Raw genomic sequence first — 52,492 nt, 5'->3', positions numbered from 1 at the left:
AAAACCCATATGGGCTACGGGCGGTTAAAAGATGGCTATGAGTTAATGCTCTGGCTTAACCCTAAACACGCGGTCAATGCCGATTTAACTGGTCAACGCCATCAATATCTCAGTTTGCTGCACAACATGGGCAGTCATGCCCCTATGTATGGCTATTGGGAATACGTTCGCCGCTATATGGCAGACGAACAGCCACTGTGGTACCAAATCAGTAAAACTCCACGTGTTCCGGGCATCAACACAGATAAAGCTAGAGAGCAAGGATACAGCAACTTTGTCGCCTTAATTCGCTTTATCTTGGTTTTGCCAATTTTATTTCTACTCCGCCCCGCTCTTTTTTCACTCTGGTGTAATCCTCTGAAAGACAAATGGCCAGAACAGGTCCATGAGTGGACAGGTAAACGATGCAATTGGCATTAGACGTTTTTCACGACAGTTTATCCGCACTGGCGCTCAATCGAGCGGCAGTCGAGCTGTTCGCGGAGGAATAACCCATCATGAGTGAGATTAGACAAGTCGGCCCCAATCATTGGGTCGGGCCAGAAGACTTTGGTATTACTCCCAACTTCCATATTACCCAACACGGTGTGGAACATTACCCTAATGGTCATTTAATTCAGCAAGAGCCATTAAACCCCGGCAATAAAAAAATCCCCATCGTTCACCGAAGAAAAGACGCTGAAGATATGGGGGAGTTTTTTGACGGCTTTTCTGCAGGGGGCCACGAAGGGTTTATTGATATGCGAGTTCGGTCTGTTCATAGCAGAGGCGATAATGTGTATGCGGTGATTTTCTTTACCTTGCTCTGGCTGCTTGTCAAAACCTCGATGGTCTACACCGCTGGAGATACATGGTCACTCAGTTACGTCGATATCACCGTTCTGGCAATTCTCGTCATTTGTATGGGCTTAAGTTTATTCAAGCCCATCGCTATGCCGGTACGCTTTCATAAACAAAACCAAGAGGTTTACGTTTGGCACAATAAAGTGCTCTATCGTATTCCATGGCAAGAGTGTGAAATATCTGTGATTGTTGCAAAAACCCATATGGGCTACGGGCGGTTAAAAGATGGCTATGAGTTAATGCTCTGGCTTAACCCTCAACACGCGGTCAATGCTGATTTAACTGGTCAACGCCATCAATATCTCAGTTTGCTGCACAACATGGGCAGTCATGCCCCTGTATATGGCTATTGGGAATACGTTCGTCGTTATATGGCAGACGAACAACCGCTATGGTATGAGATCAGTAAAACTCCACGTGTTCCGGGCATCAACACAGATAAAGCTAGAGAGCAAGGATACAGCAACTTTGTCGCATTGATTCGCTTTATCTTGGTTTTGCCAATTTTATTTCTACTCCGCCCCGCTCTTTTTTCACTCTGGTGTAATCCTTTGAGACATAAATGGCCGGAACAAGTCCATGAGTGGACAGGTAAGCGATGCAATTGGCATTAGACGTTTTTCACGACAGTCTGTCCATATCAGAGGCGATAATGTGTATACGGTGATTTTCTTTGCGCTGATATTGCAGATAGCGCTATTGCTGCAACATCGATATCAAATACCAAGCAGAACTCAGTGCTCTTCCGTGCTGTATAAAAAGTTAATGCTTTAACCTAAAGACGATTAGCGACCACCAGCGAGTTCAATAAAGGTTCCAGTCACATAAGAAGCTTCCTCCGATAGCAACCATGCGATGGCTTGTGCCACTTCCTGAGGCGTTCCACCACGCTTAAGAGGTAGGCTTGAAGCGAGACGGTCAACACGATCTGGCTCTCCACCATCTGCGTGCATTTCCGTGTAAATGCAGCCTGGCCTTACACCATTTACACGAATCCCTTCCTCTGCTAACTCAAGTGACAATCCTTTGGTTAATGAATCCATTGCCCCTTTGGAGGCCGCATAATCAATATACTCAAATGGAGCGCCCAAACGTGAGGCAGCCGAAGAGACGTTCACAATCGCCTTTTTCTTCCCCGGTTGATTGATAAACGCTTTACAACAAAGGAAGCAACTGATTACGTTGGTTTGCATAACCTTTTGAAAACGCTCTAATTCGATATCGCAAAGCTTAGACTGAGTAAACAAAATACCGGCATTGTTTACTAGGTGAGTCACCAATCCATAACGTTGACGGGTTGCCTCAAACATCGCGGATACTTGCTCTGCGCTGGAAACATCGGCCTGATAAGAAAACGCTTCTCCACCAGCAACAAGGATTTGGTCGACGACCTGTTTAGCCCGCAAATCATTACTGAGATAGTTGACGCATACCGCATAGCCTTGGCTTGCCAGCAATACTGCCGTTTCAGCGCCTATTCCCCGTCCTGCTCCTGTAACGATGACTACCTTATCCATTGTTTCTCCAATTATTCCCTAATTATGAAAGGCGACTTTACACTGTAAAACGTTCAGGATGCTGCATTCTCTCCACCCCACTCATTAACCGTTCGACCAACAGAGTCAATGCCTTGGGCTGATAACGTCGCTGTTTATAGACCAAGTACGCTTGCCTAGCACTGCGCTGGTATTGAGGCAACACTCGCACCATATTCATTCCCTCGTGGACATGTCGAAACGGCAGCGAGGCAACACCTAACCCTTTTTCAACTGCACCGCATACCGCAAGTATGTCATTGACGATCAGCTTGGGCTTGATGTGAAGAACATCGACCAAACTCTGCTGCTGGTAGACGGATATATCTACGACATGATCAACACTGACCCAATTCAGTTGGTTTAACTGACTGAGGCTTTCCACTCGCCCTACTTTCGCCAAATATTCTGGACTAGCGAAAAAGCCATGATGAGCAGTAAACAAAGGCCTAGCGATCATGTCATCCATATCCGCTAAATCGAAAGTGATGAGGAGATCGCGATCCGTTTGGGGGACGGCCTGTTCCTGACTGAGCACCAGATCTAACATCACCTTAGGATAATCCACCAAAAACTGTTCGACGACTTCGCCAACAAAAGCACGATAGAAATTGTGCGGAATGGCCAGTTTAATCGTGCCAGAGACTTCTTGAGTTTCACTCAGCATCTGGCTAAAGCCACTTTCGATCGACTCCATACCGCTACGAAGCGACTCAAAGGCTTCTAAGCCACTTTGTGTCGCAACCAGTTCTCTGCCCTTCTTCTCTAGTAAACGCATCCCTAATCGCTGCTCAAGCGCGGATAAGCGGCGTGACATGGTCGAGACGGGGATGTGTAAAGTCTTGGAAGCACCGAGTAACGAGCCTTGCTCAACCACACTGCAAAACAGATAGAGATCATCAATATTTCCAAATATGGAATTCATACTTCTAAACCTGCTTATATTTTTCACTATTGGATAGTTATATCCTCATTTACAGCAAAACAACAAGCACAGGAGCATAAATTATGAATCGCAAACAATTTTGGGTTTCGGCGCTATTATCGTCGCTGACAATGGCGGTCATTATGTCAGGACTACTATCTGGGTATAAACTCGGCTTCAATCACCAATGGCCTGCTATATGGCTCGATAGTTTTATTATTGCGTGGCCAGTAGCGTTAACGCTCAACCTGACTGTCCTGCCACAAGTTCGCCGACTTTCTAGTTGGCTCACGGGTCAAACCTCCACCTCTCAGGCATAAAAAAACCGAGCACTAAGGCTCGGTTTTTTCAACGGTAAAGATTACAGTTCAGCGTTGTGGTAAACCTGCTGAACATCATCACAATCGTCTAGAAGGTCAAGGAACTTCTGGAATTTCTCAGCGTCTTCACCCGCTACTGGAGTGTGAGTTTGAGGAACGAAAGTGATCTCTTCGACATCGATTGTCAGATCAGGGAATGCACTGTTAAGCGCCGTCTTAGTCTTAAAGAACTCTGTATGAGGAGCGAATACAGTGATTACACCGTCTTCAAGCTCAACATCCGTCACGTCTACGTCTTCCATCATTAGCGTTTCAAGAATAACTTCATCGTCATCGCCTTTGAACTGGAATACAGCTTGGTGATCAAACATGTGAGAAACAGAACCTTCAACGCCGATCTTAGCACCTGTTTTAACGAAACATTGGCGAACATCTTGGAAAGTACGGTTGCCGTTGTCTGTCAGACAGTCAACGATTACGCTAGTGCCGCCAGGGCCAAAGCCTTCGTAACGCGCTGGAGCGTAGTCTTCACCGCCACCACCATTCGCTTTGTCGATCGCTTTTTCGATAACGTGTGCAGGAACTTGGTCTTTCTTCGCTTTTGCGATTAGGTGTTTCAGAGACAAGTTCATGTCTGGGTCTCCGCCACCGTTTTTCGCGCACATGTAAATTTCTTTACCGTATTTGGAATAAACTTTAATTTTTGCGCCTGCAGTTTTTGCCATTGAGGCTTTGCGCACTTCAAAACTTCTTCCCATCGGGATGTTCTCTCTAGTTCAATTTATTGCGAAGGATTTTAGCAAAACGTGTGAGCTTTTCAATTTCTGACACTTGCTGAGGAAATGAGTGGATTATGCCACACCCATTACTCGTTTATATTTGGCTACAGACTCTAAAAATGAGGCTTGTTCTTCGTCATCAGTGATCTTTGCTGCTGTCTGGTCGATTTCATCTGGACCAGCTTTAGCTTCACGGAGTTTCCAAACCAAAAACGATGCTTGCTTATCAAGCTCTATCTTGTTTTTTTCGCTAGCCGAGAGGTTAGACAGGTTGATCGACATATTAAAGCTCAAATCTGTAAAAATATGGAGGGGGAATATACCACACCAAAAGCGAATGTAGAGAGAGAATCGCACTATGGCGAGAGGAATCGCTCAAAAATTAGCGAAAAAATAAAGGGTGGCTTTCCTACGCCACCCTTAAGTATTCGTGATAGAGTTTCTGACTAGTGCAAGATGCCAAGCTCTTTGGCTTCTTCGATTGTTAAACCGCTTTCTCGAATCTCTCTTAATGCTTCAATACGACGACGAGCTTCTGCGGATTTAACGCCCTTCACAGGCTTCTGTGACTCAACTTCTTCCGTGAAGTCCCACTTGTCAGCAATTTTACTCATTTCATCATGGTCAATAGAATTAATGGACATAATAACCTCCGAACAAACCATGCAAGGGACAGCTAATCTGTAGCAAAACCTCTCACCCCTTGTTAAGAATTTTAGCTTCAGAATGTGATTATGCTAATAGTTCCTACATTCTTACTGTTAATTCGATAAATAGTTTTTGATCCACCAAAAGTCTCACAGTACATTTAAAGGATTACCCCTAAAGAAAGTTGGGCGATCTCGGTCTCATTTTTTACTGCCTATGCTCCCAACCTTCGCCTCCTACAGCTTACAAAAATAGCACTCCAATTTTTTTTGCACTCGATACCGCTCAATAGCTGCTCTCCATTATTGGGACGTTGACGTCTGTTTTCACATCGAATGTACCTCGGTGGTGATTTGCCAAATGACCTCATCATGAACCAAACTAATCACACCTAGAGATTTCACGGCACATGATTAGGTGAAAACGCAATGAATCCATTGGAGAACTGGCTTACACAGATCGAATACTGGTATCAAAATCGAAAGCATGATCAAGGTAACCAGCTAGAATCCCTGATCCTCTCTCCTCCTGATCAAATCTGGGGACCATTCATTTCCGTACAGCAAAGTAAGGCCATCGCGTGCTGGCTCGACGGATGCTTACGCCTTTTCCAACAAGAACGAGAGCGTTCACCCGATAAAGCCTATCAGTACCTACAATTTGCTTACAGTAAGTTTCAGCAAGTCGTCGTCCACTATCAAAGTGAACTTGAGCTTAAAGATTGGTGTATGAAAAGAATGCAAAATCTGGTCGTGGTCAGTCTTGAGTTCTGTACACAACAGCTATGTCCACGCTGGCAAATAGAATCACACCAATTGATCGAAAACCATGTTCGCTTTATGGCACAGCAGCAATGGAATGAAGATCGGAACTATGATCAAGGTAAATCATCGTTTCATTAGGATTGAGCGAAAAAACGCGGAGTAATGATCAAGGAGAAGCATGATCATTACTCCGCAACTCAAGGTGCCGCAGTGGAAATTCAGGCAAAAAAAAAGCGAGTTCAGAGAACTCGCAAAATATTCAGAATGAATGTAACTATATGAGCCAATCTATCAGGGATAATCCTATCCCTCATTCATCAGAAAGGACAAAAGGTTGTCTATTCGGGATAAATATTATCCAACTCGAAGTGATACATTGTCAGTGCTCTGTCAGAGGAATGTAGTAGCTTTGTCTTAATGTTAGTCGAGTGTAACAAGGTGTTTTTGAGCGTTTTCATTGATGGTCGTTGGCTCAAACGGCGACTTCATCCAAGGCTCTAAATACTGTTTCATCCAGATGACCTTCAAAGACTTGCTTACACACTTTTCTGCGCACAGCCAATCCAGCAATTAATCGCTCTATGGATAAATGCTTGTTCTCGCTCTGGCTGTTGTAGAGCTCGACCATCTTACTCAACGTTTCGTATGGAACGGCCTGTTCACCTACGCGTAGGAAATCAAGCTTGTCAATCAGCTCCAGACACTCTTCTTGGATTGAGCTATGGGAATGCCCTGTCATCGCCGCTAAAGCTGTTATAGAGCGCTCTAGAGCCTCTGATGAGGTATATTTAGATAGAGTAATGGTAATTTCATCAGCATTGATCTCTACTAGGTGCTTGCGTTGCTTCACTCGACGACCGAGTTTTCCGCGTGGTGCACGCTCTTTGCGCTGGATAGGCTCGAACTCGCCATCAATAATCTGCGACATCTCTTCGAGCTGTTGTTTAGACACCATCTCATTGCGCAGTGGGTTTGGCAGCGTTGGCGCCATATTACGTTTGCCAGCATTCGTCGTTCGAGCACGAGAATAGCGGAGCACTTCTTCGGCATCACATTTAATATCGAACTGATAATCTTTGACTTTGTCGTTGTCGATCATCGCCGAGATCGTCAGATGATAACCCCAAAGGTTGACGACAAATAGCTCGTCACTCCCCTTCTCTTTTGACAGTTTTTTGAGTTCGCGGATCAGATCCATTGAGAAGCGACGCCACTCAATGTTACGCGCCAGTTTTTGATTTAACTCACTCAATAGCATCACGTCAGAATGACGACGTGACATACGGCTTCGGAAGTAGCTGTACAACTGGAAAACCAGCGTGTGCTGCTTAAGAATCTCAGGCGGGAACAAGAAAAAATAATCGCGAGTAAGCAGCTCTTCGTAGAACGACGGTTCCCAGACAAGAATGTATAGGTTCGGTTTAATGCGTATTTCGCCGTCAGCGCCCTCTGTAGGGGCTTCTTCCGATGCAGTGATGGTACGGGCCAAAAATCTAAAACGATCGCTCTTAAAGCCTTCTGGCATGTTCTCGCTTAGCCATCGACCTGTAAGCTCATGTAGCTGAAAGTCGGTAAACTCGATGCGATCAATACTATCGCGAATTGAGTCGCGTGCTGGCCCGCTATCTTTCTTGCCACGAAGTGAGAGAATATCGGTAATGTACAACGGCGTTTTATTCGGTACATGAGTGCCATCTAGCTGGTATTGATGTTGATGATGCTCATGGTACTGCACGGTTAACGTGAAAAGTGCAAACAAAGTCATCAGATCATCAACGGTCATGATGCTCTTAGAAGATCGTGTTTCGATCACAGCACGTGTACCAGAGATCGACACCATGCTCTTTTGGTAACTTTTTCGCGTACGTGGTGGCGCTAGCGCCTGGTCAATAATGCCAGCCCAGTTAGTGGGAGAAACAACAAACTGATCCGCTTCATCTTTCATTGCTGGTGGCGTATTCAAACCATGCTCATTGAGCAAGCGTTTATTGACTTGCGTTTGAGCTAACGCTTTTGATCGTTTCTGCTTTTCACTCAGTTTGACGGATTCAGTCACTAGACTTGTGGCACCGAGCACGGAGATCAATTGGTTTGGATTAACAAAGCGGTGCAGCATCGTTTTACCAGCAAGTCCTTCTTCGAACCGAACTGGAACTTGTTGAAATAGGCCAATATTGACGGCTGCACGCAGGCGCTGCTGAATTGCGGCTCGCGTGACTTGTCCGTCTGTGGCATCAATAAGCTCGGTAGTCGAGACTAAACCATCTTTACTGCTAAAGCCTCGTAAAGAGATTAAGTTAAGAAGTTCAACGATACTTTTCGTAACGCCTTTAAAGTGTTGGTATTGTTCAATCCAGTTAACCGCGACTTCCGACACTTCAAATAGGTGCCCATCTTTGTGGCTTCTTGGCGCTTTGATCAGTAGTTTTTCTTCTGAGCTCATTATTAGATCCGTATCACACTAGCCGTAATATCGCTATAGTTCCGAAAGAATAAAGAAAAAAAGATCATAAATAAAGAAAAACTTGTTGCTCTTAAATAACTGATCTTTTTGATTAATATGATCTTAATTGATTATATGATCTATTGATCTGGGCGAGAATTTGCTTGTAAGTGATTGTGTTATAAGAACTATTTTTTTTGTCGGCTGAAAGCATGATCATGTAAATAACGAAAGCATGATCATTAAGTGTTTGAAAGCATGATCAAAAATGCTTAGAACGATGATCATCACAGCATCGAATAAATGATCAATGCAATGATGAAAGCATGATCATCATAATTGCACACCTTATCCACAAGCTGAAGTAAACAAAGACATTTGCCTCTGCTCATCGAGTGCTAATAATTGTCCAATTTAGCGAAACGATGATCAAGGAAACAATCTTGAAATCGTTAAATTGAACGCTTTAACGCCAATCTTGAAAGTCGAGCTTCATGTTTACTATCTTATCCACATTGGGTTATGAGTAAATAGGGTTACGAAAGCATGATCATGAAATGAAGGCGAGTTCGTCCAATTATTGAGTTGTCGGTCAATATTGCGATTTTCACCTCGTTATATTAGCCCAAGTCTTAGTCCATCTGCATTTGTCCGTAAATTGGTGACAAATTTACATGCTTCCGAAGACTCCTACTACTTGATCATTGTTCCGATCTTAGATCAATCGTTTATCAAAAATGTCGATCATGCTTTTAGCAACTCAACGCCTTGATCATTGTTCCTAGATAGGGAAATTATCCTGAAAGCATGATCACCAGATATTCCTTGATCATGGTTCCGAAACGGAACTCGTCTAGCGAATGGTTAGCTCCATATATCTGTCGCCCTTGCCTAATGAAAGTTTCTCGTTTGTTATCACTTTGAAAGTCAAAATTGCACCTACCGTAAATTAGACAGCGATCTTAATCGTTCCGAGTGAATGTCATCTGTGTTTTAGTGCCTACATTTTTACATTGTAAATAAGTGACGCTGTAATACTTTTAATCTGTGCTGGTTTGTGATGTCGTGTAGAGACAAAAATTGACAACAAATTGACCTATTTTTGCTGATTGGCATTAAATAGAATGTCATATTTCTATTTAATGTGATTCGCATCCATAATTGCACGTTCACCTTTTTATTGTTTATTGTTGTAAATGCTGTACAATAATTTTCAGTCACTAATAACGGAATTTGGCAAATGAAACGAGAACATACGATTGAGAATCTCATACAGCTCGCTGAGAAAACCGCTCAGGTTCAAGCTGATCGTATAGAAATTGTGTTGGAAGAGCGTAGCGATGAGCATTTCCCACCAATGTCAAAAGCATTGATGGAAACTCGCTCGGGTTTAACTCGCCGTAAGCTTGATGATGCTATCAGCAAGTTGGAAGAGTCTGGTCACCAATTCACTAAGAACAACGCCAACCATTACTCTATTTCTTTGCAAGAAGCACATATGTTGATGGATGCGGCGGGGATCCCGAAGTTTCATGAACGTAAGAAAAATAACGAAAATAAACCGTGGATCATTAATGTTCAGAACCAGAAGGGTGGTACCGGTAAGTCGATGACTGCGGTTCATCTTGCTGCTTGCTTGGCGCTTAACTTAGACAAGCGTTACCGCATTTGTCTTATCGACTTAGATCCACAGGGTTCACTACGTCTGTTTTTAAATCCACAGATTAGCCTGACTGATCATGACAACATTTACTCAGCTGTCGATATCATGCTTGATAACGTGCCTGAGGGGGTAGAAGTCGACAATGAGTTCTTACACAAAAACGTGTTGTTGCCGACTCAGTACCCTAACTTAAAAACGATTTCGGCGTTCCCTGAAGATGCCATGTTTAACGCGGAAGCGTGGCAGCACCTATCACAAAATCAATCACTGGATATTGTTAGGCTGCTGAAAGAAAAGTTGATTGATAAAATTGCCGACGACTTTGATGTGATCATGATTGATACCGGGCCACATGTGGATCCATTAGTATGGAATGCGATGTACGCGTCGAATGCTCTATTGATCCCATGTGCTGCGAAACGACTAGACTGGGCATCGACAGTTAACTTTTTCCAGCATTTACCGACCGTTTATGAAATGTTCCCAGAAGATTGGCAGGGGCTAGAATTTGTTCGTCTGATGCCGACCATGTTTGAAGATGACAACAAGAAGCAAGTCGCAGTTCTTACCGAGATGAACTATTTACTTGGTGATCAGGTGATGATGGCAACGATTCCGCGTAGCCGCGCATTTGAAACGTGTGCTGATACCTACAGCACAGTTTTCGATCTCACAACCAGTGATTTTGAAGGCGGTAAGAAGACACTAGCGACAGCGCAAGATGCGGTTCAGAAGAGTGCATTAGAACTGGAGCGTGTGCTTCATGGTCATTGGTCATCATTAAATCAGGGGTAAGTAGAAAATGGCAATTAAGACTTCAGATTTGAACGCGAGATTATTTGGTAAAGCGAATAAGCGCCATGTGACGACTCCACAAGAAGCGCAGCAAGCGGCGAAAGAGAAAGCTCAAATCATTGAGTTGTCGGTTGCGGGTGAAGAGAAGGTCGAGTTTGAGTTAGTTCGTATCCCGGCAGAGCAGGTGAGCGAGAAGACCGTTGTTTTCGCAGAAAACGCGCGCGAGCAAGCGTTCTTAAATGAACACGCGCTATCAGATGTATTAGTCACACTTAAAGAACGTGGCCAGCAATATCCTGCTGTTGGGCGCAAGCGCGAAGACGGAAAAATCGAAGTGCTCGATGGTAGTCGTCGTCGCATGTCTTGTATCTTAGCTGGGCAAGAGTTCCTTATTTACGTTGGCGAAAACATCAGTACCGAGCATGCTAAGTTCCTGTCTGACGTTGCGAACGCGCACAAGCCACTTTCCTTGTATGAAAAAGGCAAGGAGATGCTCGCTAAACTGGAAAAAGGTGAAGCAGACGATCAGAAAGCACTGGCAAAAATGTTCCAGTGCAGTGAAGCGTTAGTCAGTGGTGCTCTTAAGGCTGCCGATTTGCCGTTAGAATTGCTGCAAGCTTACCCTAACGTTGCCGAACTTGGTCGTCCGACTATCGTGAAACTGCACAAGCAATTTAATGGTTTGGAGCAGAGCCAACAGAGTAAGTTGCTAGACAAGTGTCGCTCTAAGGACGGTTTTGTATGGCAGAGAAGTCAGTCTCAAGGTGTGGCTCGTATTACCAAAGAGGTGACTGAAACCATTGAAGCTTGGATTGAAGAGCTTGCGCCAAGTAAGAAATCGGCGGTAAGTAAAACCGATCTAGTAAAAGGTCGTGCAAGTTACAGTCGTAAAGGCAGCAACTTAACGCTCAACTTAAAGAAAGTTGATGACGCGTTGATGAAAGAGATTCTGGATCTTGTTGCAAGCAAACTGAATTGATGACAATGTTTGGTCAAATAAAGCCGCCTCTGGGCGGCTTTTTTTATGTCATAATGTCGGCAGATAAACACGATTGAAACAGTACCTATTGCATGAAAACCATACACGACTACTTTTCTCAGCTTCTCGTTATTGCCACTCAGCGTAATCACCGTTTTGGTGTCGTTGTTCGTGGAAGCGATGAGTGGCAACAGCAATGTCTTGTCGAGGTTGCTAGCCAAGTTGATCCATCGGCTATCTATCAATTGGGTGGCGATGCTTCAGTAGAAGTCAGTCGGTTCGCTAAGTTCAATAAGGGTCAGCAGTTGTTGGGGCAAGAGTGCCAACTGCTGATCTGTGATTTTCGTGCTGGCTTTGATGCCAACAGTTTTACCGCCGCAACAGGCTGTGTTCGAGGAGGCGGTCTGATTGTTATCATCACCGCCAAAGAAGACAGAGAGCGTCTTGACCAAATGTGGTTGGCGAACGCATTGGGTGGACTGATTCAGCTCCATCAAGATCAATCGTTGCCCCAACTACCTAGCGCTAAGGTCAGTGATTTCGAGCCTTATCGAGACCAACAACAAGCGATAGAGAAAATTATCAAAGTGGTGGAAGGTCACCGAAAGAGACCATTAGTGATGACCGCTGATCGTGGGCGCGGAAAAAGTAGTGCCCTAGGCATAGCTGCGGCTCAACTGATGCAATCTCGTACTCTACGCATCGTCGTTACCGCGCCAAGTATCGCAACCGTTCAACCTGTTTTTGAGCATGCCAGTCGTTTACTGAATGGCGTCAAGATGGACAACAACCAGCTGTGCTTTCAGCAGTCGATTCTTGAGTTTGTTGCGCCGGATGAGTTATTACGCAACCAAACTGAGCTTGATTGTCTATTGGTTGATGAAGCCTCAGCGATTCCAATTCCTATGCTGCAAAGTATGGTAGAACGATACCATCGAGCTGTCTTTTCAACGACGATTCATGGCTATGAAGGTTGTGGTCGTGGCTTTAGCTTAAAGTTTCAAACTTGGCTTAAACAGCAACGCCCAGGAACGTCCTTTTATCATCTGCAACAGCCTATAAGATGGGCAACTCATGACCCGTTAGAAAAGTGGTTATTTGATAGTTTTCTTCTCAATAGTGAGTTGATGGATATTTCCAGTCATGCTCAAGACCCTATCTTGCAGCGGGTAGACAAGCGTCAACTGATTTCTTCTCCTGAGATTCTTAACAACTGTTTTGCTTTGTTGGTCAACGCTCACTACCAAACTTCACCGAATGACCTGATGTTGTTACTCGCTGACGATGCCATTCACCTTTATACCGCATTCGATGGTGATATCTGCCTTGGATGTATTCTAGCGATTGAAGAGGGTAAGTTGACGAGTGATCTGCTTGAGCAGATTTGTATGGGTAAGCGTCGACCAAAAGGGCATTTGGTTGCGACAACTTTGGCAAACCAGCTTGGCATCACGGAAGCGGCGCAACAATCGAGCTTACGTATCATGCGGATTGCTGTTCATCCTCAAGGTCAAAGAAAAAGGATTGGACAGCAATTGATTCGTCAGTTGATACACAATAGCGACTATGACTTTTACTCCACCAGCTTTGGGGCGACGAGTGAATTGGTTCAATTTTGGCGTCGCTGCGGTTTTGCGTCAGTTCGGCTGGGCAGCCAACGTGATCAAGCGAGTGGAACACACTCTCTTGTGATGGTGAAAGGGAACGTCGATTGGCTTAATAGTGCGAGGACGCAGTTTTTTCATTGCTTCGATTATTCATTGAGTACTCTGTTTGCTCAACTTGAGATTGAACTCGTCCGTAGTTTAATCGCAAATAAAGATGCTTCCGTTGATAAACCTAGCTTCAACCCACTGTTCGAGCGGTATTGCTTAGGCGGGGCAAGTTACGAAAGCGTCGCTCCCCATCTCTATTCTTGGTGGCAAGATACCCCTTCATTGGCAGGCAAAGTCAGCGACTTTTTCATACGCCTCGTGGTGCAACGAAACACTTGGTCATCTTGTATAGCTGAATTTGGTTTTGCTGGTAGGAAGCAGGCAGAGCAAGTTTTTCGTCAGCAGTTAAGTGAGTTACTCACTTAACTCTCTCTACTCGCACTAAATCTACAAAATTTACACTGTAAAAGCGGTTCTGTGTGGAGCCATTTACAGTGTAAACCGCGTTGGTGTTTACACTGTAAATCGAAAACGTTTCAGAGTTTTGCATGTCGTTTTTCAAACGGCAGTGGATAAAATTGTGAAAATTTATCCAACTGTGCAAACTTATGTAATTGATTAATTCTTAAAGATAAAAGTTCTTATATCGTCTCTCTGCATCAAACTCTCACCCAAACTATCTAGTTTTACTTGCTTGCGCATTAATTATTCCTTCCTACACTCATCTTAAGCAACATGGTTAATATCGGCTAGGAATAATAATAAAGTGAAGGTTGAAAACATGGACTGTTTATTACCTGCGTCATTGGACATCTCGACAGTGCTCGATAGCGCCAATGACTATAAGGCTTGGCTTGCTCAAGATACCAATCAACTTCATATCGATGCTTCACAGGTCAATCGCGTTGATGCCGCGGGGTTACAGGCATTGACCGCGTTATTCCTATCCGCTAAATCCCATCAAATCGATATTCGACTAGTAAAACCTACTCCATTACTAATCGAGGGTATGAATACATTAGGACTGCACGATCAGTTTGATATCAATAGTGAAGTTGGAGAACTGCAACATGACTAAAATACTAGCTGTGGATGATTCTGTGTCTATTCGCCAAATGGTCAGTCACACATTACGTGACGCTGGCTATGACGTAGAGACTGCAAACGATGGGCGAGACGCTCTAAGCAAAGTGACTTCAGCGAAATTCGATGTGGTCATTTCGGATGTCAATATGCCAAATATGGGTGGATTTGAGCTGGTTAAAGCGCTACGCGAAAAGCCGCAATACAAGTTTATTCCGATTTTAATGCTGACCACGGAAACCAGCGCCGACAAGAAACAAGAAGGTAAGTCAGCTGGAGCGACAGGTTGGTTAGTAAAACCGTTTAATCCAGACACACTCCTAAAAACATTAAAACGTGTGATTTAAACGACGCTTCTCTCACATAGCAACGTCAATTGGTGAGGTTATTATGGCATTGGACATGGAACAGTTACGCAAGATGTTTTACGAGGAATGTCGTGAAAATCTTGAAGTGCTTGAAGATGTGTTGCTCAATTTGGATCCTACCCATGTAGAAGATGAGTCAATCAATACGATTTTTCGTGCTGCTCACTCAATCAAAGGGGGAGCAGGGACGTTTAATCTACTCGACATCAGCGAATTTACGCATAGCGTCGAGGCTTACCTCGATCTCGTTCGCAATCAACAACGTAGTCTCAGTGCCGAAACGATCGACCTGTTACTGAAGAGCGGTGATTGTATCCACAGCATGCTTGAAGGTCATGAACAGGGGAGTGAAGTGAATGACGCTCTCAAGCAAGAAGTAAGTCTCAAGTTAGTTGCCTTATTGGATGAGAACTCAATAGAGCCTCAGTCATCAAATGCTGGGCTAGCCGAAACGCAAAGCTCACCTTCCAACCAAAGCAACCAGCCTTGGCTAATCGTGTTCACCCCACATCAGGAGATGTTCTTTAGTGGTAACGATCCACTAAGGATTCTTCGTGAGCTGACTGAACTGGATGCGTCTTGTGTGATAGATGTCGACACATCAAAACTTCCTGATATTGAAGCCTTGGAGTCTGAACTTTGCTATCTCTCTTGGCATGCCACTATCAGCGGATTGGTTGAAGAGGATTTAATCCGAGAGATTTTCGAGTGGGTTGAAGATGAGTGTGACTTAACCGTTGAACGCATTGGTAGCAATGAATCGAGTGATGCTAGTGAAGCGTTGTCTGACCTTGTCCAAACAGCACCTCAAGTTGAGGCCGTCGAAAAGAAAACAGAAACTGAAGCGAAATCGACAAAGGCGGCAAAATCAGATTCCAGCGTGAGTTCTATCCGTGTCGACATAGACAAAGTCGACAGCCTGATTAACTTAGTTGGCGAATTGGTGATTACCCAGTCCATGCTCACTGAAATTGGCAATGACTTTACGATTGAGAAATTAGAGAAGCTCAAAACAGGCCTAGATCAACTGCTGCAAAATAGCAAAGACTTGCAAGAAAACGTACTTAATATTCGTATGTTACCGATGAGTTTTGCATTCAGCCGTTTCCCGCGTTTGGTGCGGGATCTATCGAGTCGTCTTGAGAAACAGGTGGATCTACAAATAAAAGGTGAGCAAACCGAACTCGATAAAACCGTACTCGAGCGCATTGTCGATCCATTAGTCCACCTTGTTCGAAATGGTATTGATCATGGAATCGAACAACCATCGACGCGACTTGCAAGCGGAAAGCCGGAGGTCGGTGTCATTGAGTTGAATGCTTACCATCAGGGGGGCTCAATAGTGATTGAGATTAAAGATGATGGTGCAGGGCTGAACTGTGACAAGTTATGGGATAAAGCATTAGAAAAAGGTGTATTGGCTGCGGATTCTCGCCGCGACGAATATTCCGATAAACAGCTGATGAATCTGATTTTTGCGCCGGGTTTTTCAACCGCAGAACAAGTTTCCGATATTTCTGGACGAGGAGTCGGAATGGATGTTGTTCGCCGCAACATTGAGGAGCTCGGCGGACATATCGAGGTTGAATCTAAGCTGGGTGAAGGAAGTTGTTTCACGATTAGTTTACCTCTCACATTAGCCATTCTTGATGGCCAGTTAGTCAAAGTGGCGGGAGAGGTGTATGTGATACCTTTGCTGACGATTGTCGAATCAATTCAAATCGATCCTGCCTGTATTAAGATTGCTTCTGGTGGTATTGAACTCTATCGATTACGCGAAGAAAACATTCCTATTTTACGTCTCCAAGATGAGCTGGAGATGGGGGAGAGTGGAGCACTAGAGCAACGCATTCTCTGCTTTGTAGAGGCCGCTGGAAATCGAGTGGGTTTGTTGCTTGATGAATTGCATGACCAACAGCAAGTGGTGATCAAGAGCCTTGAATCAAACTACAGCAAGGTAGCTGGTATCTCAGGTGCAACGATTTTAGGAGATGGCTCGGTCTCTTTGATTCTCGATATCCAAGGGTTAATCACGAACTTCCTCAATCGTTCTTCCGAAGTCAATCACAACGGTATTGCGGCGTAAGGAGACGATATGGATGCAGTAATCACAGACATGGACCGTTCCGTTGGAATGAATGATGTCGCGAAAAAAAATATTGCTGAACAAGCGGAAGCGCTACTCGACAGCATGGGTGATGAAGTAAGCGAAAGCGCGGATTTTTTGAGTTTCGAACTGGCGCATGAACTGTATGGCGTTGAAATCAAAGATGTTGAAGAGATCCGTGTTTGGGAAAGACCAACGCCTATCCCCAGAGCTCCCAAGTTTGTTCTTGGTGTGATCAACCTACGTGGAATGATTGTTCCTGTTATCGATTTACGCTCTCGCTTCTCGGTTGGCAAATGTGAATATCTACCAACCACAGTCGTGATTGTACTTCGTTACAGTGACAGTGAAAGAGATCGTTTGATGGGGTTGGTGGTTGATGCCGTGAGCGATGTCGTCAGTCGCGGACACAATGAACTCAATCCGGCAGTCGGTGAGTCAATGGTCACGCCCTACCTACAAGGTTTAATCAATGTTGGCGATCAGGTGATGTCACTGCTCAACACGGAAGAGTTACTCAATATTGAACGCATTCTGAGGGCCGAATCATGATCGCGACGCAAGAGTTTCTTAGTTTTGTACTTGAAGGTGAAGAGTACGGCGTACCGATTTTGGATGTGCGAGAAGTTCGCGGTTGGAACCCCGTCAGAGAGGTGCCAAATTCCCCGGCCTACATGAAAGGTGTGCTTGAGATCCGAGGAGAGTATGTGCCGATTGTTGATTTACGAATGCGCTTTGGTTTAACGCCCGCAACAATAGGTGTCACAACGGTTGTGATTGTGCTGAATGATACCCAAAAACACCCACTTGGCATTATTGTCGACGGTGTTTCAGAAGTGTACCCGTTGACTGAAGAACAGATAAAACCATCACCACACGTATCCTCGGATGTTGATCATAGCTATGTCCGTGGCATCGCCTCGGTGAGCAATGGTCATTTAGTACTTATTAATTTAGACGCTTTGTTCGATCCGGCAGAGCTAGCAGTACCCAACCAAGCGGAAGAGAGTTGGGCTTAATGCCAATCTGAATGCGGTTTATTCGTTTTGGTAATACACGTCAGAAGAAGCAACCAGTGAGAGGTAACTCATGGCATTTTGGAATAAACAACCAGGGCCTGCTGCTCAATTCGTAGCACCAACGCAGGACACGCTAACCGACGAGTTCCTGCCTGAAGAAGAGCAAGGAATATCGAAGGAGCAACTACTCTCGGCACTCAATACAGCTCAAACCGCTCTGATGATGATTGATCGTGATTTCAATATCACATATCTCAATCAGAAGTCCATTGATCTGCTCAAGATGCATGAGGCTCTGTTTCAATCGATTTGGCCTAATTTTAAAGCAACCGAAGAGTTCTTACTGGGCTATTGCATAGACTTGTTTCACACCAATCCGAGTCATCAACGACATATGCTATCCAATCCATCTAACTTACCTTACACCACGACCATCACGGTCAAAGACGTTAAGATCGAACTGAACGTAGGGGCGATCATAGATGCAAGCGGTACGTATGTAGGTAACACATTAGAATGGTCTGACGTAACGGAAGCGCTTAAGCAGAAGAATGATATTGCCCGCTTACAAGCCGCGGTGAATCAGGCGCAAACCGCGATGGTCATGATCGACAGAGACCTGTTAATCACTTACGCCAACCAAGAAACCCTTAATCTGTTTAGCAAGCATGAAGCAACCATGCGTTCAGTATGGGCAGGGTTTACGGCCAGTGAAGAGTGGTTAATGGGGCGTTGTATTGACGAGTTCCATCGCAATCCGGCTCACCAAAGACAACTACTGTCTGATCCGAATAACTTGCCGTACAGCACTGACATTAGCATCAAAGATTTAAAGATTGAGTTAAATGTTGCTGCGATTAATGACGCTCAGGGCAACTATATTGGCAATACGCTTGAGTGGCGTGATGTGACTGAAGAGCGAGCTAAAGAAGAGGAGGTTGGTCGATTGGCCTCTGCGGTTGCTGGCATGACAACCAATATTATGATGGCCAACAAAGAGGGCATCATTACCTATCTCAATCCTGCATTACACAATTTACTGCGCAGCCGAGAAAGTGATCTTCAGAAAGTTCTACCGGGATTTGATGCCAGTAATCTGGTTGGAAAGAACATCGACATCTTCCATAAGAATCCAGGCCACCAGCGCAACATCATTACCAATCCTGATCGCCTCCCTTTCTCCTCCAATATTGCGGTCGGCGGATTGGAATTTAACCTCACCTGTATTGCGATGCGAGATGGGCAGGGCAACTACATAGGGCCAGCTTTGCAATGGGTTGACATCACGGAACAGCAAGATGGTCAGCGTCAGGTCGAATCCTTGATTCAAAAAGCCATTGCCGGTGACTTGAGTGAACGTATTGATACCAGCGTTTATAACGGCTTTATGAAAGAGTTGGGCGATGGCATCAATAACTTACTCGATACCATGGTTGTTCCGTTAGGCCAGTGTATCGATGTCATGAGTCAGGTGGCCGAAGGTAATCTCAACACCACTATGCCCGAAGATAACACGGGTGAGTTTGCTCGTCTGTCCAATGCCGTGAACACTTCCATTCTTAACCTACGCAATATGGTTGACAAAATTACTCAGTCATCGGCTCGCGTTGCGACTGCCTCTACGGAGATTGCAGAAGGCAACAATGACTTGAGTCAGCGCGTCGAAGCTCAAGCCTCTAACTTAGAAGAGACAGCGGCGAGTATGGAGCAAATGACCGCAACAGTGCGCCAAAATGCGGATAACGCCAAAGGAGCCAACGAGCTATCGGATGATGCGGCTAAAAAAGCCAGTAAAGGTGGTGAAGTGGTTGGTCAGGCGGTGTCTGCAATGGCCGAGATCAATACCGCGAGTAAGAAAATTGCCGACATCATTGGCGTGATAGATGAGATTGCTTTCCAAACGAACTTATTGGCACTCAATGCCGCCGTGGAAGCCGCTCGTGCTGGTGAACAGGGTCGTGGTTTTGCTGTTGTTGCTGGTGAAGTCCGTAATCTCGCACAGCGCAGTGCGGCGGCGGCGAAAGAGATCAAAGGCCTAATCAAAGACAGTGTTGAAAAAGTCGACGAAGGTTCACGTCTGGTTGATGAATTGGGAGAAACGCTCAATGAGATTGTAGAAGCCGTAGAGAAGGTGACAGAGCTGATTGCACAGATTGCCTCTTCAAGTCAGGAGCAGTCTACGGGTATTGATGAAATCAATCGAGCGATAGCGACAATGGATGAGATGACACAGCAGAATGCGTCATTGGTTGAAGAAACCTCCGCGGCGAGTCAATCACTCAAAGACGAAGGCAAGCAACTGCTGCATCTGATGAACTTCTTTGCGACGGACAACAATGTGACCACCTTTGAATCTAAGTCGTTGGACAAAGTGAGAGACAACAATGTTCGCGAAATTAGAACACCAAAGGTTGCCAATTCTAGCTTCAAGCTTGAAGAGGATGGGGACGAATGGGAAGAGTTCTAGTTCAGGCTGAAAACTCGGTGGCTGATAAGAGTGAGTTTGAACTGACGGATAAAGACTTCAAGTTTATTCAGTGGTTCATGCATAAAAACGTCGGCATCTTCTTTTCAGATCGGAAGAGAACCATGGTTTATGGCCGGATTAGTCGCCAGCTACGGCGACTAGGCCTACGTCGTTTTCGCGATTACCGACCCATGATTGAGCAGGACCCGTCGGAGCAAGCTAACTTCATTAATTGCCTGACAACCAATAAAACGCAGTTCTTTCGCGAGTATCACCACTTTGAGTTTCTTGAAAAGGTACTTGTTAAAGAGTGGCGAGAACAAGGACTGAGCAAACTCAGAATTTGGTCCGCAGGTTGTTCAACCGGAGAGGAGCCGTACAGCTTTGTGGCTTCTCTCCATTGGGCACAGGCGTTCGACCAGTTTGAAGATATCAGACTGACTGCGACGGATTTGGATACCAAAGTATTGCAACATGCGCAGCGTGGAATCTATAGCGATGACGCGATTAAAACGATACCGAGTAAGTATCTTAAACCGAGTTTTGTCCGTGGTACTGGGGCACAGCAGGGCAACATTAAGTGTCGCATTGGATTGCAAAAATACATTCAGTTTCGTCAGTTGAACTTACTGGAGAATTGGGATTTTTCAGAGCCCTTTGATCTGATCTCATGTCGGAATGTGATGATCTATTTCGACAGACAGACCCAAGCAAAATTGATCAAACGTTTTTATCAACAACTCAAACCAAATGGCGTGCTCTTTATTGGTCATTCAGAGAGTGTCCCTGCGAACCTTGATCTGTTTCACCATGTTGGGCACACCATTTACGTAAAAAAATAGGCAATAACAATGATCAGTTCGAGGCTAGTAACACCAAAATATGAAAACAGTCACTTCAATCGCTTTTACCATCCAACCCAAGAAAAGCACATAGTGAAGTTGTTACCAGGAGGGATATATAGCACAAAAGCGCAAGACGAGTTGATCGCGACAGGGCTAGGGTCGTGTGTCGCGGCTTGTATGTGGGATGCCAATCAAGGGATTGGTGGAATGAATCACTTTTTGTTGCCATTTGACAGCAAGTCTCAGCTCAAATCATGGAATCCAGAGGAGGTCGTCTCTACTGCTTCTCGTTATGGGAGCTATGCGATGGAAATGTTGCTTAATGCCATGCTCGCTAGAGGCGCTAAGCGATCTTCCTTGCAGGTGAAGGTCTTCGGAGGGGCGCAAATGTTAGGGCGCAACTCGATGATAGGGGAAAAGAACGTCGCATTTATTCTTAATTACATTCAACAAGAAGGAATGAATGTGACAGCACAAGATCTAGGAGGTCTTGAACCTCGGAAAGTCATTTTTGACCCGATAAGTGGTAGGGCGTGGTTAAAGAGAATTCCGTTTACAGAAGTGCACCTCCTACAGCACCAAGAAGAAAAATATGCCAGTCAGTTGGATAGGGAAAGTCATCGCCCACATGACGATGACGTGGAGCTGTTTTAATGAGAAAAATTAAAGTACTTATTGTTGATGATTCGCCAGTCTTCAGGGCTTTGCTACAACAACTGATCAACTCAGATCCTGATTTAGAAGTGGTTGCCATGGCAGAAGACCCCTTTCAAGCACGAGAGTTGATCAAGCAACATAATCCCGATGTGCTGACACTCGACATCGAAATGCCAAAAATGAATGGTGTCCAGTTCTTAAAAAACTTGATGCGTCTAAGACCGATGCCTGTGGTGATGATTTCCACTCTTACTCAACATGGGGCAGGGCCGACACTGGCGGCATTAGAGCTTGGCGCGGTAGATTATTTCCCTAAACCAGCGGTAGAAAGTACGGCTGATATGGTGAACTATAAAGCGTTGGTTAACGAAAAAATCAAGATGGCGGCGGGAGCGAATGTTGCAACATCGTCAGCACACAATTCGGCCGTTAAGCTCTCGGCCCCTAAGCATAATCACAAAGTAGAAGTGATTGCTATCGGCGCATCAACCGGTGGAACTGAAGCGGTAAAACAAGTGCTATCTACTTTGCCGTCTGGGTTACCCCCGATCATCATTACCCAACATATCAGTGCTATGTTCTCCTCTTCTTTTGCTGAACGTCTCAATGAACATAGTGATATCGAGGTTAAGGAGCTCACCGCGAATCGAGCCCCATTGAGCAATGGCTGCGCCTATCTTGCTCCGGGTGACAAACATATCGTTGTTGTTCGACGTGGTACTCACCTCTACTGTCAGCTCGATGATCGTCCCGCCGTCAACCGACACAAGCCTTCCGTTGATGTCATGTTTGATGCAGTGGCAGAAACGGTAGGCAAAAAAGCCATAGGTGTGATCTTGACGGGGATGGGACAAGATGGAGCCAGAGGCATGCTTCGGATGAAAGAGCAGGGGGCGAAAACCATCGCTCAGGACCAAGCCTCTTCCGTCGTTTGGGGAATGCCTCGTGTCGCGGTAGAAATGGATGCAGCAATGTCAGTGGTTGACCTCAACAGCGTTGCTGAGCAGATATGCCACTACTTATCTAGCGATTCATAGTTTGGGCTTACAACATCAAGGAAGAACGATGAAAACAAAAATAAGCAAAATTAAAACCCGCTACTTCATCGCTGTTGGCTTACAAGTCTTGCTCTTGTCGATTGCTGTGAGTATGTCCTCCTCTATCGCCCATGTTGCTTTGATGGTGTTGGCTGCGGCAATCCCATGGCTGGTCATGCCAAAGCAAATGAATAACAGTGAACCGAGTGCTCAAGCGGTGGCAACGCCAAGCCAAGTGAATACCACACCTAAGGAAGTCTATCCGCTACTTACGGTGCTTTCTCAGCAACTAAAAGAGCCTTTAGATCATCAGAGAAGTGTGGTGGATGAGTCAGTGGAGACTCTCAACGAAAGCTACTTTGAACTACAAAAACTTGCGGAGGGGCAAAATCAGATCACCGCTGAATTGGTCGACAATCTGCTTGGCAGCCGTGATAGCGATAGCGACATTAGTCAGGTACTGCCTAAAACTGAGGCAATCATTCGTCAGTTTGTCGATACTCTTGTGGATGTCTCAGAGAAAAGTATCTCGGCGGTACATAGTATTCATGATATGTCGGATAAATTGGACGCCGTATTCCGCTTGCTGGAGCAAGTGAGAGGTCTGTCTGAGCAGACAAATTTGTTGGCGTTAAACGCAGCAATAGAAGCAGCTCGGGCTGGTGACGCTGGACGCGGATTCGCTGTTGTGGCTCAGGAGGTACGCAACTTATCGGTGAAAGCAGAAGAATTAAATACCCAGATTGAAGCTGAGATCAGTGTGGCTCAACAAACGGTTAAAGAGGCGAACAAAACCGTTGGTGAAATGGCCTCTATTGATATGACCGAGGCCATTGAGTCGAAGGAAAAAGTCGATGACATGTTGCGAGGCGTACAGCAGGTAAATATATCTGTAGAGCAGGAGGTACAGAAAATCCGTTCCAGTGGCGAGCTGTTGCACGCCCAAGTTGATAACGGAATTCGTGCTTTACAGTTTGCCGATATCATTGTCCAGCAAGGTGATTACGCCAAGCAAACCGTGGGCTATCTACAGCAGTTTGCTGAGCTCTGCCAACAGTGGACAACAAATGGTATCGATTTTAATGAATTCACATTGGCGTTAGTCGAATTACAGGAGCAAGTTGACAATCGTGGTGCTCCAGCGGCTTCTCAAGAAAGCATTGACGAAGGAGAGGTTGAACTGTTCTGAACTCTTGAGTTGTCTAACTATTTCACAAGGAGATAAACATGTCAGTTGAAGCACAGGTAGACGCTGCGGCGAAACATATAACAATACTGATTGAGGGCGCTTTTGGGTTCAATTTGGTGCAGGACTTTAGGCGCTGTTATAACGACCGACAAGAGTTTCGTTTTACGATAGACCTAAGAAAAGTTGATTATATCGATAGTGCTGGATTAGGCATGTTGCTCAATATGCATAATTATTTAGGCCAAGACGATGGCATGATTAAAATAACCAACACCTTGCCACAAGTTAGAAAGATTTTGACCATTTCTCGATTCGACAAGAAGTTTGTCATCGAATGAAAAGCTGAGGAGGTCGTATGCATGTAATGATTGTTGATGATCATGCTACGAACAGAGAGCTATGCCGCTTTATGCTTAGCGATCTCTCTGACGTTGTAAGCACATTTGAAAATGGCGAAGGCGTGGTTCAGGCGATGTTGGAAATGGATGACTTGCCTGATGTCATCTTGCTTGACGTGATGATGCCTGTCAAAGATGGCATCACGACTGCAAGCGAGATTCGGCAGGCTTTTCCTGATGTCCATATACCGATCATTTTCCTCACAGTATTAGACGATCATGCATCTTTTGAACGTTGCCTGAAATATGGCGATGATTTTATTCTCAAGCCCGTCGAACGGAGTGTTTTGCTGGCAAAAGTTCAAGCGCACTATCGCATTGTTAAGATGCATAATGAAGTAATGGAACAGCGCGATGAACTCAGCCAGTTCCATGAACAGGTGCGATATGATTACGCGATCGCTGAGTCCATTTTCTCTAATCTGATGATAGAGATGAGTTCTCAGGTAAAAAGTATCTTTGGCATTAATTACCTCTCAACCCCATCTACCGTATTTAACGGTGACTTAATCGTTGTGGCAAATCGTCCTCATGGGGGTGTTTATGTCATGATCGCTGATGCGACTGGCCATGGCTTACCTGCCGCAATCTCTGCCATACCAGCTACACGTGCATTCTTTTCCATGGCATCAAAGGGGCTTTCTTTAGGAGAGATTGCTCGGGAGATTAATGAAGTTTTAGTCCGTTTCTTACCTATGGGCATGATGTTGGCGGCAAGTATTTTTGAGGTACGAGCCAATGGGTTTGAAGTCTCTTGGTGGGGGGGAGGGCTTCCTGATGGTTACTTGATTGAGCGAGATGGCTCAATCGTCCGTCGACTGACTTCCACTCACATGCCATTGGGGGTTCTACAACCTCATGAGTTTGAATCGGACTTGGTGCATTTCAAATTGGAACCAGACCAACAGATCATCTGCTATACCGACGGTGTTATCGAAGCGATGAATGAGGAAGGTGAACAATTTGGTCAGCAGCGTTTAGAGAAGGCTTTTTTGTCAAATCGAGCCATTATCCCAACCTTGTATGATTCCGTTCGTCAGTTTGCGAACAAGCCTGTTGGGGATGACTTATCCATTCTTGCCATGCGGTTTCCTATCTCCAACGGCAATGTTCAAGAACCACCGCCAAATAGCACGACGATCAATCAGATTCCCAGCCAATCTAAGCTGCGCTTAGATGGAGAAGTATTGCGCAATGTTTCCGTGATGATTGAAGTGCGTAAGTTCGTGGCAGGCATACTGCATGGTGGAGTGCATTTGGACTTGGTATGTTCTGTGCTCTCAGAGCTGTTTGCCAACGCGATTGAGCACGGGTTGTTAAGACTTGATTCTGCGATAAAAGAAGAGCCTGATGGTTTTTTCTTGTTCTATCAACTGCGAGAGGAAAAGCTAAAAGAGTTGGAAGACAGTGCTTGGACAGAACTCAGCATCAATTTTTTACCTAAAGAAGAAAAGTTGATCATGGAACTTGAGCATAATGGAGAAGGGTTTGATTATCAGAAAAATTATGGTTCAAGTCAGGAAAAACAGCCGCTCACCCACGGACGCGGTATCGTTCTTGCTTCGGAATTGTGTGATTCACTAGAGTATTCAAAGCAGGGGCGCAGTGTCACCGCAGTATATTCGTTAAAATCGGCTCATCACTTTCCGAGCTCTAGCTAACGTTATTTACAGTGTAAAAACATCATCTAGTGATATATGCCTGAAATTGTCACTATTTTGATACAGTGATGAGGATTAATTTTATACACTCGGCCTAGAAGGAACTTAAAGGCAGAATGGCATGTGGGATAAGTTTGTTGCTTTTTCTGATGATAACAAACAAGTTATCGCGAAGTTGTTACCCGATATCACGGTTGATAAGAATTTTGACAGTCGCGGTTTGAGTGAAGCGTTGTCAGCAATTGGCGCTGGAGACTTATTTGTGCTTGAAGACGAAGTCACTCGTTTTATTCATTGCGCAAAAGAGATGAAAAGCGAAGCCTATGTTGGCATCACGGTTGCTGAGGTACGCAATGCTTGTGTCGAAGTCGTTCTTTCTGATCATGACATGCTTGCTAGTATGGTTGTCACTGGTGCCTATCGTGGGCAACCACTCAGAGGCCCACAAATCGTTCACGCTTTGGCTCAAATGCATGTGACTAAAGGGATCAATAAGCTCGCCTTGAAAAAAGTACTGGTCATGAGCCATCAGTTGAAACCTGGAGAGACGTTCACTCAAGCCGTCGCACAAGGCAAGCAACCTAAACAGGGTGTAGACGCCAAATTTGTTCCTTTGGTCAAAGATCCCACCAAACAAGTTCTCGCGCCTAAAGAATCTTCCGTTGATGGTAAAGTCGATATGCTTAATTTGGGCGAGACGATCAATGTTTCACAAAATGACCCTTTAATGAAACGGGTTCCTGCTACTAAGGGGTTGCCTGGGATGACGGTGCTTGGCAAAGTCATTCCACCTAAGCCGGGTAAAGATGCGGTGTTTAAGGTCGGCAAGGGCACGATGATCTCCCCTGATAATCCCAATCTGTTAATTGCCTCCGTTTCGGGCATGCCGATTCTCAAAGAGCGTGGTGTTGAGGTTGAAGATGCACTATGCCTCCCTACCATTGGTGTGGCGACGGGGCATGTTAAATTCAAGGGCAATGTTGTCGTCCTCGGCAATGTCGAGTCAGATATGGTCGTGAGGGCGACGGGGAATCTCACGGTTGGTGGCTTTATTGAATCAGCCGATATCCAAGTTCAAGGTGATATCGAAGTGGCTAAAGGGATCATTGGCCATAACGTTTCTGAAGGTGAGAAGAAAAGCTGTATCGTAAAATCGGGTGGTTCTATTACCGCCAACTATGCGCAGTTCGCCGAACTACAGGCTGCAAATGACATTCACCTTAGTGTCCACTGTATGGGTAATGAAGTTCGCTGTGGACACAATCTCGTGGTTTGTGACGCCAACGAAAAGCAGGGCACTTTAAGTGGTGGCTCTGCTAAAGTGGGTGGCAAGGTGACGTGCGTAAATCTCGGTGTAGAAGGCGATACCGCTACCTACGTGCATGTTTTTGCTCGCTTTCAAATGTATAAAGAGCGTCAAGCTAAGCTCAAAGAACAATATACTCAAGCTCAAGAAGGGACTATGGGTATTATCCGCAAAGAGCTGGAATTCAAAAAAACGCCCAAGTCAGAGCGTACTCCCGAACAAGAACAGAAGTTAGAGGCAGACAAGCAGGAAGCCAATGCTCATCTCGAGAAGGTGAAACATGCTCGAGACACTAATGATCAAGAGTTAGAAGTCGCGTTGGCTGAGTGTACCTTAGAGGCTAAGAACAAAGTGTTTACTCACGTAACGGTTCAGTTTGGTGATGAAAAGGTGATCACCAAACGCGTCCGAGGCGCGAGTATTTTTAGTTTCAATCAATATGAAATCAAACGTTCATCGATGTTTGAGGAAGAAGACCTAGAGCAAGACGATTGATTCTTTAGACTTAGACGCTATTAATCATAATCAATGATGCTATCGCCCATATGGTTTGCCGATATACTTTAGTTGGACTTAAATGGGATGACACATGTCTAATTCAATCAATCTGATTGTGGCTTTGATCGCTTTTGCTGCGAACTCGTTTTTTTGTCGTTTTGCTCTGGCTGAAGAGGCGATAGATCCGGGGTCTTTTACCTTCATCCGATTGCTATCTGGTGCGATTACTTTAGCGGTGATTTTGATGATACGCCGCGAACTCAAGAGCCGGTTTTTGACCAGTAAGGTCAGTTGGGCGGGGGGGATTGCACTGTTCGGCTACGCGGTAAGTTTCTCATTTGCGTATACGCAGCTTAGTACCGGAACTGGGGCATTGATTCTGTTTGGTATGGTTCAGCTCGCGTTAGTGGTGTTTCATGTGCTTTCCGGGTATCGCTTGAACCGAATCGAAATCTTAGGCATTGCCGTGGCGATTGGGGGCTTTGTTACTTTGATGCTACCCTCTGCCCAAACGCCTAGTTTGTCGGCCGCGATCTTGATGATGTTGTCCGGTATTTGTTGGGCTGCTTTTACGTTATTGGGACGCACGGCGGCGGCACCTTCACTCTCAATTACGCATGGTTTTGTACTGGCGAGCGTCATTGCTTTAGTGCTGAGTCCATGGCTTGTTCATACCGCAACCCTCACGCTGAGCGGGGTGGGATGGGCCTTGTTGTCGGGAATTTTCGCATCTGGATTTGGTTATATTCTTTGGTATCGAGTAGTGAAACAGATATCGATGTTGCAGGCCTCTGTCGCTCAACTTAGTGTGCCCGTTATTGCGTTTGCAGCGGGTAGTATTGGCCTTGGCGAGACGATTACAACGAGTTCCGTAATCGCAGCGTTACTTGTGTTAAGTGGTATTGCGGTGATTTTTGTTGCAAAAGAAAACGCTGACCCAGAGTGAGATGATCTGGATCAGCAGCTTTTGATTAAACGCGATAATGTTCGATTTCATGGTGAAGCAGTTCGGTGAGCTCGGCTAACTCTTGTGTCGCCGCACTGCTTTGCTCCGCTCCCACCGCTGTTTGATTGGAAATTTCGCTGATACTCGATATGTTACTGTTTATCTCTTCAGTCACTAGACTTTGTTGTTCTGCGGCAGTCGCAATTTGGACATTCATCGCCGTGATTTGATCGACACTCGACTTAATCAAATTGAGTGCATCGCCTGCTTCACGAGCTTTTTCAACCGTAGACAACGCATTTTGCGCGCCGATTTCTAAACGTTGAGTCGATTCACGGCTGCCATTTTGCAAACGCTGAATGGTCTCGAGTATCTCTTGCGTTGACTGTTGAGTTCGACTGGCGAGTGTTCGTACTTCGTCAGCCACCACCGCAAAACCTCGCCCTTGTTCTCCTGCCCGCGCCGCTTCGATAGCGGCGTTGAGTGCCAGCAAGTTAGTTTGTTCTGAAATCCCCTGAATCACATCGACCACACTGCCGATCTCTTCTGAGTGCTTCGCCAACTGGTGCATCGCGTTGACTGAGTCTTGCATTTCTCTCGATAGTTTTTCAATCAAGTCGATACTTTCCGTCACCACTTTCTGACCGCTTTCAGCGGCCTGATCCGCCTGTTCAGAAGCTTGTGCCGCTGATGAGGCGCTTTGCGCTACTTCATGAACCGTAGCGGTAAACTCATTGATGGCTGTTGCGATTTGCTCGGTTTGCGCTTGCTGCGTCAGGATATTTTGTTTGGTCTGTACTGCGACGGCCGAGCTCTCTTCGGCAGAGCGTGCTAATTGACTGATGGAATCACGGTTGGTCTGCACAACATGCTGAAAACTGCTCACAATATTGTTGACTGAGTCAGCAATACGAGCAAACTCATCGTTTCCACTCAGAGATAAACGCTGGGTCAGATCCCCTTGGGCAATTTGCCCTGAAGAGGCCTCTAGTTGGGTCACGGCAGCGTTAATGCGTTTTACTACTACGGTGGAAAGGGCAATGATCACGACCAGAGAAATCAGTGTGATACCGCTTACCGCAACGATAAAGTGACGGGTGTTTTCATTGGCCTGATTGAAACTGTTTTTACCTTCGTTTACCTGCATTGTGAAAAAGGTTTCTGCGAATTTGTAAGCCTCGTTAAACAACGGATTTATCTCACTCAGAAGGATGAGGTTGGAGCCGTTAAAGTCACCAGAATTCAATTTGGCGATGGCGGGTTCAAAACCTTGGTTGGTAATATCGTCAATGACTTTTGCTAGATTAGTGACAACGGTTTTTTCTTCTGCGCCAAGCTCGGACTTTAATAGTTCGTTATCAATAATATGATGCAAGGTTTTCAGTGAGGTCTGAATCTGATCAATATGGAACTGCAAAGGGTGGTCATGCATTGCTGCCGTGTCCGATGAAGGATCATGTTGAAATGAGAGTAGCAATGCGCTTCGGGCATTACTTAGTTCGTCAATGACTCGACTGGTTCTTATAGTATGTTGCATCCCTTGGCTATACAGTTCTTCAATAAAACTGGCAGATGTCTGCATACCGGATATGCCTTTATAGCCTAAGACCAAGAAGGCAATGAAGGTCAGTAAGATCGCCAATTTTAGTTTGGTACTTACTTTAGCGAACAGCGAGGAGAAACCTTTGCGGTTGAGTTGTGTGTTTTCCGGACTCTGCTCTCGCGAAACTGATGTCATGACGTATCCTCAATTAGTATATTTATTTTTCCTAATATTAGATAAGTTGGATGAACTAATCCTCTCTTCAAATTGACTCAGATCATCAAAATAATTTTCTTGTTATGAGCTAGCCCTAAAGTGTTAGGTCGCGCATGTTTTTAGAGCCCAAGATGAAATAGTCATTAGCGTGATGAATGGAAGCAAAAAGGCTTCCTTAAAGGAAGCCTTGTGATTTTGTGTGGCTGACTGAATGTGAGTCATGCGGTTTCGCGGTGATATTGGCAACGATCGTGCGTTTCGCCATAGTATCCGCCCCGATGCTTTAAAGTGTTGTGATAACGTCTTCAATAGGCAAACGAGCTTTTGGCAGACCGTGGTTATAGTCTTCACCGTCTTTGTGGTAGCCCATTGCAAGTGCAAAATCACATACGTATCCGTCTAGCTCTTCTTTGAATACATCACCGATTAGCTCGGCATCAACCCCTTCCATTGGTGTCGAAGCAATCCCCAAGCGTGCCAGTGTGTGTAAGGTATTACCTAGGGCAATGTAAGTTTGAGCTTTCGTCCAATTTCCGTTGTAGCCTGCCTCATCGGTATTCAGTTCAGCAAAACCGAATGCGCCATTTAGCATGTCGTTGTATCGCTCTGCTGGTAAATGACCTGATGTCACTTCAGCATCGACAACTTTTTTGTACTGCTCTTTGGTATAACGTGGGTTATGGGCAAACAAAATCGTATGTGATGCTTCTTTTGCGTGTGGTTGATTAAACGCAAACTTATTGGCAAACGTGTCGTGAAATCTTTGTTTTGCTTCATCACTCTCTAGCACGATAAATTTCCATGGTTGCGAGTTAATTGATGAAGCAGATAGGTGGATCGCTTGCTTGATGGTTTCGATATCCTGCGCTGAAATGCGTTTGGTCGCGTCATATTTTTTAGCGGTGTAGCGAGTTTCTAAATCTTTGATAATTGGATGAGTCATATGGGCTCCTAACTTTCTCTATATTGGCGCCAATTGCCGTCAGCGTCTCTTGATGAGGGTAATTTACGTCATGATAACTAACGGAAAAATAGCGATATTTGCCAATCACTATGGAACTTTTTGTCCATAATGCAGCGTGGCAAGGAGTCGGTTAGAAACGCATAAAAATTAAAAACGGGCCTCGCTATGAGACCCGTTGTCAACGTTGAGCGGAGCAACAAAGGGCTAGATAGGTACCACAAGGATATCAACGGGAGATGCATCGACTAAATGTTTGGAGTAAGAGACAATTTTGCTCCAAAAATCGTGGTGGTGACCACAGAGCAAGAGATCGACGTTATTATTTTCGATCGTATTCGCTAATTTATCGGCTAGGTCTCCCGAGCCAAGCAGGATGTGCTTAATAGGGAATGCGCTGTACGATTCAAATGAGCGGATTTGTTCAATGGTGTGCTCACCAAACGGCGGATGATTCGTCTCGGTTTGAAGGTCGACAACTTCTGGGTAAATCTCCCCGTGAGAGCCATCAATATGGATAAATGAAACCTCGGCATTCGTCAGTTTTGCCAAGTAGACCGCTTTATCGACTAACACTTTACTTTCGTCAGTAAGCTCAAGCGCAACAAGAATATGTTTGTAGTTCATAAACATGACCTTCTAGTGAATATCCTAATCTAAGCATAAACCTTGAGGTTGGATAAAGGTGCCGTCAAGATCTCGAAAATGCCAAAAGCTTACATAAAAAGGCCAACAAAATAGGAAATATAAATTAATTATCCCGACCTCATTTGTTTGGCTAGGCTAGGTCTACAATGGTGGGCAGATAAACGACGGACTAGGAACTGAACATGACCACATTCCCGACCAATTTTCTTTGGGGTGGCTCATCGACCCTAAAGGGCTACGTATACTGCTTAACTTTTTGTACGACCGCTACCAAAAGCCATTATTTGTGGTGGAGAATGGTCTTGGAGCTCGCGATGAAATCGATGACAACGGCCAAATCAATGACGATTATCGAATCGCTTATCTCAATGATCATTTGGTTCAGGCTCACGAAGCGATGTTAGATGGCGTTGAGCTGATGGGATTCACCAGTTGGGGGCCCATTGATTTGGTGGCCAACTCAACCGCCGAGATGAGCAAGCGATACGGATTTATCTACGTTGATAGGCATGATGATGGACACGGTAGTTTAGAACGAAAACGCAAAAAGAGTTTTTTCTGGTACCAACAGGTGATTGCCACTCATGGTGCTAGCCTTACGCAGAAATAGCCAAACATTATTCCATACAAGTAAAAGGAGCCGTTATGAGGCTCCTTTTTATTCACACCGACGTTCGACAAATGCACTGAGAAAATGATCGCCTTTAGTTTTTTGTATTCTCACATAGTAAGAAATGTAGCATTATTTTGTTTATAAATTCCTACCAAGTAAGAATACAATTTGAACACTATCAATCGAAAACGCTACAACAATAGCGTGAACTCTATGAAACAGAATAGCGGACAGGTTAACGAAAAAGTTCTTCAACTATTAATGCAGGTGGCGGTCAATGATGAGCCGATCACAGCCAAACAGTTGAGTGAACAATTAGGCACACCGATCAGTAGTCTTTACCGTCATTTGAAGTTGCTAAAAGAGTGGAATCTGATCGAGGAAAGTCCAAATGACAAAACCTTGATCATCGGTCCAGCAGCACTGCTATTGATGCGCAGTTATGAAACGAGTCAACACGACTTAGATGTCGTTGACGCAGTGTTGAACCGCTTACAGAAACAGACGGGTGAGATGGCGGCTTATATGGTGCCTGTTGGTTACAGAGCATTGTGTGTGAGTCGCAAAGAGAGCATGCAGGCGCTTCGTTGCAGCTACGTCCAGGGTCAAAGTCAACCCCTGTTACGAGGCGCCTCATCCAAAGTTATGTTGGCTTATATGCCAGCAACGCGATGTGAAAAAATCTTGCGCTATTTTGGGGAACAAGAACGCCACGAACAGTGGAAGCTGGAATTGGAGCAAATCCGCAATCAGGGATATGCCGTTAGCACCTCAGAAATTGACTCTGGTGTTTCTGGTATCAGCGCACCAGTAATGAAAGGCTCCAAACTGATCGGTGCAATTTCAGTAATGGCTCCTGCTCATCGAGTTCAATTAAATCAACAGAGGATCATTCTTCACGTACTTCAAGCAGCGAGGGCATTGCCCCCAGAAAGGTAATTCATATGTTTGGCCTATTTCGACGTAATAAAGATCAAAATCTCACAGGGATGTTGTCTCATCGTTTAGCTCTTCTCACGGTTAGTGAAAAGCTCAAGCCGATGAAGCTGGTGGATTTCGAAATGGCCGATCAAAGCTTGGAAGAGATTTATCAGTGGATTGAAGAGCTGGATGGTTTTAGCTGGTTAAATGGTGGGCACTACAACCTTACTGCTCAGCCAGTGACCAAATACCAGCATCAGTTGAGCCGTTACCTTGGCACTGAGACATTGCCAGTTGTGTTTACTAATAACAGTGAAACCTTGCTCCACTCGTTGCCTCTGTTGCATTCCTCTAGACAAGAGCTTGGCATTGTTCATATTGGTCGAGACTTTGAACTCAAGGCGTCACTAGAACCCGTTCAAGGCAGCGCATACCATTTTGCTCTTGCTCGCTACAATGAGTGCCGTCTGTTCTGCCTAGGGGTTGATATTAACCAGCATACAGAGCGTTTGTTAGAATACGCTGAAGACTTAGGTTGTGATTGGATGACGGGTGAAGAATGCAGCTTCAGTCATCGTTTTCAAGTCAAGAATCAGTTGGCGAGCTTTTTAGCGCACTGTAATGATGTGGTAGTAAACATCGACTTATCTTGCCTCTACCCAGTCTCGAGATTGGAGCAAGGAACGGCATTGGATGTGCAGATGGTCAATCGTATGATTCGTCAGTTACTGATTTCCGGAAAGGTGCGTCAGGTACAATTGGTGGGTTATAAAGATAAACATCTTTACTCAAAACAGACGCAAAGCATCATGCATGAGTTAACTCAGCTGTTTCCTTTCAGCCATAGAGCAGCCTAATTTTCATTGCGATAAAAACACAAAAGCTGGCGGTTAAGCCAGCTTAGTACGGTGGGTTAGCACATTAAGATGATTTGCTCGCGTCTTTGTTCGACTCTTTCCAGTATTGAATGCGTACGCGATGCAATTGTGCTTTTCTCATTTTCTTCATGATAATCCCTCACTTAAAAAACAAACATGCTCCTCAATGAGCTTATGTGAATGTAGTTCCTCATGAACAATCAACAATGTAGCTACCAAATCTGAAAAGATCTAGGTTTTTGATCACATTTTTTTGTACGTATTACACTATTTATCAGTCAAAAGTGAACCATAGCGCACTTTAATGAAGTTGAAATGTAAATTCACTCTTTGTGTCTATTTTTATTAATCAATATGAAACAATGGCTTAACTTGTTTGTCATGCTGACTATCTACGATCTGCGCCAAAGAGATAAAAACTACTCAAGCAAGGAGTCAGCAATGTGGGATCGTGACAGTCAGGATTCTCAATTCAGCCAAATGATCGACGCGTGTTTATCACGTCGTCGTTTTTTAGCTGGTACCGCAGCCGTTAGTGCAAGTGCATTTCTTTCACTAAACCCAATTACTAAAGCTTTTGCCGCTAACAACGACAGTTCACTGCTCAACTTTGAAGCGGTTCCTGCTTCGACGGCCGATGCGTTTATTGTACCTAAAGGGTACAAAGCAACGCCGCTGCTGTCGTGGGGAGACCCTATTTTCCCAGATGCCCCTGAGTTTGACCCGAGTGGTAAGCAAGGTTCTAAGGCTCAATTGCGTCAGTTTGGTGATAACACGGATGGGATGAGCCTATTTCCTATTAGCGAAGACCGAGCGGTTATCGCGGTAAATAATGAATACACCAATTACGATCTACTGTTTGATCATGGTGGTAAAGCCATGACTGCCGACGATGTGTTAAAAGCTCAGGCTGCACACGGTGTTACGGTATTTGAAATCATTCGAAAAGGCGGTGAGTGGAAGCTGGATAAAAATGGCATGCGAAACCGCAGAATTACAGCCAACACTGAAATGAAACTCACCGGGCCTGCGGCTGGTCATGATTTAATGAAAACTGAGCTGGATCCTTCGGGAATGAAGCCGCTGGGCACGTTTAATAACTGCGCGAATGGTCAAACGCCTTGGGGAACATACCTAACTTGTGAAGAGAACTTCAATGGCTACTTTGGTACTAGAGCGAGTGCTGATCTTAGCGCTGACCACAAGCGCTACGGCATTAAAGCATCGCCAAGTAAGTATCAGTGGCATGATACAGATGAGCGCTTTGATGTTGCCAAGCATCCGAATGAACCTCACCGCTTTGGTTGGGTAGTAGAAATTGACCCGAATGACCCTACATCAACCCCACTGAAGCGCACGGCTTTAGGCCGATTTAAACATGAAAATGCTGCACTATTGGTGGATGACAGCGGTCATGTTGTGGTGTACCTAGGCGATGATGAGCGTGGTGAGCACCTGTACAAATTTGTCTCTAAGAACACATACCAGCCGGGTAATGACCAAGCGAATCGCAATCTACTTGAAGAAGGCACATTGTATGTGGCGAAATTCGAGATGGATGATAAACAACTGCGCGGTAAAGGTCAGTGGATCGAGCTTACGCATGGTAAAAATGGGCTAACAAAGCAGAATGGTTTTATGGATCAGGCTGAAGTGATGATCTTTGCTCGTCGTGCGGCAACGCAAGTGGGGGCAACAACCATGGATCGTCCTGAGTGGGTCGCGGTTCACCCAGATAACAAGCATGTATTCTGCACCTTAACCAACAACAAAAACCGTGGTGTTAAAGAGGGACAGCCTGTAGGTGGTCCTAACCCGCGTAAAGAAAACCACTATGGTCAGATTGTGCGTTGGATGCCGAAGAACGGATCTCACATCAGTGACAATTTTGAATGGGATCTCTACTTGATTGCCGGTAACCCACAAGTGCATCAGGGTAGCCTGTATGCAGGCAGTGACAACATTAATGCAGATAACATGTTCAACAGCCCTGATGGTATTGGTTTTGATAGCGCGGGTCGCTTGTGGATTCAAACCGACGGCAATTACTCGAACAAAGGAAATTTTGCGGGTCAAGGTAACAACCAAATGTTGTGTGGTGATCCTATGACGGGCGAAGTGCGTCGTTTCCTTACTGGCCCAGTTGCTTGTGAGATTACCGGCCTTACTTTTTCATCAGACTATAAAACCATGTTTGTTGGTGTTCAGCACCCAGGTGAAGATGGGGCACCTTCGAACTTCCCTGGCGGGGGTAGCACTAAACCGCGTTCAACTATTATGGCGATTACCCGAGAAGATGGTGGCGTGATTGGCGCATAAACACTCATAAACTGGGTTTTAAAACGGGGCTTTGTGCCCCGTTTTTGTGTTGCTACAGGCGAGTTTGCGATAATTATGCATGTGTAGGCATAAAATTTGTGATCATCTATTCATTCACCACTAAATATAGTTGCTTCACGTGTACGGTATCACTATATTGAAAAGGTATCTCAGTAACTTAAAGGTGTAGAGAATCGAGTAAACTCCCAAAGTAAATACGAATAAACTGAACCCAAATCGACACACAGGGCTTAACGAACCCATCGTTAAGAGTGAATCGACAAACGTAATAGAACTAAGTATTTCCGTAGGCCTTTTGCTTTATCTTTCTCAAAAAGTCACATCTTCAAGTTATCGATACTTTGTTGATAACCACGGAGGAGGTTTGGTTATGCTATCACTTGGTCTTGTCGCTTTAGGCGTATTCGTATTCTTTTGCAGTTGGATAGTTCAACATGGTGTCCCCGTGTTGGGAATGAAACTCGATGAAGACGATTTGTTGCTGATCTCCGAGATGTCTGGTGAAGATGTTCTCGAGGCGTAAATGATGAAAAGTACAAAACACGTGAAAAAGGAGCCAGTGGCTCCTTTTTGCGTTTTATCCCTCTCAACTAATTCAACTGATTTTTCATGACTTGCCTAATGGTGTCAAAGCGAGCCGGAATTTGTCGGTGTCGTTTAGTCAGCAGATAGAGAGTTTCAATCACTTCACTTTTGGGCTGGTAGACGGCGATTTGCTCTTTGAGTGGAAAAGCCTCTAGAGCGCTTTTAGGCAAGATAGTAAACCCATGTCCTTGCGCGACAGGCAATAAAATCTGACTCAGTTGATTGATGTATCCCGTCGTCGGGATTTGATTGATATTGATCGCGGCAAGTTGGCTTTCCCCGCAGCGTGAAAAATAGAGCGACAAATAGTGTTCGGCATCAGGGTGTCTGATCAGTCCGAGCTCTTTAAGCGCTTTTTCATCGAGTTTTTTGGTCATCTTTTCTTTAGGTAGCATCAGGCATAACGGCTCAGAACCAAACTTATGTGAATCAATACGTGGGTCAGTAGGCTCGTTTGCCACAATCCCCAAATCGACCTCGCCCTTGATGACGTCGGCAAGGATTTTGTGGTGAGGAGCCGCTTCCAGCAGGGGAATCAGCTCTGGGTGTTTACATTGTAAATTGAGCAGATGAGGGTAGAGCAGTAACGCCAGTGAACCCGAACAAGAGACAGACACCAGACCACTGTACGGATCGTCTTGGCTAAGTGAACTCAACATCTTTTTTTGTTCAGATTCTAGTTGGTTGGCGTAGTCATAGACTGTCCTTCCCGCTTCTGTGACGACAAATGTTTTGTTGTGTCTTTCGATTAACGCATGTCCGCAGATGTGTTCTAGTTTTTTGATATGCTGACTGACACCGGGTTGCGTCATAAACAGTTTTTCTGCGGTTTTGGTGAAGTGGCCGGTATCAACCAAAGTGACAAATGTTTTTAGCCAAGAAGGATTTAGCATCAATACGGTCCATAACAAAAAATTATCTAACCTAGTTTAGGTGATAACACATTGTTTTGGTAGGGGAAGCGAGCCTAGGCTCGCCGTACGATTTACGCTGCGTTGAGCTCTATCGCTAACGCTTTTCCATTGCCGCGAAATTGATCTATGGTCGAGGCAAATGACGTGGAGATATTGAGTAAGCGTGAGTCGGGATGCTCGGCCAGATATCGGCTCTTTCCCTCATCACTTTCTAACTTGTCCCAATCGCGATGAATCGAACGGGCAAAGTGTAAGGTGGTGGCCATTTTAGGTGAAATCTCTGCGTCGCGTGGTTGGTCAAAATTGGCGATGGCGTCAATCATGACATCTGGGAAGTGCCAGCTCTTGGCTAACTTAGCTCCTAATGCTGGCGCAGTGATATCAAGAATCTCTTCCTGAACTGCGATGGCATTTTCTCCTGCTTCTACCCGAGCGGTGATGATTTTGGCCTGTTCTGGAACCAGCGCATGGATCATCAGTTCACCGATATTGTGCAAGATACCTGTGGTAAAAGCTTCGTCTCCATCCATATCGGTCACATTGGCGATCTTACTGGCAATAATGGAAACTTCAAACGTCTCTTCCCAGTATTTACTGATATCTAAGGTTGGTAGCTTAGGAAATACCCCTGACAGCACTGAAACCACAACTAACGCTCTCACCGGTGCAGTACCAACGCGAACCAGTGCCTCGTTGACTGAGGATATCGTTTTGTTTCCGCCAAAATGCGCAGAGTTGACTAATCTGAGTAAGCGTGCACTCAAGACCTGATCGGTGGCAATTTTATTGGCAAGAAGTCTGAAGTCAACGTCGTCTTTGGTCACCATGTCTAGCAGTTCTTGAAGAATTTTTTGAATCCTTGGTAGCTCGTTCAAACGAGATAGTAGTGCCTCATGGCTCATAATTCTCTCCTTATTCCCGTGAGCTAAACTACTATAGTTCACAATGGACGCCCCCTCCATCTGACGGATAAATAATTGATGTAATCGGTGAAAGTTTATTGTTATGATTTGTGACCAATAGTCGGGGAGCCTGCCCAATAGGATTAAGGCTGAGATCGCAAAGCGAGACCCGTTGAACCTGATTCAGTTAGCACTGGCGTAGGGAACTATATGTATATCGACCGTTCGGTTGTCATACTGGCATTCGATGGAGAAATCGGCTCATTGAGCTCTCTCTGCTTATCGCCATAGGTTCTTGTACGTCTTGTTGTAGGAGCCAAAATGCCACACTCTCAAGACACACCACCTATTGTACTCACTATTGCCGGCTCAGATAGCGGTGGTGGTGCTGGTATCCAAGCCGACATTAAGGCGATATCCGCGACGGGCAGTTATGCCTGTTCAGTCATTACGGCGGTTACCTCGCAAAATACACTCGGTGTTAGTGCCATTCATCCTATCCCTGTCGAACATATTGAGAGCCAACTCGACGCTGTTTTCTCCGATCTTAATGTGGTTGCTGTCAAAGTTGGAATGCTCGCGGACGCTGATATCATCGCGATGGTTGCGAGAAAAATTCGTCACTATCAACCCAAGTATTTAGTGGTGGATCCGGTCATGGTTGCAACCAGTGGTGCCCCGTTATTAGCCCAACCGGCGGTCGAAACATTGAAACAGCAGCTTCTTCCTTTAGCGGACTTGATTACCCCGAACTTGCCTGAATGTGCCGCTTTGACTGGGAGGGATATTCCTCACAATGAAAGCCAGATGACGGAGACGATCGATGCACTCAAAGCGCTAGGCGCTAAAGCGGTATTACTCAAAGGTGGCCACTTGAAGAAAACGGATAAGAGCAGCGATCTGTTGATTGAGCAAAACAGCAGCGAAGTGTTGAGCGCCAAACGAATTGAAACCAAAAATACCCATGGCACGGGGTGTACTCTCTCATCAGCGATTGCCTCTTATTTAGCTCAGGGTCATCGCCTACATAAGGCGGTGTGTCTCGGCAAACAATATATCTCTCAAGCCATCTCTCACGCTGATCAGCTTAAAGTGGGGCAAGGACATGGCCCTGTAAACCATTTCTTCTGTGGTCATGTCAATGTTCGCTAGCCGCATGAGTGATAAAGTCTCAAAGCGTGATCGGATTGGTGGAGGTGAGTTAACTTTCACCAATTTGACATTGAACTGATAATTTCTGCCAGTGAAGTAAACTACTATTCCTTCTCCTCTTGTGCTGCTGTGAATCTATATCGTGAAAAATCTGTTGAAAAATAAGCGTGATGGTCTGGTGCTGCTTGTGGCATTTTTGCTGGTTATCGCGCCGATGTCGTTAATTGTGAGTCATATTGATCTACTCAGTGAAGTGAATGACTTTACTGGGATAGTTTTCTCCGTACTGACTGATTCTGCGGGTTCTTCAGGTTTTTTGTTTTCACTTTCGCTTTTGGTGTTTATCACTTGGCGAATAATAGGCAACCATCCAGAATTCATTAATAAAATGGTGCAACTAGCGATTATTCTGGTGATCGGTTTTGCTGCTAAAACGGGCTTAAAGCATTTGACCGAAAGCCCACGCCCATACACCGAGTTGCTCGCGCATCAGTTACTCATCCCCAAACCAGAACACTTCTACAAACTAGACTCCTTGCAAAAATCTCAAGTGATAGATGAGATTTCGCAACAAGTCACCGAGTGGAGAACCCGTCACTGGCAGGGCGAAAAAGACTACTCATTTCCATCAGGACACACGATTTTTGCGGCGATTTGTTTAGCGTTTTTTGGTGGTATCTTTGTTAGCAATAAACGCTACACACTTACGGCTTTACTCGGTTGTTGGGCTGTCGCTGTTGCCTATAGTCGATTGTGGTTAGGTATGCATAGGCCTATCGATTTAGTCGGCTCTATTGTATTCGTTGCGGCGGTTTATGCTGCTGTTCCCCGATTTGATTGGGCAGTCAATAAGCTGCTTTCTAGGCGGATGAGTACGACTCACTAGCCAAGTAGTGGAGAATTGATTATAAATTTTAGTTATTATTTTTATAATTAATGATAATTTCAAGTAATTTTCCGCACGCCATATACTCTCCTCATCGAAACAAACAAATGAAATGTATTTGGAGCAGATTATGAAAATGAATCACGTGGGCATCATGGTTGGCGATATGGATCAAGCGGTTGAGTTCTACACTCAAGCTCTAGGTCTTAGCATTGTAATGAACAATACTAAAGTTGTTGAAGAACGCGAGACGGCGATTGGTCGCATGTGTATCGCAGTATTCGGTGAAGGATTTAAAGGTTTCAACATCGCCCACTTAGTGACAACTGATGGCATCGGCGTGGAACTATTTGAAATGAAAGAGCGTCAGGTACGTCATGAGGTTGATTTCTCGCGCTTGGGTATCTTCCACTTCTGTCTACAAACAGATGACTTCGAAGCTGTGATGGAAAAAGTTGAGAAGTTTGGCGGTAAGGTACGTATGGATGTGATGCGCTACCATCCAGAAGACGACAGCAAGCCAGCAAAAATGGTTTACCTAGAAGACCCGTTTGGTAACTTGTTCGAGCTTTACTCACATACTTATGAAGAGACATACGCTTCAGATTACGAGTAATTGTCCACGATTTTAGAGAGGATTGGTGCAGCACCAATCCTTTTTTCTTGTCATATACTCTTGACCTTTACCTAGGGGTAAGGATTAACATCCATAGTTCATAGATAAAGGTACGCCATGACTCATCCACTTAAATCATTAATGATTGTGATTTTCAGCATTGTTGCAATGTTGATGTCGAGTTATGCCGCCAGTTCTCCGTCGATGGTTTCGATGATGTTCGCTATGGACTCCAGTGTGCAGATGTCGCATCAGCAACATGCCTCTGACCAGCCTGAATCTTTACAGACAACCAAAACGGATTGCCACTCTTTCGTTGAAGAACTTCGAAGTTCACACTCAATGGATAAGCAACCATCAACAAATACGGTGAGTTGTTCTAGTTCAGGTGATGGCCCGCATCGCTGTTGTGTTTCAGCTTGTTCGACGACCTTCTACCCTATCCAACATACTCAGTCTCTGAGTGATATTACCTATTCGCTTGCTTTGCATTATCCGCTTACCATTGGTAACAAGATCATGCGTCCACAAAGCTTCCTGCGTCCACCTTCCGCTTAGTTCTTAAATTACAACTCTTTTCTCTTGGTACTGACTGTATTTTCAGCCTGTTCAGGAGTTTCAATTGTGTCTTCAAACAATGAGTAATTATTGTGAATTTAGAACCAAGATTCGTCGCACTGGTAGTCAGTGTGAGTTTGGCGACTTTGCCTGCGTTTGCTTTCGCTCATCAAAAAGGAAATGAAGCGGGTCAAAGAGAGGTCGCAACTAAACAACTGACGTCTCTGATTGAGGCGGCGTTATCCCACGATGGCAACCGAACCGAGTTTTCCGCCAAGGCACAAGCAATGCGTGCAAATGGCATAGCCAGTGCCACTTTGATGGATCCCAAGCTGAAAGTCGGTGTGGGTGGCTTACCCGTAGATAGCTTTCAGTTCGATAAAGATCCTATGACCAATATCTCTGTTGGTTTGATGCAGCAGTTTGAGCGCGGGTCAACGCTAGAGCTCAAGCAAAAGCAAGCTAACCAGCAAGCGGATGGTCTGACGGCGCAAATAGAAGTCAGAGAACGTGAAGTCGCCAATCAGATGACTCAGCTATGGCTAGAATTGGGCTATTTGCAACACGCACAGCGATTATTGGATGAAAATCGTCGTCTGATGGTCGAGATGGAGCAATATCTTCAGACCAATTATTCAATTGGCAAAAGCGAAGCTCAAAACTTGCTCAATGCGCAACTTCAAGTCAATAAGCTCGATGAAAAACTACAGGCCAACCGCCAGCAACAACGTCGAATTGTGGCTCAGCTTTCGGAGTGGCTCGGGTCTCAATGGCTCGATAGTGCTTCTTCCCTCAAGGCAAGTAATCAACTCAACTGGGCGGTGTTAGATAGCAAACTCGCTCAGGCTGGTCAGTCAAACCATCTGTATCCGCTGCTCAATCAGCACCCGATGATCAAGATGGCTGAACTGAATGTGTCAGTTAATCAGACTCAGGTAGAGATGGCAGAGCAGGCTTATACGCCACAGTTTGGCGTTGAAGTGATGTACGCCTATCGACAGGCCAACGGTATGAATGGACAACCAGCTTCGGATCTTGTCAGTGCTTACCTGACGATGGATATTCCTCTGTTTACTGGCAACCGTCAGGACAACAACCTCGCCGCGGCTCAGTATCAGGTTGGGGCGGCGTTATCCCAGAAAGATACCCTGTTAGCGCAAATGAATGCACAAGCGAATGCCTTGCTCAATGACCGTTCTAACTTAAACGAACGGATCGAACGATACCAATCCAGCTTAATTCCTCAAGCTTCTTCTCGTACTGAGGCGGTTGAACGTGGCTATCAAAATAATACCGCACAGTTCAGTGATGTTATCTCTGCGACGACCGATGAGTTGGCATTGCAGCTTGAACTAGAACGGCTAATGACAGATTGGAATAGGGTGAGCAGCCAGTTGGCCGCCTTATTGGGAGGGTTTGAATATCAGATTACGCCTCCGGCTCAGCGCATGAAAAATTAAAGGAACAGAAGATGACGACATTTAAAGTAGCCAGCGTGGCTTTAGTAGTGGGTGGCGTATTGGGCTTTGCGGCCAGCATGTATTTGCCGAGTGCAAACCATGATATGAGTGTGGCGCAAGCTTCAGAATCTGTCTCTAACAGTGAGCCTCTGTACTGGGTTGCTCCGATGGATCCAAACTACAAGCGTGATAAACCGGGTAAGTCACCGATGGGGATGGATCTTATCCCCGTTTATGCAGAAGACCAAAATAACGGAGCCAGCCAACCTGGTACCGTTACTATCGATCCCTCGGTGGAGAACAATCTAGGCGTGAAAACCGCACAGGTAGAGCTTGCAGAACTTGCGCCTCGTATTGAAACGGTTGGTTATATCGCCTTTGATGAAAGTAACCTATGGCAGACCAACGTACGCGTGTCTGGTTGGGTTGAAAAACTCTATATCAACGCGGTCGGTGAAAAAGTTGAAAAAGGCAGTGTGCTGTTTTCTCTTTACTCTCCTGAACTGATCAAAGCACAAGAAGAGTTACTCAGTGCCCATCAGACTCAACGTAAGGGCATGATTAAAGGGGCTACTGAGCGATTAGTCACCCTTGGTGTCGATAGGGCGCAAATCAGTGACATCGTGCGCCGTGGTCAGGCTCAGCAGACCATCGAAATTAAAGCGCCAGCGGATGGTGTCATTGCTAGCCTGAATATTCGTGAAGGTGGCTACCTATCTCCGGCTCAAGCAGTCATTAGTGCTGGACCGCTGAAAGAGGTTTGGGTCGATGCTGAAGTGTTTGAGCGACAGGCTCATTGGATAAAACAGGGCAGCAGTGCGTCGATGACACTTGATGCCATCCCAGGTGGTGAGTGGCAGGGTGAGGTCGACTATGTCTATCCGATCCTTGACCCTAATACGCGAACGTTACGCGTGCGTCTGAAGTTCCCAAATCCTCACGGGGAACTGAAACCGAATATGTTTGCCAATGTTGCTCTTAAACCTATAAGTAGCGAAAAAGTGCTGACCATTCCTCGCTCATCGGTAATCCGTTCTGGAGGCATGGCTCGTGTGGTACTGGCTGAAGGTGAAGGAAATTATCGCTCTGCACGTATCGAAGTCGGTCGTGAAGCTGGCGATAAAGTCGAAGTGCTTAAAGGGCTTGAACAAGGGCAAGCGATCGTCACCTCGGCTCACTTCCTGCTTGATTCTGAATCAAGTCAAAGTGCAGATCTGTCAAGAATCAACGGTGTAGAAGCACCCGCTGAAACGGTTTGGGCGCAAGGTGAAATAACGGATGTTATGGCACAGCACCGAATGTTAACAATCAGCCATCAGCCAGTTCCTGAATGGAATTGGCCAGGCATGGTGATGAACTTTGATCTCGCGGAAGGTGTTGACATTGATGCGCTGGCTCAAGGGCTGGCGTTGGAGTTTGCAATGCAGAAGACGCCAGAAGGCAAATATCAGATCGTCGACTACAAGGTTGGCGATGGCCTTGTTGCGGCTGAAGTATGGATGAGTGGTGATATATCGATGCTGATGGCCGATTTCAATATGATCACTTTAAAGCATCTGCCTGTCGCCGAGTGGGGCTGGCAAGCGGGTGAAATGAACTTTTCTGTTGGAGATGAAGTGGATCTTTCTGGTTTTGAGGAAGGTGAGAAAGTTCGATTTCTAGTGGCTAAAGAAGGCACCGATTATCAATTGAAGCAACTGGTTCGCGCTAAGGAGGCATTATGATAGGTGCCATTATCCGTTGGTCAATCAGTAATCGTTTACTGGTATTGCTGGCGACTGCCGCACTGATCTTGGCGGGTCTTTACAGTGTAAAAAATACGCCAGTGGATGCGATTCCAGATCTCTCTGATGTGCAGGTGATCATTAAGACCAGCTATCCGGGACAGGCTCCACAAGTGGTTGAAGATCAAGTTACCTATCCCTTAACGACAGCCATGCTGGCTGTGCCGGGCGCTGAAACGGTACGGGGTTACTCATTTTTTGGTGACTCGTATGTTTACATCATCTTTAACGATGATACCGACATGTACTGGGCACGCTCGCGAGTTTTAGAGTACTTGAGTCAAGTTGCTCCTAATTTGCCTGCAAGCGCCAAGCCGACGTTAGGTCCAGATGCGACAGGGGTTGGCTGGGTCTACAGCTACGTTTTACAGGATAAAACAGGCCAGCACGATTTAGCGCAACTTCGTAGTTTGCAGGACTGGTTCCTCAAATATGAGCTGCAAACCGTAGCGGGTGTATCTGAAGTCGCTACCGTTGGCGGTATGGTCAAGCAGTATCAGGTGCAAATTGACCCTGCCAAGCTGCGTGCCTACGACCTCACCCTGCAACAAGTCAATATGGCGATTCAAAATGGTAACCAAGAGACGGGCGCATCAGTGGTTGAAGTGGCCGAAGCTGAGCATATGGTTCGCACCACAGGTTATCTCTCGAGCATAGAAGATATCCAGGCACTGCCACTAAAAGTGACCCAAAAAGGTACCCCGTTGCTGCTTGGTGATATTGCCGACATCAACATCGGGCCGCAAATGCGTCGTGGTATATCGGAACTGAACGGTGAAGGGGAAGCGGTTGGTGGCGTGATCGTGATGCGCTTTGGTGAGAATGCCAGTCAGGTGATTGCGAACGTCAAAGACAAGCTCAATGAGCTACAGCGAAGCTTACCGGAAGGGGTTGAGATTGTTGCGACTTATGACCGTTCAACACTGATCGATTCGGCGGTCGAAAACTTGTGGAAGAAACTGGCGGAAGAGTTCATCGTCGTGGCGATAGTTTGCGCTCTGTTTTTATTCCATATTCGTTCTTCGCTTGTTATCGCCTTGAGCTTACCGGTTGGTATCTTATCTGCATTTATCATCATGCATTGGCAAGGCATCAACGCCAACATCATGTCACTGGGGGGGATTGCGATTGCCATCGGCGCCATGGTTGATGGGGCGATCGTCATGATCGAGAACGTGCACAAGCATATAGAACGCACACCACTAACGGATAAGAACCGTTGGCAGGTTATTGGTGATGCCGCTCAGGAAGTGGGTGCGCCATTGTTCTTCTCATTGTTAATTATTACCTTGAGCTTTGTGCCTGTATTTGCACTGGAAGGCCAGGAAGGCAAGATGTTTTCGCCACTCGCCTTTACCAAAACTTACGCCATGGCAGCGGCAGCAGGTCTTGCGATCACCTTAGTGCCAGTATTGATGGGCTATTTCATTCGAGGCAAAGTTCTGCCTGAAGATAAAAACCCAATCAATAGGGGACTCATCGCGCTCTACAAACCTATGCTTAACTTCAGCCTAAAGTACCCTAAAAGTGTTTTGCTGCTGGCAATGGCATTGATGGCATCGGCCTACTATCCGACAGCTAAGCTAGGCAGTGAGTTTATTCCTCCTTTGGATGAGGGAGATTTGATGTACATGCCGACCACTTACCCAGGGATCTCGATAGGTAAAGCACGTGAGCTACTGCAACAAACCAACAAGCTGATCATGACCGTCCCTGAAGTGGAAACTGCATGGGGCAAGATTGGTCGAGCGGACACGGCGACTGACCCAGCACCTCTCACCATGATTGAAACCGTGATTCAGTTGAAACCGCGCGATCAATGGCGTGAAGGGGTTACAACGGAATCGCTACGTCGGGAGTTTGATCAACTGGTGCAATTCCCTGGTTTGACTAACGCATGGGTCATGCCGATCAAAACACGTATCGACATGCTGGCGACCGGGATTAAGACCCCGATTGGCATCAAGATCTCAGGTCCACAATTGAGTGAAATTGAGAAAATTGGTGCTCAGTTAGAGCCTATCTTAAATCAGGTGACGGGGACGGCCTCTGTCTATGCTGAGCGTGTTGCTGGTGGTCGCTATGTCACGATTGATATCAAGCGCAGAGCGGCTGCCCGTTATGGCCTAAGTATCAAAGATGTACAGCAGGTGGTTTCCACAGCAGTCGGCGGCATGAATGTCGGGGAAACCATTGAAGGGTTAGAGCGCTATCCAATCAACGTTCGTTATCCTCAAGACTACCGTGATTCAGTGGTCAAATTGCAGAACCTGCCTCTGGTGACGCCCAACGGCGCTCGTATTGCACTGGCGGATGTTGCTGATATTCGTTATGAAGACGGCCCTCCGATGATCAAGACCGAAAACGCACGTCCAAATGGTTGGGTATTTGTTGATATTGATGGTCGAGATCTGGGTTCTTATGTTGCCGACGCACAACAGGCGGTGGCAGAGCAGCTTGTGCTCCCTGCGGGTTACTCGTTGGTTTGGTCGGGACAGTACGAATACATGGAACGCGCTAAAGAACGCTTGGGCGTTGTGGTTCCAATCACCATCGCCATCATCATGCTGCTGCTCTACTTCAGCTTCCGTCGTATTGGCGAAGTGCTGATCATCATGATGACTTTGCCACTTGCGATGGTCGGTGGCTTATGGCTGATGCACTACCTTGGTTACAACTTCTCGATAGCAGTAGGGGTTGGATTTATTGCCTTGGCCGGTGTCGCGGTCGAGATTGGGGTCATCATGTTGGTTTACCTCAATCAGGCATGGCATTACACCAAACTAGCAGCCTCGGATAATCAGCAGCCACTGCAACTGGAAGATCTCACCGACGCAATTCGCCAAGGTGCGGGACTCCGCGTCCGTCCTGTAATGATGACCGTACTGACCGTCATTATTGGCTTGATACCGATTATGTACGGCCAAGGAACGGGGTCTGAAGTGATGCAACGTATTGCCGCACCGATGATTGGTGGTATGGCATCAGCACTACTGCTTACTCTGTTGGTGTTACCAGCGATTTTCAAATTGTGGAAGCAGCGAGAAGTGGCTGCTCAACCAAATAAACAATAACCCTACGACTTGATCAGCCTCCGGATGTTCTGAGGCCGAACTAAACTAGAAATTAAGGAAAGAACAATGAAAATGAAAAAGACACTACTATCAATCATGTTAAGCGTTACTGCGATGGGCGCACAGGCCAATGTTGATCACGCTAATATGAATCATGGTGAGATGGGCGCTTCGAAAATGGACCACTCTATGATGATGAATATGGAAGGGATGTCGGATGTCGGCATGCCAGCAAAAGGCGCAAAACCTGACAAAGTGGTTCACGTGCTTTTAAGTGATGATATGAAAATTCGCTTTAAACAAGACGTGAAAATTGAGCCAAATGACGTGGTTCAGTTTGTTGTGTTAAACACCGGCAAAATGAATCATGAGTTCACTATTGGCTCGGAACAGGAGCAACTGAAGCACCGTGAAATGATGAAAACCATGAGTGCAGGTCATATGCACGACTCAGGAAACTCAGTTACCGTTGAACCTGGTAAAGCCAAGCAACTGCTATGGCATTTCCATGGCGATAGCAATGTAGAGCTAGCCTGTAATATTGCCGGTCACGCTGAAGCGGGCATGGTTAAGAAGATGGCGCTTTAGTCTCCATCTTTATTCCAAAAAGGCAGCCAAGGCTGCCTTTTTTGGGAGTGATGGCTAGCCAAAGATGAAGCTATACAAGAAGCTGCGCCAGCGTAGTGTGCGCTCAGCTCAGCTCAGTTGGGATGAATCCATAGATTAATGAACCAATCGCGACCTTGGTTATACAATTGAGTGGCAATGAAGGATCAATGATTGCTATTGATCAATAGTTCGATTATTTTGGAAATATCTGTTTTTTTTATTGGAGTCTTCCATGGATCTTGAAATGGCTGCGAAGGCGCTTAAAGAACTCGGTCATCCGGTGCGTCTGTCCATCTATAAAAGTGTTGTAAAAGCTGGTTACCAAGGCATTACCGTGGGTGCATTGCAAGAGAAATTAGCGATACCAGGGTCGACTCTGTCTCACCATATTTCAAGTTTGGCGTCAGTAGGATTAATTAGTCAACGCCGTGAAGGACGAACACTTTACTGTGTGACCGACTACAAATGTCTCGAAGATGTCATTGGATTTCTCCAAGATGAATGCTGTGCAGACGAGCAATGCGCAACTCAATTTCAAGCTCAAGGAGAGAACTTATGATTACAGCGTTGTACGCAGCGATTCTCGCATCATTGATGATTTGGCTATCGATTCAGGTCATCAAGCAACGGCGCAAAGCACAGGTAAAGTACTCTGATGGTGGTGTTGATGCGCTCACCATTGCGCGCAGTGCCCATAGCAATGCCGTCGATTATACTCCCATTACGCTGATCATGATGGCGACGCTAGAATACAATGGTGCAAGTGTATGGCTGATTCACTTATGTGGCGTGGTATTTGTAGTAGGTCGAGTGATGCATGCCAAAGGAATTTTAGCGGATGGGCTAAAAGGACGTATTGGCGGAATGAAATTGACGTTTCTGGCGATGGCAGCACTGATTGTGCTCAATATCATTCACTTACCTTTCGACAAAATGTGGTAGTGATTTAGCCGCCGGTGCAGCAAACGAAAAGCGATGGTCATCACCATCGCTTTTTTGTTGGGGAGTTATCTGAATAAAAAATGGTAGAGAGGTGTTCTCTCCAACCCTTTCACCAACAAGAATGTCAGGACTGTTGCGCCAAATAGCAGCAGCATATCTTTTGCAAACCCCGTTAATGCCAGCATGCCCGCGATATTCATCATCACAATGATCATCGGCAGGTGCGCAACATAGAGTGGCAACACGGAGTTTGACTGAGCAGTTAACCAGCGTCCCGTCCCAAAGTTTGGTTTTGCTAATAGCCACATAAAGCAGCCTGTTCCCCAAACGAAGGTGCCGAACAGGTAGTCATTCGCGTTAAAGGGTTGCTCGAAACGAGTGAGCTGCCAAGCCTCGAAAAAATGTAACGCCATACCGGTAAATGCGAGCAGTAAAGCCTGCTTGGCTGTCATCGACAGACCGCGCTGACGTATCTCAAAGCCGATCGCAAACAACAAGGTACTAAAAAACGGCCCATTACGAGTGAAAAAGGGAGCAGGTAGTTCAGTTAATGCTTGATAACTGCCCGCTAGCACACCGTAAAAGTATAAAGCGGCACCGATAGGGATAAACAGTGCCAGCTTGTTGAACTTAGCCAGTAAAGCCGCAATGGCCGCAGCACAGATTAATGCTGGAATAAACCACAGGTGAACGAGACCGCCTTCAAGCAGGGAGTTAAGAGGCGATTGTGCCAGGTAGCCCCAGTACCCTTGATGCTCGGCCAGATACCCAGATTCTGCCACTGTACCTAGATTGAAAGGCATCACTAAAGTGATAACACTCCAGACAATGAATACACGCAGAAGCGGGGAGACATAACGTTGTAATGTTTCTAGCGGAGCTGCCACTAGCTTAGGTTGGATCAAGTAACCAGATATAAGGAAAAACAGTGGCACAGCAAAACGAGTAGACTGATTAAACACGTATCCTATCCAAGGGTTTTCATCGAACTGCCAATAGGTTAAAAACATCTGACAATGCATGGCGGCAATCGCCAAAATAGCGATCACTCGACCGAGCTCAATACTTTGAATTTTCTTACTTACCATAACGACAAAAAATTAACTGAAAGTAGCGAACGTATACCAGCAAACCAGGGTTAATGACGCAACCTAAATCAAGTTGTTGTACTGTAGCGGCAATATTCAGCGGTGATTTGCGAGGCGGCTCAATAAGTGCAACACCGATTTTCAATCAAAGTAACGCGCAGTGCGTATGGAAAGGTAAGTAATGTGTGCGGAAGCTGTGGATGGGTTTTGTTTCCTAATTCGATTTCAGTTAAAAACGCGCCTAACATGACTGGTTGTTAGGCGATCACCATCACCTGATATATCAATGATTTTCCGACGTGTCTGCTTAAGCAAGCTGGGAAGTACATTAGCATCGGTTACGTTAGATAAGCTCTGAATCGACCTACTTTTTCTAATCAGCATAATGTCTATGAAAGTGGGGTCTTACCAACTTCGCCAACTAGTTCGAATAGGCCGTCTTATTTTCATTTTTTAACCTACCGAAGAAACCTGTTCTCTGTTAGAGTCACCGTCAACTACGCTATTGAATAAAGACACCCACAGATCGCATGTGATTGATGGATTTTTATTCACCCTTAGAACTCATTTTAGGAATCCCTAGTGACTAACAACGAAATTTTACGTCGTATCCAACACGCGTTAAACCTTAAAAACGCACAGATCATGAAAGCTTTCGAGCAGGCCGAAGTCATTGTGGCTCAAGATAAAGTCACAAACTGGTTAAAAGATGAAAGCGACAAATCTTGCGTTAAGATGAAGGATCAAGAGTTGGCGGTATTCTTAAATGGCTTTATTAACCTCAAGCGAGGCAAAAAAGACGGCGAGCAACCTAAGCCAAAAGTTACGTTGACCAACAACATGATTCTCATGAAGCTGCGCATTGCGCTAGA

Annotated in this window: 48 protein-coding genes, 1 pseudogene and 1 riboswitch; of the genes and pseudogenes, 37 read left to right on the top strand and 12 right to left on the bottom strand. The window is 45.5% G+C overall.

All coding sequences use genetic code 11. The features are described from left to right. Together DA100_RS21040 and DA100_RS16145 are read left to right on the top strand one after the other, a co-directional pair. Nucleotides 1–420: pseudogene (locus DA100_RS21040) on the top strand (hypothetical protein); the annotation flags it as partial. Between the two features lie 77 nt (nucleotides 421–497). Then, entirely contained in the window at nucleotides 498–1,457 is a 960-nt protein-coding gene (locus DA100_RS16145; protein WP_138973071.1) for a DUF6708 domain-containing protein, read from the top strand. A gap of 171 nt (nucleotides 1,458–1,628) precedes the next feature. On the opposite strand, the gene DA100_RS16140 is transcribed toward DA100_RS16145, so the two are convergent. Both DA100_RS16140 and DA100_RS16135 read right to left on the bottom strand, forming a co-directional pair. Next, entirely contained in the window at nucleotides 1,629–2,360 is a 732-nt protein-coding gene (locus tag DA100_RS16140) for an SDR family oxidoreductase (protein WP_138973070.1), read from the bottom strand. A 37-nt stretch (nucleotides 2,361–2,397) separates the two neighbouring features. Then, nucleotides 2,398–3,303, bottom strand: a complete 906-nt coding sequence (locus DA100_RS16135) for a LysR family transcriptional regulator (protein WP_138973069.1) — start codon at nucleotides 3,301–3,303, stop codon at nucleotides 2,398–2,400. An 83-nt stretch (nucleotides 3,304–3,386) separates the two neighbouring features. On the opposite strand from DA100_RS16135, the gene DA100_RS16130 reads away from it, so the two are divergent. Next, on the top strand, nucleotides 3,387–3,623 hold the full coding sequence (locus tag DA100_RS16130) for a DUF2798 domain-containing protein (protein WP_138973068.1): 237 nt from the start codon (nucleotides 3,387–3,389) through the stop codon (nucleotides 3,621–3,623). Nucleotides 3,624–3,664: 41 nt separating this feature from the next. On the opposite strand, the gene DA100_RS16125 is transcribed toward DA100_RS16130, so the two are convergent. The 3 genes from DA100_RS16125 to DA100_RS16115 form a co-directional block, all read right to left on the bottom strand. After that, complete coding sequence (locus tag DA100_RS16125) at nucleotides 3,665–4,381, bottom strand: YebC/PmpR family DNA-binding transcriptional regulator (protein WP_138973067.1); 717 nt, start codon at nucleotides 4,379–4,381, stop codon at nucleotides 3,665–3,667. Between the two features lie 93 nt (nucleotides 4,382–4,474). After that, nucleotides 4,475–4,684, bottom strand: coding sequence for a DUF3283 family protein (locus tag DA100_RS16120; protein ID WP_138973066.1), 210 nt, complete (start codon nucleotides 4,682–4,684; stop codon nucleotides 4,475–4,477). A 164-nt stretch (nucleotides 4,685–4,848) separates the two neighbouring features. After that, nucleotides 4,849–5,046 (bottom strand): hypothetical protein, encoded by a 198-nt coding sequence (locus tag DA100_RS16115; RefSeq protein WP_138973065.1) that lies wholly within the window; start codon nucleotides 5,044–5,046, stop codon nucleotides 4,849–4,851. A 432-nt stretch (nucleotides 5,047–5,478) separates the two neighbouring features. Here DA100_RS16115 and DA100_RS16110 point away from each other — a divergent pair, with 432 nt between their 5' ends. After that, nucleotides 5,479–5,952, top strand: coding sequence for a transcriptional regulator (locus tag DA100_RS16110; RefSeq protein ID WP_138973064.1), 474 nt, complete (start codon nucleotides 5,479–5,481; stop codon nucleotides 5,950–5,952). A 334-nt stretch (nucleotides 5,953–6,286) separates the two neighbouring features. Here the strand turns inward: DA100_RS16110 and DA100_RS16105 are convergent, their stop codons facing one another. Next, nucleotides 6,287–8,257, bottom strand: a complete 1,971-nt coding sequence (locus tag DA100_RS16105) for a replication initiator protein RctB domain-containing protein (protein ID WP_138973063.1) — start codon at nucleotides 8,255–8,257, stop codon at nucleotides 6,287–6,289. A 1,240-nt stretch (nucleotides 8,258–9,497) separates the two neighbouring features. Here DA100_RS16105 and DA100_RS16100 point away from each other — a divergent pair. From DA100_RS16100 to DA100_RS16020, 17 genes are all read left to right on the top strand, one after another. Beyond that, nucleotides 9,498–10,715 carry a ParA family protein gene (locus DA100_RS16100; RefSeq protein WP_138973062.1) on the top strand — a complete coding sequence of 406 codons (1,218 nt, stop codon included), beginning with the start codon at nucleotides 9,498–9,500 and terminating at the stop codon, nucleotides 10,713–10,715. A gap of 7 nt (nucleotides 10,716–10,722) precedes the next feature. Beyond that, nucleotides 10,723–11,694 carry a ParB/RepB/Spo0J family partition protein gene (locus DA100_RS16095; protein ID WP_138973061.1) on the top strand — a complete coding sequence of 324 codons (972 nt, stop codon included), beginning with the start codon at nucleotides 10,723–10,725 and terminating at the stop codon, nucleotides 11,692–11,694. Between the two features lie 92 nt (nucleotides 11,695–11,786). Then, a complete protein-coding gene (locus DA100_RS16090) occupies nucleotides 11,787–13,775 on the top strand; it encodes a GNAT family N-acetyltransferase (protein ID WP_138973060.1) in 1,989 nt (662 codons plus the stop codon). A 355-nt stretch (nucleotides 13,776–14,130) separates the two neighbouring features. Continuing rightward, complete coding sequence (locus tag DA100_RS16085) at nucleotides 14,131–14,427, top strand: STAS domain-containing protein (RefSeq protein WP_138973059.1); 297 nt, start codon at nucleotides 14,131–14,133, stop codon at nucleotides 14,425–14,427. Continuing rightward, a complete protein-coding gene (locus tag DA100_RS16080) occupies nucleotides 14,420–14,779 on the top strand; it encodes a response regulator (protein ID WP_138973058.1) in 360 nt (119 codons plus the stop codon). The genes DA100_RS16085 and DA100_RS16080 overlap by 8 nt, the downstream gene beginning before the upstream one ends. A gap of 43 nt (nucleotides 14,780–14,822) precedes the next feature. Further along, entirely contained in the window at nucleotides 14,823–16,886 is a 2,064-nt protein-coding gene (locus DA100_RS16075) for a chemotaxis protein CheA (RefSeq protein WP_138973057.1), read from the top strand. A gap of 30 nt (nucleotides 16,887–16,916) precedes the next feature. Then, entirely contained in the window at nucleotides 16,917–17,459 is a 543-nt protein-coding gene (locus tag DA100_RS16070; protein ID WP_240800946.1) for a chemotaxis protein CheW, read from the top strand. Beyond that, nucleotides 17,456–17,926, top strand: coding sequence for a chemotaxis protein CheW (locus tag DA100_RS16065; protein WP_138973055.1), 471 nt, complete (start codon nucleotides 17,456–17,458; stop codon nucleotides 17,924–17,926). Before DA100_RS16070 ends, DA100_RS16065 begins: the two co-directional genes overlap by 4 nt. A gap of 70 nt (nucleotides 17,927–17,996) precedes the next feature. Next, on the top strand, nucleotides 17,997–20,393 hold the full coding sequence (aer2, locus tag DA100_RS16060) for an aerotaxis transducer Aer2 (protein WP_138973054.1): 2,397 nt from the start codon (nucleotides 17,997–17,999) through the stop codon (nucleotides 20,391–20,393). Beyond that, nucleotides 20,378–21,235, top strand: a complete 858-nt coding sequence (locus tag DA100_RS16055; RefSeq protein ID WP_138973053.1) for a protein-glutamate O-methyltransferase CheR — start codon at nucleotides 20,378–20,380, stop codon at nucleotides 21,233–21,235. Before aer2 ends, DA100_RS16055 begins: the two co-directional genes overlap by 16 nt. 9 nt (nucleotides 21,236–21,244) lie before the next feature. Next, nucleotides 21,245–21,892: a chemotaxis protein CheD gene (locus tag DA100_RS16050; protein WP_138973052.1), complete on the top strand. Its 648-nt coding sequence runs from the start codon at nucleotides 21,245–21,247 to the stop codon at nucleotides 21,890–21,892. After that, a complete protein-coding gene (locus DA100_RS16045) occupies nucleotides 21,892–22,932 on the top strand; it encodes a chemotaxis response regulator protein-glutamate methylesterase (protein ID WP_138973051.1) in 1,041 nt (346 codons plus the stop codon). Before DA100_RS16050 ends, DA100_RS16045 begins: the two co-directional genes overlap by 1 nt. A gap of 28 nt (nucleotides 22,933–22,960) precedes the next feature. Next, nucleotides 22,961–24,121: a methyl-accepting chemotaxis protein gene (locus DA100_RS16040; RefSeq protein WP_138973050.1), complete on the top strand. Its 1,161-nt coding sequence runs from the start codon at nucleotides 22,961–22,963 to the stop codon at nucleotides 24,119–24,121. A gap of 38 nt (nucleotides 24,122–24,159) precedes the next feature. Continuing rightward, the gene (locus DA100_RS16035; RefSeq protein WP_138973049.1) at nucleotides 24,160–24,459 is read left to right on the top strand and encodes an STAS domain-containing protein; all 300 of its coding nucleotides are present in this window, start codon (nucleotides 24,160–24,162) and stop codon (nucleotides 24,457–24,459) included. A 17-nt stretch (nucleotides 24,460–24,476) separates the two neighbouring features. Beyond that, entirely contained in the window at nucleotides 24,477–26,180 is a 1,704-nt protein-coding gene (locus DA100_RS16030) for a SpoIIE family protein phosphatase (protein WP_138973048.1), read from the top strand. 121 nt (nucleotides 26,181–26,301) lie between these two features. Continuing rightward, nucleotides 26,302–27,981: a FapA family protein gene (locus tag DA100_RS16025; RefSeq protein WP_138973047.1), complete on the top strand. Its 1,680-nt coding sequence runs from the start codon at nucleotides 26,302–26,304 to the stop codon at nucleotides 27,979–27,981. 94 nt (nucleotides 27,982–28,075) lie between these two features. Continuing rightward, entirely contained in the window at nucleotides 28,076–28,930 is an 855-nt protein-coding gene (locus tag DA100_RS16020) for a DMT family transporter (RefSeq protein ID WP_138973046.1), read from the top strand. 25 nt (nucleotides 28,931–28,955) lie between these two features. On the opposite strand, the gene DA100_RS16015 is transcribed toward DA100_RS16020, so the two are convergent. The 3 genes from DA100_RS16015 to DA100_RS16005 all read right to left on the bottom strand — a co-directional run bounded on the left by DA100_RS16015 (nucleotide 28,956) and on the right by DA100_RS16005 (nucleotide 32,277). Then, the gene (locus DA100_RS16015) at nucleotides 28,956–30,668 is read right to left on the bottom strand and encodes a methyl-accepting chemotaxis protein (RefSeq protein ID WP_138973045.1); all 1,713 of its coding nucleotides are present in this window, start codon (nucleotides 30,666–30,668) and stop codon (nucleotides 28,956–28,958) included. 304 nt (nucleotides 30,669–30,972) lie between these two features. Beyond that, nucleotides 30,973–31,632, bottom strand: a complete 660-nt coding sequence (locus DA100_RS16010) for a nitroreductase family protein (protein ID WP_138973044.1) — start codon at nucleotides 31,630–31,632, stop codon at nucleotides 30,973–30,975. 225 nt (nucleotides 31,633–31,857) lie between these two features. Continuing rightward, entirely contained in the window at nucleotides 31,858–32,277 is a 420-nt protein-coding gene (locus DA100_RS16005) for a universal stress protein (protein ID WP_138973043.1), read from the bottom strand. Between the two features lie 178 nt (nucleotides 32,278–32,455). Here DA100_RS16005 and DA100_RS16000 point away from each other — a divergent pair, with 178 nt between their 5' ends. The 5 genes from DA100_RS16000 to DA100_RS21035 all read left to right on the top strand — a co-directional run bounded on the left by DA100_RS16000 (nucleotide 32,456) and on the right by DA100_RS21035 (nucleotide 37,573). Further along, nucleotides 32,456–32,908, top strand: coding sequence for a family 1 glycosylhydrolase (locus DA100_RS16000; RefSeq protein WP_276608350.1), 453 nt, complete (start codon nucleotides 32,456–32,458; stop codon nucleotides 32,906–32,908). Between the two features lie 207 nt (nucleotides 32,909–33,115). Beyond that, a complete protein-coding gene (locus DA100_RS15995; RefSeq protein ID WP_138973074.1) occupies nucleotides 33,116–33,850 on the top strand; it encodes an IclR family transcriptional regulator in 735 nt (244 codons plus the stop codon). A 5-nt stretch (nucleotides 33,851–33,855) separates the two neighbouring features. Further along, nucleotides 33,856–34,689, top strand: a complete 834-nt coding sequence (locus tag DA100_RS15990; protein WP_138973042.1) for an arginase — start codon at nucleotides 33,856–33,858, stop codon at nucleotides 34,687–34,689. A 462-nt stretch (nucleotides 34,690–35,151) separates the two neighbouring features. Beyond that, on the top strand, nucleotides 35,152–37,029 hold the full coding sequence (locus DA100_RS15985) for a PhoX family phosphatase (protein ID WP_138973073.1): 1,878 nt from the start codon (nucleotides 35,152–35,154) through the stop codon (nucleotides 37,027–37,029). 391 nt (nucleotides 37,030–37,420) lie between these two features. Beyond that, the gene (locus DA100_RS21035) at nucleotides 37,421–37,573 is read left to right on the top strand and encodes a hypothetical protein (RefSeq protein WP_171052237.1); all 153 of its coding nucleotides are present in this window, start codon (nucleotides 37,421–37,423) and stop codon (nucleotides 37,571–37,573) included. Between the two features lie 67 nt (nucleotides 37,574–37,640). Here the strand turns inward: DA100_RS21035 and DA100_RS15980 are convergent, their stop codons facing one another. After that, complete coding sequence (locus DA100_RS15980; protein ID WP_138973041.1) at nucleotides 37,641–38,528, bottom strand: LysR family transcriptional regulator; 888 nt, start codon at nucleotides 38,526–38,528, stop codon at nucleotides 37,641–37,643. A gap of 92 nt (nucleotides 38,529–38,620) precedes the next feature. Further along, complete coding sequence (locus DA100_RS15975) at nucleotides 38,621–39,451, bottom strand: HDOD domain-containing protein (protein WP_138973040.1); 831 nt, start codon at nucleotides 39,449–39,451, stop codon at nucleotides 38,621–38,623. Between the two features lie 112 nt (nucleotides 39,452–39,563). Next, nucleotides 39,564–39,673: riboswitch (TPP riboswitch) on the top strand. Between the two features lie 99 nt (nucleotides 39,674–39,772). On the opposite strand from DA100_RS15975, the gene thiD reads away from it, so the two are divergent. The 10 genes from thiD (at nucleotide 39,773) to DA100_RS15925 (ending at nucleotide 50,532) form a co-directional block, all read left to right on the top strand. Then, on the top strand, nucleotides 39,773–40,603 hold the full coding sequence (thiD, locus tag DA100_RS15970) for a bifunctional hydroxymethylpyrimidine kinase/phosphomethylpyrimidine kinase (RefSeq protein WP_138973039.1): 831 nt from the start codon (nucleotides 39,773–39,775) through the stop codon (nucleotides 40,601–40,603). A 142-nt stretch (nucleotides 40,604–40,745) separates the two neighbouring features. Beyond that, the gene (locus tag DA100_RS15965; RefSeq protein WP_138973038.1) at nucleotides 40,746–41,489 is read left to right on the top strand and encodes a phosphatase PAP2 family protein; all 744 of its coding nucleotides are present in this window, start codon (nucleotides 40,746–40,748) and stop codon (nucleotides 41,487–41,489) included. 130 nt (nucleotides 41,490–41,619) lie between these two features. Further along, nucleotides 41,620–42,105 (top strand): VOC family protein, encoded by a 486-nt coding sequence (locus DA100_RS15960; protein WP_138973037.1) that lies wholly within the window; start codon nucleotides 41,620–41,622, stop codon nucleotides 42,103–42,105. A gap of 117 nt (nucleotides 42,106–42,222) precedes the next feature. Further along, a complete protein-coding gene (locus tag DA100_RS15955) occupies nucleotides 42,223–42,663 on the top strand; it encodes a hypothetical protein (RefSeq protein WP_138973036.1) in 441 nt (146 codons plus the stop codon). A 146-nt stretch (nucleotides 42,664–42,809) separates the two neighbouring features. Continuing rightward, nucleotides 42,810–44,123 (top strand): TolC family protein, encoded by a 1,314-nt coding sequence (locus DA100_RS15950; RefSeq protein ID WP_240800945.1) that lies wholly within the window; start codon nucleotides 42,810–42,812, stop codon nucleotides 44,121–44,123. 11 nt (nucleotides 44,124–44,134) lie between these two features. After that, nucleotides 44,135–45,847 carry an efflux RND transporter periplasmic adaptor subunit gene (locus tag DA100_RS15945; RefSeq protein ID WP_138973034.1) on the top strand — a complete coding sequence of 571 codons (1,713 nt, stop codon included), beginning with the start codon at nucleotides 44,135–44,137 and terminating at the stop codon, nucleotides 45,845–45,847. Then, the gene (locus DA100_RS15940; RefSeq protein ID WP_138973033.1) at nucleotides 45,844–48,981 is read left to right on the top strand and encodes an efflux RND transporter permease subunit; all 3,138 of its coding nucleotides are present in this window, start codon (nucleotides 45,844–45,846) and stop codon (nucleotides 48,979–48,981) included. The genes DA100_RS15945 and DA100_RS15940 overlap by 4 nt, the downstream gene beginning before the upstream one ends. A gap of 72 nt (nucleotides 48,982–49,053) precedes the next feature. Continuing rightward, nucleotides 49,054–49,569 carry a copper-binding protein gene (locus tag DA100_RS15935; protein WP_138973072.1) on the top strand — a complete coding sequence of 172 codons (516 nt, stop codon included), beginning with the start codon at nucleotides 49,054–49,056 and terminating at the stop codon, nucleotides 49,567–49,569. A gap of 253 nt (nucleotides 49,570–49,822) precedes the next feature. Further along, nucleotides 49,823–50,149 carry a helix-turn-helix domain-containing protein gene (locus tag DA100_RS15930; RefSeq protein WP_138973032.1) on the top strand — a complete coding sequence of 109 codons (327 nt, stop codon included), beginning with the start codon at nucleotides 49,823–49,825 and terminating at the stop codon, nucleotides 50,147–50,149. Beyond that, nucleotides 50,146–50,532 carry an MAPEG family protein gene (locus DA100_RS15925; protein WP_138973031.1) on the top strand — a complete coding sequence of 129 codons (387 nt, stop codon included), beginning with the start codon at nucleotides 50,146–50,148 and terminating at the stop codon, nucleotides 50,530–50,532. Before DA100_RS15930 ends, DA100_RS15925 begins: the two co-directional genes overlap by 4 nt. A 65-nt stretch (nucleotides 50,533–50,597) precedes the next feature. Here DA100_RS15925 and DA100_RS15920 read toward each other — a convergent pair whose 3' ends face one another. Further along, nucleotides 50,598–51,620, bottom strand: a complete 1,023-nt coding sequence (locus DA100_RS15920; RefSeq protein ID WP_138973030.1) for an acyltransferase family protein — start codon at nucleotides 51,618–51,620, stop codon at nucleotides 50,598–50,600. 582 nt (nucleotides 51,621–52,202) lie between these two features. Between DA100_RS15920 and DA100_RS15910 the strand changes: the two genes are divergently transcribed. Next, on the top strand, nucleotides 52,203–52,492 hold a 290-nt coding region (locus tag DA100_RS15910), incomplete at its 3' end, for a DUF1456 family protein (protein WP_138973029.1).

The organism is Vibrio sp. Hep-1b-8 (assembly GCF_006124995.1).
Lineage (GTDB): Bacteria > Pseudomonadota > Gammaproteobacteria > Enterobacterales > Vibrionaceae > Vibrio.
The sequence above is the reverse complement of the archived record's forward strand: the minus strand, read 5'-3'. Positions and strand labels throughout refer to the sequence as shown.

Coding starts and splice junctions, on each gene's coding strand:
- DA100_RS16145 (WP_138973071.1), top strand. CDS start 498: ATGAGTGAGATTAGACAAGTCGGCCCCAATCATTGGGTCGGGCCAGAA.
- DA100_RS16140 (WP_138973070.1), bottom strand. CDS start 2,360: ATGGATAAGGTAGTCATCGTTACAGGAGCAGGACGGGGAATAGGCGCT.
- DA100_RS16135 (WP_138973069.1), bottom strand. CDS start 3,303: ATGAATTCCATATTTGGAAATATTGATGATCTCTATCTGTTTTGCAGT.
- DA100_RS16130 (WP_138973068.1), top strand. CDS start 3,387: ATGAATCGCAAACAATTTTGGGTTTCGGCGCTATTATCGTCGCTGACA.
- DA100_RS16125 (WP_138973067.1), bottom strand. CDS start 4,381: ATGGGAAGAAGTTTTGAAGTGCGCAAAGCCTCAATGGCAAAAACTGCA.
- DA100_RS16120 (WP_138973066.1), bottom strand. CDS start 4,684: ATGTCGATCAACCTGTCTAACCTCTCGGCTAGCGAAAAAAACAAGATA.
- DA100_RS16115 (WP_138973065.1), bottom strand. CDS start 5,046: ATGTCCATTAATTCTATTGACCATGATGAAATGAGTAAAATTGCTGAC.
- DA100_RS16110 (WP_138973064.1), top strand. CDS start 5,479: ATGAATCCATTGGAGAACTGGCTTACACAGATCGAATACTGGTATCAA.
- DA100_RS16105 (WP_138973063.1), bottom strand. CDS start 8,257: ATGAGCTCAGAAGAAAAACTACTGATCAAAGCGCCAAGAAGCCACAAA.
- DA100_RS16100 (WP_138973062.1), top strand. CDS start 9,498: ATGAAACGAGAACATACGATTGAGAATCTCATACAGCTCGCTGAGAAA.
- DA100_RS16095 (WP_138973061.1), top strand. CDS start 10,723: ATGGCAATTAAGACTTCAGATTTGAACGCGAGATTATTTGGTAAAGCG.
- DA100_RS16090 (WP_138973060.1), top strand. CDS start 11,787: ATGAAAACCATACACGACTACTTTTCTCAGCTTCTCGTTATTGCCACT.
- DA100_RS16085 (WP_138973059.1), top strand. CDS start 14,131: ATGGACTGTTTATTACCTGCGTCATTGGACATCTCGACAGTGCTCGAT.
- DA100_RS16080 (WP_138973058.1), top strand. CDS start 14,420: ATGACTAAAATACTAGCTGTGGATGATTCTGTGTCTATTCGCCAAATG.
- DA100_RS16075 (WP_138973057.1), top strand. CDS start 14,823: ATGGCATTGGACATGGAACAGTTACGCAAGATGTTTTACGAGGAATGT.
- DA100_RS16070 (WP_240800946.1), top strand. CDS start 16,917: ATGGACCGTTCCGTTGGAATGAATGATGTCGCGAAAAAAAATATTGCT.
- DA100_RS16065 (WP_138973055.1), top strand. CDS start 17,456: ATGATCGCGACGCAAGAGTTTCTTAGTTTTGTACTTGAAGGTGAAGAG.
- aer2 (WP_138973054.1), top strand. CDS start 17,997: ATGGCATTTTGGAATAAACAACCAGGGCCTGCTGCTCAATTCGTAGCA.
- DA100_RS16055 (WP_138973053.1), top strand. CDS start 20,378: ATGGGAAGAGTTCTAGTTCAGGCTGAAAACTCGGTGGCTGATAAGAGT.
- DA100_RS16050 (WP_138973052.1), top strand. CDS start 21,245: ATGATCAGTTCGAGGCTAGTAACACCAAAATATGAAAACAGTCACTTC.
- DA100_RS16045 (WP_138973051.1), top strand. CDS start 21,892: ATGAGAAAAATTAAAGTACTTATTGTTGATGATTCGCCAGTCTTCAGG.
- DA100_RS16040 (WP_138973050.1), top strand. CDS start 22,961: ATGAAAACAAAAATAAGCAAAATTAAAACCCGCTACTTCATCGCTGTT.
- DA100_RS16035 (WP_138973049.1), top strand. CDS start 24,160: ATGTCAGTTGAAGCACAGGTAGACGCTGCGGCGAAACATATAACAATA.
- DA100_RS16030 (WP_138973048.1), top strand. CDS start 24,477: ATGCATGTAATGATTGTTGATGATCATGCTACGAACAGAGAGCTATGC.
- DA100_RS16025 (WP_138973047.1), top strand. CDS start 26,302: ATGTGGGATAAGTTTGTTGCTTTTTCTGATGATAACAAACAAGTTATC.
- DA100_RS16020 (WP_138973046.1), top strand. CDS start 28,076: ATGTCTAATTCAATCAATCTGATTGTGGCTTTGATCGCTTTTGCTGCG.
- DA100_RS16015 (WP_138973045.1), bottom strand. CDS start 30,668: ATGACATCAGTTTCGCGAGAGCAGAGTCCGGAAAACACACAACTCAAC.
- DA100_RS16010 (WP_138973044.1), bottom strand. CDS start 31,632: ATGACTCATCCAATTATCAAAGATTTAGAAACTCGCTACACCGCTAAA.
- DA100_RS16005 (WP_138973043.1), bottom strand. CDS start 32,277: ATGAACTACAAACATATTCTTGTTGCGCTTGAGCTTACTGACGAAAGT.
- DA100_RS15990 (WP_138973042.1), top strand. CDS start 33,856: ATGTTTGGCCTATTTCGACGTAATAAAGATCAAAATCTCACAGGGATG.
- DA100_RS15985 (WP_138973073.1), top strand. CDS start 35,152: ATGTGGGATCGTGACAGTCAGGATTCTCAATTCAGCCAAATGATCGAC.
- DA100_RS21035 (WP_171052237.1), top strand. CDS start 37,421: ATGCTATCACTTGGTCTTGTCGCTTTAGGCGTATTCGTATTCTTTTGC.
- DA100_RS15980 (WP_138973041.1), bottom strand. CDS start 38,528: ATGCTAAATCCTTCTTGGCTAAAAACATTTGTCACTTTGGTTGATACC.
- DA100_RS15975 (WP_138973040.1), bottom strand. CDS start 39,451: ATGAGCCATGAGGCACTACTATCTCGTTTGAACGAGCTACCAAGGATT.
- thiD (WP_138973039.1), top strand. CDS start 39,773: ATGCCACACTCTCAAGACACACCACCTATTGTACTCACTATTGCCGGC.
- DA100_RS15960 (WP_138973037.1), top strand. CDS start 41,620: ATGAAAATGAATCACGTGGGCATCATGGTTGGCGATATGGATCAAGCG.
- DA100_RS15955 (WP_138973036.1), top strand. CDS start 42,223: ATGACTCATCCACTTAAATCATTAATGATTGTGATTTTCAGCATTGTT.
- DA100_RS15945 (WP_138973034.1), top strand. CDS start 44,135: ATGACGACATTTAAAGTAGCCAGCGTGGCTTTAGTAGTGGGTGGCGTA.
- DA100_RS15940 (WP_138973033.1), top strand. CDS start 45,844: ATGATAGGTGCCATTATCCGTTGGTCAATCAGTAATCGTTTACTGGTA.
- DA100_RS15935 (WP_138973072.1), top strand. CDS start 49,054: ATGAAAAAGACACTACTATCAATCATGTTAAGCGTTACTGCGATGGGC.
- DA100_RS15930 (WP_138973032.1), top strand. CDS start 49,823: ATGGATCTTGAAATGGCTGCGAAGGCGCTTAAAGAACTCGGTCATCCG.
- DA100_RS15925 (WP_138973031.1), top strand. CDS start 50,146: ATGATTACAGCGTTGTACGCAGCGATTCTCGCATCATTGATGATTTGG.
- DA100_RS15920 (WP_138973030.1), bottom strand. CDS start 51,620: ATGGTAAGTAAGAAAATTCAAAGTATTGAGCTCGGTCGAGTGATCGCT.